Raw genomic sequence first — 45,586 nt, 5'->3', positions numbered from 1 at the left:
GCCGGCGCAAAACGCCTTCGTCGAGAGTTTTAATGGCAAGTTCCGGGACGAATGTCTCAACCTTCACTGGTTCCGATCACTGCGCCACGCCCGCGAGGAAATCGGCCGATGGCGAAATCACTACAACACCAAGCGCCCACATTCGGCGCTCGGATACCCATCTTGACCTGTGTGATTTCTTCTGGGACCAAGTCTTCTTCTTGCGTAAATAGTCCCTTCTCAACTGTCGCACGGTCTTGGACAAAGCTCGCGACAATATCATTTATGTCGTCTCGACAGGCTTGTTTGGCTTTGTCTGAAACCGGTTCAATTAGACCCTTAATCTCGATCTGGTAGGTTGGTTGAGGGCCATCCGCGAAGCCCACGTTAGTTCTATCTGCGCCGTATCCCTCGGGGCCGTAGTCAACACCGTCTTGCGGGCCGCTTTTCGGGTTCTTGGGCACGAAGTCAAACTTTGGAGCCAAGACCTGTTCCATTAGCAAGCTTGCGGCGATCGCCTTCAAGGTGTCGTTGACAGCTTCAGTCACGGCTTCGCTGGAAGCGTCAGGCTCTGCAATGAGATTAGTGAAACGTGCCCGTGTTTTCCCCTCAGCATCACGGGTTGCTCTTCCGATAATTTGCACGATCTCTGTGAGGCTGGCTCGGTATCCAACGGTCAATGCGTGTTCACACCAAATCCAGTCGAACCCTTCCTTGGCCATTCCAAGCGCGACTATGATATCGACGTTGTCGCGGTTGTTCTTCTGTTTGGGGTCTTTTAGAGAGTTGAGGACCTTGGCCCGCTGAGACAGGTCTGTATCATCGACCAAATCTGCTATTCGCAACACACGACCTTTCGAAGTTTTGACAAGCTGGAAACCTGTTTCTTCATCGCGCTTTTGCCATTCACCCAAAGCGTCGATGATGTGCTCGACTTCTTTGTGCTTGTCCTTGGTGCTCTCCTTCGCATTCACGCTAGGGATGTGGATGATGGTTTTCTCTGACGGGTCCAAGACCTGCAGGATGTCGTCGGCATATGCTCCCGTATAAAAGAAATAACCAATGTCCAATTGCTTGAGCCAACGATAACCATTCAACTGCTCATAGTAAGTGTAGGTGACTGTGTCGAAGTTCGCTTCGTCATCTGGGGTGAGCACAGCTTCTGCATCGCCCCGGAAGTAACTGCCGGTCATCGCGACAACATGAATTCTGTCGCGCGCGATCAGAGCGGTTAGATATGTGCCGAGTTTGTTCTCCGGGTTCGCCGAGACATGGTGGAATTCGTCCACCGCAATCAACCGATCATCGAAAGCTTCGATGCCGAACCGATCAACGGCGAACCGGAAGGTGGCGTGGGTGCAAACAAGCACGCGATCATCGCTTTGCAAGAAGCGCCCTAGAGCATCCACCTTCCCGCTGTCGCCTCCGGGGGCATTGCAAAGGTTCCACATTGGGTCCACAGCCCAATCCGCCCAAAAACCGAACTTCGATAGTGGTTCATCGTTGAAGCTTGCCCCAATCGACTTTTCTGGGACTGCTATGATTGCTTGCTTCAAACCTTGGTTTTCAAGCTTGTCGAGAGCTATGAACATCAAGGCCCTGCTTTTGCCAGATGCTGGTGGCGACTTGATTAGCAGGTATTGCTCTCCACGTTTTTCGTATGCGCGCTCCTGCATTGGGCGCATCCCAAGTTCATTCGACTTTTGGTCAGTGCCCGTCTGCGCGTAAGTGATTGAAACTGATGGGACTCGGCTCACTGTCATTGATCACCCACCTAATCTATATGGCCATAGCGTCGACCGCTACCCATGGTCATCACAACTGACAGACGATCTCCGAATGCCGCCTCAAAGTCGGTTGCTTCCAATGCACTCATTCGAAAACCTTGTTCGGTTCTCTGAAAGACAAGAACTTTCCCATCGTAGAGGTCAAACCCGTGGGTCTCAGGAATTGGGAGGGTGATTTTCTCCATTGAGTTGTTTCCCAATCTGATGTTTCGCGCGACTGGGTCACCTGCCGGTGTAAGAAAAGTGACCTCACCGATTGTTGAGTTCAGCGGTAAATCGTCTGGAGGGAGAAATCCAAAGTATCTCGCCATCCCTCGAGGAAGATCGATTTGATTGCCTGGTCTAAAGTCACCTCGGTTCTTAGTCACGTAGCCTGCTTCAATCCAGAAAACATCCCTTGCAGAAGGAACGCCCACGCCATTCTCAGCGTTTTCGATCACGCGTGAGAATGACCCTCTCCATGCCTCTTAACGCTCATCCTAGCCGTGGTGACACACAGCCGACCACTTGACCCTCACGCTAGACCCGGCAACAGCTTTCTCGCCGTCTGATCTCTGCGACCACATTTGTCTTCGATGGTGAGAGCGAGGGGGTGCGATCAATACTTGTGGCGATTGGCCTTACGTTGAAAGTAAGGTGAATATCTTATCCTTGGCGCAGCCATCGGAATAGGGTCTTCAAGCGAAAGTGTCTAGCGAAGTTGAACGACTGACGACCCTCTGAGGTGCAGCCAGAGTATCTGGGTCATTCAGTCCAATCCACTTCAAGGTTCACCTCAAATCGTTTGTCGGCTGATGCCGCCATGATGATATTCTCTCACCAATTGGACCCGTTTGGTTTCCTTCCTGACTAACCCTTTGGTTTCCCATGATGGTTGCCCTCTAAGGTGTCCCCTTCACAGATAACAGGTTTACGGCAGGTCACTGCCAGACGCCGTTTTCGTTATCCTTTTCATATACTTACGACCCCTCTCATTTTTGAGTGAGACAGATGTGCTGCGCGCATCTCTCTTTTGCATCCCGCAATCCCGGCCCTCATGGCCAATGACCCGCCTCATTCAGGGGCTCCCAGACAGAAAGCTACCACATGCTCTACCCAAATCGCTCGACGCACACCGTTATCATCGACCGCGCATGCGGCACTGGTAAAACTACTGAGATGCTTGCCTCTCTACGGCATGACAGAAAGTATCTACTGGTCACGCCATTGCTCAACGAGATCGACCGTTTTATTCGGGAAGCTCCAGATGGTGTAGAAATAGTTACGCCCGAAGAAGGGAAGGGTCCGAAACTCTCCCAACTTGAAAAGCTGTTGAAAGACGGCAAATCGGTAGCAATCACACACAAGCTGTTCTTCATGACGCTCCAACAGGCTGACTTGATGGCCGACTACGAGATCATTGTTGACGAGGCACCCAACCCAGTCACCAACATCAACACCATCGACGCTGATGCATTCAACGAGGCTGTTGTGGGGTGTGGGTATGCAACCGTCTGTCCCAAAGCTGGTCAAGTCCGACCCACCATGGCGTGGATCAAGTGGCAGCGTGAAAAGCTCGGCAGTGATGGTGAGCCCACATTCTCCAATGGTCTCCATCCGGAAATCTACAAACCGGCCATTCAGGGGCAGCTTCATGTTGATAACAACGGTATCTTCGCCGTCGCAACGCCAAACCAAGTGCTACTCGCGGGACGTTCTTTGACGGTCATGACATTCCTCAGTGAAGGCACATACATCCGTGCCTACCTAAACATGCTCGCTCAGTCGCATTCGAAAGCAGCCTTCACGGTGGTTGAAGAGACGCCTGCTGATTGGCTTAGACAGGCGAGGGAACTGGTCACCGTGGAAGAGTTGGCTTTGCCAAAGCACGTCAACCTGTCGTTCTCAAAGCAGACACGACGTTCGACTGACAAAACGTGCAGGTCTATTGGCGGTGCTCTGAAGAACCTCCTCTATCGGCGTTGGAAAGGTGTAGAGCGGACCAACATCATACTCACTTGTGCACGTGGCAAATGGTTTGATGATCGTAAAAGTCGGTATGCTGGAGAGTGGGCCAAGTATTCCCGCCTGTTCGGGAGGGACTATGGCAGAGGCGGTGTGCAATGGCTCGCAAACAAAACGCGCGGGACCAATGACCCCAAGCACGCTTCCCACGCGATCTACCTCTATTCGATGTCACCCAACCCTATGGTGCAGAATTTCCTTGGGGTGTCAGGTCAGCATTTCGCTGACAAGTATGCGTTGGCGGAGATGGTCCAATGGATATGGAGAACTCGTGTCCGTGACGGCTTGCCGATTTCGGTGGCCATCCCTGATGATCGTATGCGTGACATCTTTGTGGGTTGGTTGAACGGCGTGTCTGAAAGCTGCGATCTACTCGAAGCTGCCTAGCGAATTGATGGGGCTACGAACAAAGCTCGATCCCTTCGCAAAATTGAGAAGACCCTGTGGTCCCCGCTGGTGTTGTTGCTGGCGGGGCCGAACAGAGAGATGCTGCACATGCGCATTGTTGATCTGGGTCTGCCCAGAATACTCGCATGCTAGCTGGCATGTTCACGACACACAAAACGTGGCCCTCACGACACATTTTTGCGGTCCTCTGCGTGACAGTCTATAGGGTAACTGGTTGGTATCACTGATAGTTTTTCACAGTAAGGGCGCGTTCGGGGGCGTGTGGGGGCACCATCTGCATTGTAAAGCACTGTTTTTTGAACGGCAAAGTGGCACTCTTGGGCCGTGCAAATTATGTCGTGGTCCACGATCACCACTCGGCTCCCTGAATCACCGCTGTGACCTCAACCGACATCAGGCGCTGTTCTGAATCTTCCTGTGGATTGCAGATGTGACTGGTTAGGTCTGAGACGACACCGGCATGATCTGGCGCTTGTTGCATCCATCTCCAGCCAGAGCCCCGCGCATGCCACGAGATGACCCGCCTTTCGGTCCAGCATCATCACATCTTCCGCGAAAGCGGCTCGTCGAAGTGGATTTTGCGGCGTTTCACACGAGTCGCCAACTTTTGTTACTTTGGGGCTCGGGTCTTTTCTGAATCACGGCTTTTAGGCGAGCGGATCGGGTTTGAACCGGTCGGCAGCTGGGGTGGAGTGTGTAGGTTTCTCACTTCATTCGTCTTCGCGTTACCCTTCTTCAGTGATCATTCCAACCGCCTGCGCGAACGCGGGCTTTGTACAAATCGGACAGTCCATGTCCAAAGCCATGTACAAAACCGACACAGCTTTCCGGCCAACGCGTCTTTGCTGCGCTTGAACCTTTTGGCCGCAACGCATAGGTTCCCGCCAAATTTGTGGGTCAGGCCCGCTCTCATGAACAAAGGAATATACCATGGAAGGTGGCGCCATCGCCCAGTTTCTCCCGCTCATTCTGATCTTCGCGATCATGTATTTCCTGCTGATCCGTCCGCAGCAGAAGAAGATGAAAGAGCATCAGGCCATGGTCAATCAGCTGCGCCGGGGCGATCAGGTTGTCACGCAGGGCGGCCTGATCGGCAAGGTCGCCAAGGTCAAGGAAGATGGTGAACTCGAGGTCGAGATCGCCGAAGGTGTCAAGGTGCGCGTGGTCAAGGCGACCATTGCCCAGGTTCTGAACAAGACCGAGCCGGCGAAGTAACTTCGCGCCACAACATCTTGAAAAGGCAGGGTAATGCTGCAAATTGATACCTGGAAGCGGGTTCTGATCTGGCTGGTCTGTGCGGTCGGTCTGTTGATGGCTCTGCCAAACGCGTTTTATACCCGCGTCGAACAATCCAACGACGCACTGGCCGCGATTGAACTGGGTGCGACCGGCGCCGAGTTGCAGGCGCAGGCCGATCAGTGGCCCGGCTGGATGCCGTCTTCGCTGGTCAATCTCGGGCTCGATCTGCGCGGCGGCGCGCATCTGCTGGCCGAGGTCAAGGTCGAGGATGTCTACGAGTCCCGGATGGAGGCGATGTGGCCGGAAATCCGCGACACCCTGCGCGGCGAGCGCGCCACCATCGGCACCATCCGCAAACAGCCCTCTGCCCCGGATGAGATTCGCATCAAGATCAGCCAACCCGAAGGCATGTCCCGCGCGCTGGAAGTGGTGCGAGGTATGGCCCGTCCGATCCAGTCGCTGACCGATGCCGGCGCCATGGATATCGAGGTTCGGGCCGAGGGTGACGTCGTGGTGGTGACGCTGTCGGAGGCCGAGAAACTCGCCTCGGATGACCGCACCGTGCGGCAGGCGCTGGAAATCGTGCGCCGCCGGATCGACGAGGTCGGCACCCGCGAACCTACGATCCAGCGTCAGGGCGCCGACCGTATCCTGATTCAGGTGCCGGGCATTGGCAGCGCGTCGGAGTTGAAAGAGATCATTGGCACCACGGCGCAGCTGACCTTCAACCCAGTTGTCTCGCGTGGGACCGATCCGGACGCCACCGTCGGCGTGGGTGAAGAGTTCGTTCCCTCGATCGACGAGGAGGGAGTTTACTACATTATCGAGGCTGCCCCGGTTGTCACCGGTGAGGAACTGGTCGACGCGCAGCCATCGTTCGATCAGAACGGGCGGCCCGCCGTGAACTTCCGCTTCAACACCACGGGTGCGCGCAAGTTCGGTGACTATACCCGCGAAAATATCGGTGCCCCCTTCGCCATCGTGCTGGATGACGAGGTGATCTCGGCCCCGGTGATCCAGAGCCACATTCCCGGCGGTTCAGGCATCATCACCGGGCGCTTTACGGTCGAGGAAAGCACCAATCTGGCCGTGCTGCTGCGCGCGGGGGCGCTGCCCGCCGGGCTGGAATTCCTTGAAGAACGCACCATCGGGCCCGAGCTGGGTCAGGACAGTATCGATGCAGGTAAGGTGGCGACTATCGTGGCCTTTGTCGCGGTACTTGTGTTCATGGGGCTCAGCTATGGCCTGTTCGGCCTCTTTGCCAATGTCGCGTTGATCATCAACGTGGGACTGATCTTTGGCCTATTGTCGATCATCGGAGCCACTCTGACCTTGCCGGGCATCGCCGGGATCGTGCTGACCGTCGGCATGGCGGTGGACGCCAACGTGCTGATTTTCGAGCGTATCCGCGAGGAGATGAAGACCGCGCGCGGCCCATCGCGCGCTATCGAGTTGGGCTACGAAAAGGCGCTCTCGGCCATTCTAGACGCCAACATCACCACCTTCATCACGGCGGTGATCCTTTTTGCCATGGGCTCGGGGCCCGTCCGGGGTTTTGCCATCACGTTGGGGCTGGGCATCCTCACCTCGGTCTTCACCGCGATCTTCGTGACGCGGCTGATGATCGTGATGTGGTTCGAACGCCGCCGTCCCAAAACGATCGAGGTATGACATGCGACTGAGACTTGTTCCCAAGGAAACCTCGTTCGATTTCTTCAGCCGGTGGAAGCTATGGCTGGGTATTTCGGCGCTGCTGGTGGTGGTGGGCTTTGCCTCGTTCCTGATCCAGGGGCTGAATTTCGGCATCGACTTCCGGGGCGGCACAACCATCCGCACCGAAAGCGCGCAGCCCATTGATGTAGGCGCTTACCGGGATGCGATCTCGCCGCTTGATCTGGGCGATGTGACCATCACCGAGATTTTCGATCCGACCTTTGGCCCGGATGAAAACGTGGCGATGATCCGCATTCAGGCGCAGGAGGATGCCGAGTCGGTGACCGCCGAGCTGATCGGCAGTGTCGAAAACGCGCTGACCGAAGTCGTGCCGGACATCCAGTTTGTCTCGGTCGAATCCGTCGGCCCCAAAGTGTCCGGAGAGTTGATCCAGACCGCCGTGATCGCGGTGATGCTCGCCATCGGAGCGGTGCTGGTCTACATCTGGCTGCGTTTCGAATGGCAGTTCGCCCTGGGCGCCGTGGCAGCACTTGTGCATGACGTGATCCTGACCATCGGCATCTTCTCCGAACTGCAGATCCGCTTTGACCTCGCCATCATCGCGGCGCTTCTGACCATCGTCGGCTACTCGCTGAACGACACGGTTGTGGTGTTCGACCGGGTCCGCGAGAACCTGCGGAAATACAAGAAGAAGGACCTCAAGGAGGTGCTGAACCTCTCGATCAACGAAACCCTCAGCCGGACGGTGATGACCTCGGTTACCACGCTGCTGGCGCTGATCTCGCTCTATGTGCTGGGTGGTGACGTGATCCGGGGCTTTGTCTTTGCGATGATCTGGGGTGTGATCGTGGGCACCTATTCCTCGGTCTTCGTGGCCTCGACAATCCTGCTGTGGCTGGGGGTCAAGCGCGACTGGTCCAAACCGTCGAACACGTCGGGAAACCAGTTCGCTAATGTTGATGCCTGATGCGCTGCATGCAGCGCTGGCCACGCCGGGGCTGATCTGGCTGTGCCTTACCATCGGAGCCGCGGGTCTTGTCCGCGGCTTCACTGGTTTTGGCACGGCGATGATTTTCGTTCCGGTGGGCACCCAGTTCCTGCCAACGGCGGATGTGGTGTTTATGATGGCGGCCACCGGCATCTTCTCGACCATGGCTCTGGCACCATCGGCGTGGCGCGAATGCGACAAGGGCGAAGTCAGTACATTGGCGCTCGCCGCCGCCGTAACAGTGCCGATGGGTCTGTGGCTGATGACGCGGATCGACCCGGTAACGCTGCGCTGGATCGCCTCTGGCGTGATCGGTCTGACGCTTTTGGCGGTGATTACCGGCTGGCGCTGGCAGGGCAGGCTGGGCTGGCCGGGGCGTTTCGCCATTGGTGGCGGGGCAGGAACTGTGGGCGGCATGACCGGCCTGACCGGGCCGGTGGTGATCGTCTTCTACCTCGCCAACGCCCGCGACGTGCGCAGGGTGCGTGCCAACACCATCATCTTTCTGGCGATGCTCGACATCGTCATCGTGGCCAATATCCTGCTGGGCGGGCTGGCGGACACCGCAACGCTTTGGGTGGCGCTGATCCTCACGGTGCCCTATCTGATCACCACGCTGATCGGCAAACGGCTGTTCGATCCGTCGCTGGAGAAACTCTATCGCGTCGCCTCCTATGGCGTGATCGCGGCGGCGGTGATCTCGGGCCTGCCGGTTCTGGATTGAAGGAGGGGGACGATGCGCCTCAACGAAGTGACCTATACCGATGCCCAGCCCGTGGACGGGTACGGCCCCGGCTTCTTCCGCATCGGTGGTGAGGTTCACCACGGCAGCCTTCTGACAGGCCCGCGCGGCACCGCGCCCTGGGGCGGCTACACCGACGCCGCGCCGCTTCTCGACCTCGCAGAGGCCATCGACGTTTTGTTCATCGGCACCGGCAAAGAGCTGTCCCACATTCCCGCCGATCTGCGCCGCACGCTCGAGGACGCAGGCCTCGGCGTCGAAATCATGAATTCCTCCGCCGCCTGCCGCACCTACAACGTGCTCCTCTCCGAAGGCCGCCGCATCGCACTTGCCCTCATCCCTGTCTGACCCCACACCCTCTTCATCTTTTCCCAAATACTCCGGGGAGCGCGAGGGGCTGGCCCCTCGCTCCGGCATCCCGGTACACGTGCAACCCTGGCATGCTGCGGCAAATCCCACCTTTTGCCCCCGCCGCCAATGGGATAAGCGGAACCCATGACACTGACCGTGACCGACCTTGCCATCACCCGCGGCGGCGTACCCGTGCTCGAGGGGCTCAGCTTTGCGCTGGAACCCGGCCGGGCGCTGATCCTGCGCGGGCCGAACGGCATCGGCAAGACCACGCTCTTACGCACGCTTGCCGGGCTGCAGCCGCCGCTGGCAGGTAGGGTCGAGGGCGCCGAGGACACGATCGCCTATGCCAGCCACTCCGACGGGTTGAAACCGACACTGACCGTGGTCGAGAACTTGCAGTTCTGGGCCGCAGTTTTTGGCGCCAAGAGCATTCAGACCGCGCTCGACGCGTTTGCGTTGAACGATCTCGCCGACCGCCACGCTGGCAATCTCTCGGCCGGGCAGAAACGGAGGCTTGGCCTGTCGCGGCTGCTGGTCACGGGCCGCCCGATGTGGATGCTGGACGAGCCCACCGTCTCGCTCGACCGCAACGCGGTGACAATGTTTGCCGATGCCGTGCGCGGCCATCTGGGGCAGGGCGGCTCGGCCCTGATCGCCACCCATATCGACCTTGGCCTGGACGGAGAGGTGCTGGATGTGGGCCCCTACAAGGCCAAACCAAAACCCATCGATGATTTCGACGGAGGGTTCCTGTGATCGCCCTTCTGCTGCGTGACTTGAAACTGGCCTTCCGCGCCGGTGGCGGTTTTGGCCTGGGCCTGGCCTTTTTTCTGATCGTCACCGTGCTGGTCCCGTTTTCCGTCGGCCCACAATCCTCGCTGCTGGCCACCATCGCCCCGGGCGTGTTGTGGCTGGGGGCCTTGCTGGCCTGCCTGCTGTCGCTCGACCGCCTGTTGGCGCTGGATTGGGAGGACGGCTCGCTTGATCTGCTGGCCACCGCGCCGTTACCACTGGAATCGGTGGTCACCATCAAGGCGCTGGCGCACTGGATCACCACTGGCCTGCCGCTGGTGCTCGCCGCACCCGTACTGGGTGTGCTGCTGAACCTACCGGGGCCGGGCTATTTCTGGCTGGTGGTCTCGCTGGCGCTTGGCACCCCAGCGCTCAGCGTCATCGGCACCTTTGGTGCCGCGCTGACCGTGGGGCTAAAACGTGGCGGGCTCTTGCTGTCGCTGCTGGTGTTGCCGCTCTATGTGCCCACGCTGATCTTCGGCGCCGAAGTGGCCCGGCGCGGGGCAACCGGGATGGAGACCGCCACGCCGCTTTTGATGCTCGCTGGGATCACCGCCGCCGCCATCGCGCTCTTGCCGTTTGCCAGCGCCGCCGTACTGCGGGTCAATTTGCGGTGACCGCCCTGCCGCTGTTGATCAATGTCAATTGAGAAGCCCCCCGTTTCGGACTAGATAAGGCCCATGTCTATCGCAGCCAAAGCCAACGCCCTCTGGGAATACGCCAACCCCAAGAAGTTTCTGGCCACGACCGAGCGCATGCTGCCCTTTTTCTGGGTCGCCTCTGCCATCTGTCTGGTGGTGGGGCTCGTGTGGGGCTTTTTCTTCACGCCTGACGATTACAAGCAGGGCTCAACCGTCAAGATCATCTACCTGCATGTTCCCTCGGCGCTGATGGCGATCAATTGCTGGCTGATGATGCTGGCCACCTCGCTGGTCTGGCTGGTGCGCCGCCACCATGTCAGCGCGCTTGCCGCCCGCGCCGCCGCGCCCATCGGCATCGTGATGACGCTGATCGCACTGGTGACCGGCGCGATCTGGGGCCAGCCCATGTGGGGCACCTGGTGGGAATGGGACCCGCGCCTGACCTCGTTCCTGATCCTGTTCCTGTTCTATCTGGGCTACATGGCTCTGTGGGAAGCGATTGAGGACCCCGACACCGCCGCCGATCTGACCTCGGTCCTGTGTCTGGTGGGGTCGGTCTTTGCGCTGCTCAGCCGCTATGCGGTGAACTTCTGGAACCAGGGCCTGCATCAGGGCGCCTCGGTCATGCGGGCCGCCGCCGTGACTGGCACGGATACCGAGGAGAAGGTGAGCAACATCTTCTTCTACCCGCTGCTGATGTGCATCGTTGGCTTCGTCCTGCTCTTCATCGCATTGGTCTTTTATCGCACCGGAACCGAGATCCGGGCGCGTCGGATCAAGGCGCTTCTGGCTCGTGAAAGGGTGAACGCATGATGCCCGATCTGGGAAAATACGCCGACACGGTGCTGTCGGCTTATGCCGCTTCGCTGCTGCTGCTGGTGGCGCTGGTGGCGTTCAGCATCTGGCGCGGGCGCAAGGTGCGGGCCGACATGGAGAAGGTGGAACAGAGGGTGTCGCGCCATGGCTAGGGTCTCCCCCCTGATGATCGCGCCGCCGCTGATCTTTGGCGCCTTCGTGGCGTTGGCCGCGGTGGGCATGTTCCGCGACGACCCCGAGGCACTGCCCTCGGCGCGCGAGGGTCAGCCCGCGCCGCCGGTGGTGATGACCGAATTCCCCGGCAAGGCGGGGTTCGACGACGCCATCCTGCGCGATGGTGAGGTCAAGCTGGTCAACTACTGGGCCAGCTGGTGCGCCCCCTGCCGGGCCGAACACCCGAACCTCGAAGCGCTGTCGGAGGAGGGTATCCCGGTCTATGGGGTGAACTACAAGGATCAACTGGCCAACGCCGAATCCTTTCTCAACGAACTGGGCGATCCCTACCGCGCCATTGGCCGCGATGAGCAGGGGCGCATGGGGCTCGACTGGGGCGTCTACGGCGTGCCCGAAACTTACGTGATCGACGGCGAAGGCACCATCGTGCTGCGCTTTGCCGGCCCGATCACGCAACGGGTGATCGAAAAGACCATCCGCCCCGCGCTGGAAAAAGCCGCCCAATAAACCCGGCGCCGTTTCCGAACGGAGCGCGCCTACGGCGCGCGCTCGATCCCTGATTGGCGCCAGTGACGACGGCGTGCCTCAATCCAGCCGGATCGCCTCGTCAAACCAACCGCTTCGACCGAGGCGAACCCCACATCTTCTTCTGTTCAAAAATATCCCGGGGGAGTCGCGCCCTGCGCGACGGGGGCAGCGCCCCCAATTCCCAACGCCCATAAAGCGCGGAAACGAAAAAGCCCCGGCGCGATGGCCGGGGCTTTGAAGGCTTAGCTGGCCTTGGCCAGATTGCGCAGCACGTAATGCAGCACACCGCCGTTTTCGATATATTCGATCTCGGGCGCGGTATCGATCCGGCATTTGAGTTGGATCACCTTCTCGGACCCATCCGCGAAGGTGATGGTGCAGGGCACTTCCTGCAGCGGCTGGATGGTGTCCAGCCCGCTGATCGAGACGGTCTCATCCCCCGTCAGCCCCAGCGACTTGCGAGTGTCGCCGCCGGTGAACTCGAAGGGGATCACGCCCATGCCCACCAGGTTCGAGCGGTGGATACGCTCGAAGCTCTCAGCGATCACCGCCTTGACGCCCAGCAGCGCCGTGCCTTTGGCCGCCCAGTCGCGTGAGGACCCCGCACCATACTGTTCGCCACCGAACACCACCAGCGGCGTGCCCTGTTCCTGATAGGCCATCGAGGCGTCGTAGATCGAGGTCTGTTCGCCATCGGGGCCTTTGGTGTAGCCGCCCTCAACGCCGTCCAGCATCTCGTTCTTGATGCGGATATTGGCGAAGGTGCCGCGCATCATGATCTCGTGGTTGCCACGGCGCGAGCCGTACGAGTTGAACTCGCGCGGCTGCACCTGACGGTCCATCAGGTACTTGCCTGCGGGCGTGGTGGTTGCGAAGGAGCCCGCAGGCGAAATGTGGTCGGTGGTGACCATGTCGCCGAGGATCGCCAGAACCTTGGCGCCTTCGATGTTCGAGATCGTGCCCGGCTCATGCCCCATGCCCTGGAAATAGGGCGGGTTCTGGATATAGGTCGAGGTTGCGGGCCAGTCATAGGTCTCGGCATCGGTGGTCTCGACACCCTGCCATTTCTCATCGCCCTTGAAGACGTCGGCATATTTCGACTGGAACGCCTCGCGGGTCACGGTGCTTTCGACCAGATCGGCGATCTCCTTCTGGGTCGGCCAGATGTCTTTCATGTAGACATCGTTGCCGTCCTTGTCCTGACCGAGCGGTTCCGAGGTCAGGTCGATATCTAGCGTACCAGCCAGCGCATAGGCCACCACAAGCGGCGGCGAGGCCAGATAGTTGGCGCGCACGTCGGGGCTGATCCGGCCCTCGAAGTTGCGGTTGCCCGACAGAACGCTGGTGGCGACCAGATCGCCCTCGGCGATGGCTTCGCTGATCTCCTGCTGGATCGGGCCCGAGTTGCCGATACAGGTGGTGCAGCCATAGCCCACGAGGTTGAAGCCGATCTTGTCCAGATCCTCCTGCAGGCCGGCGGCCTCCAGATAGGCGCTGACAACCTGTGAGCCCGGCGCCAGCGAGGTCTTGACCCACGGCTTGCGGTTCAGACCCAGAGCAGCGGCCTTGCGCGCCACCAGACCAGCGCCGATCATCACGTAAGGGTTCGAGGTGTTGGTGCAGGACGTGATCGAGGCGATCACCACCTTGCCCGATTCCATGGTGTAATCCTCGCCCTTGACGGCAACCTCCTTGCCCATGGGGCGCTTGAAGGTCTGGTCCATTTCTTTCGAGAAGGCGGATTTGGCATCGGTCAGCGCCACGTAATCCTGCGGGCGCTTGGGGCCCGAGATTGCAGGCACGATGGTGCCCATGTCGAGGCTCAGCGTGTCGGTGTAGATCGGCGCATAGTCTGCGTCACGCCAGAAGCCGTTTTCCTTGGCGTAGGCCTCGACCAGCGCGATGCGGTCCTCGTCGCGACCGGTGTTGCGCAGGTAGCGGATGGTCTCGCCGTCGATCGGGAAGAAACCACAGGTGGCGCCGTATTCAGGGGCCATGTTGGCGATGGTGGCGCGGTCAGCCAGCGGAAGACGGTCCAGACCCTCGCCGTAGAACTCGACGAACTTGCCGACCACGCCCTTGGCGCGCAGCATCTCGACCACCTTCAGCACCAGGTCGGTGCCGGTGGTGCCTTCCATCATCTCGCCGGTCAGCTCAAAGCCGATCACTTCGGGGATCAGCATCGAGATCGGTTGGCCCAGCATCGCGGCCTCGGCCTCGATCCCGCCGACACCCCAGCCCAGAACGGCCGCGCCGTTGACCATGGTGGTGTGGCTGTCGGTGCCGACCAGCGTGTCGGGATAGGCGACCTCATCCCCGCTCTGGTCGGTGTCGGTCCAGACGGTCTGGGCCAGATATTCCAGGTTCACCTGATGGCAGATGCCGGTGCCGGGGGGCACCACGCGGAAATTGTTGAAGGCGCTCTGGCCCCATTTGAGGAACTGGTAGCGTTCCATGTTCCGCTCATATTCGCGATCCACATTCATCTGGAACGCGCGCGGGTTGCCGAACTCGTCGATCATGACCGAGTGGTCGATGACCAGATCGACCGGGTTCAGCGGGTTGATCTTTTGAGCGTCACCTCCCAGCCCCTTGATGCCGTCGCGCATCGCGGCCAGGTCCACAACAGCGGGAACGCCGGTAAAGTCCTGCATCAGCACGCGGGCCGGGCGGTAGGCGATCTCGCGCGGGTTCTTGCCGCCATTGGCGCCCCATTCGGCAAAGGCCTTGATGTCGTCGACTGAGACGGAAAAGCCGCCATCCTCGAACCGGAGCATGTTCTCCAGCACCACCTTGAGCGCGGCAGGCAGGTTCGAGAAATCACCTAGGCCCGCCTCTTGCGCAGCGGGGATCGAGTAATAAGAAATGGATTTGCCATTCACGCTCAGGCTGCGGCGTGTCTTGGCGGTATCCTGTCCGACTTTGATGGGCATCGGGTGGCCTCCCTCTCAAATGACGTGGATTACGGGATTCGCTGAGCGCTAGATGCATCACACGCGGCCCCGGTTCAAGGTCCAAGACGGGGGGTGCGGCAATTTTTGTATACCATTGCACACAAAAGTGTCGATTCCGGCGGTAAATCACCGAAGTCTCAAGAAACCTTGATTGGTCAAAGCGCCGGGGCAGGAGTAGACCGAAAGGAAAGCTCACATCCGAAAGCCGCCAATATGACTGCCCTGAAGACCCCGCTCACCCTGTTCTGGATGACCCTCGCCACTGCCGTTGCGGCCGGCGACAACCCTGTGGTGGTCGAGCTTTATACCTCGCAGGGCTGCTCGTCCTGCCCGCCTGCGGACGCGCTGATGCACAAGCTGGCCGAGCGCGAGGATGTGATCGGTCTGGCGCTGCATGTGGATTACTGGGACTATATCGGCTGGAAGGATGAATACGCGAAGCCGAGCCATACCAAAAGGCAGCAAGGCTATGCCCGGTCCGGCGGGCGGACGATGATCTATACCCCGCAGATGATTGTGAACGGGCAGGAGGACGTGGTCGGTGCGCGCGGCATGGAACTGATGGACCTGATCGCGCAGCACAAGGCCGAGGCGCCGGTGGCGCAGGTTTCGGCGGCGCGTGCTGGCGAGGCTGTCACCATTGCGATGCAACCGCTGTCGGGGCCGGTCGCGGGGGACTATGTGGTGGAACTGGTGCGCTACACGCCAATGCGCCATGCCTCGATCCGGCGCGGAGAACTTGCAGGGCATGAGCTGGACTATGCCAACGTGGTCGAAAGCCTGGATGTGGTCGGGCGCTGGGACGGGCAGGGGGCGGCAGAGCTGACCGTGCCGGTCTCGGACGATCTGCCTGCCGTCGTGCTGGTGCAGAGGGCGGGCCACGGCCCGATCATCGCTGCCGCGCGGGTCGAGTGATCAGGGCATGTCCTCGGGCTGTACGCCCAGGCCGTTCCACGCCTTCCAGCGGCGGTGAATCCAGAACCACTGACCCATGTGCTGGCGCACCATCGCTTCAAGATCATCGTTGATGAACTGGGTCATCGTCTTGGGATCGGAATGCGGCACCGGGTCGTGTAGCACGATCTGGAAATCCAGCCCGTTGGGTTTGCGCACCGCGTAGCAAGGGATCATCACTGCATCGTATTTCAACGCCAACTCGGCGTTCAGCACCGAGGTGACGGCGGGTTTGCCGAAGAATGTCAGCTCTTCACCGCCATGGGCGTGCAGATCCGAGACGATGGCGATAATGCCGCCTTTCTTCAGTGATCGCACCATCTCCATCATGCCGCGGCGGCCCTGTTCGAACATCGGCTCGCCCGTGCGGTGGAAGGCATCCACGTAGACATCGTTGAAATAGGGATTGGCCATGCGGCGATAGAGGCAGCCGATGGGTTTGCCGCTGCGGGTCTGCAGCGCCACCCGGGCGGCGAGGTAATGGCCGAAATGGGCGGTGATCATCATGATCGGGCGGCCTGCTGCGATGGCGTCATCAAAAGCGGCGATGCCAGGGCCGGTCACTTCGGCATTGCGTTGCCGGGCACTGAATTCCTCGGGCGAGAAATGTTCCATGATGGCGCGGCCCGCCGTGTCGGGCACGTCGCGGCAGATCTGCGCAACCTCCGCTTCGGGCAAGTCGGGGCAGGTGAGTTTGAGGTTCTTGCGGATCCGCCTGCGGAAGCCCACCAGCGGTGCGACTGCGCGCACGATCGTGCCCATTGCGCCAATGCGACGGTTATAAGGCAGCAGGTGCATCGCCTTGATCACGCCCTGCAGAAATAGGTTCGCGACATAATACTTCCCGCGTTCAATGCGGCTGAGTTCCGATTTTTCGACGGGCATGCGGCGATCTCACTGAATTTGCGTTTCGCGATGCCAGACATACAGACCCGCCCCAGCGATCACAAGCGCGCCGCTGATGGTCCAGATATCGGGATATTCGTTGAAGAACAGAGCGCTCCACAGCGCGGCGAAGGCGAGGCCGCAATAGGCATAGGGCGCGAGCATCGCCGCCTCGCCCAAGCTGAAGGCGCGGATCAGCAGCATCTGGGCCAGAGTGCCAAACCCGGCGACCAGCGCGATCAGACCCCATCCTGCCACATCTGGTGTCTGCCATTGGGCGGGCGCAATCAGGCTCAGCAGCAGGGTTCCGACCAGTCCGGTGTAAAAAAGCGAGGTCCACGGGTCCTCGTCCGGACCCACCCGACGGGTGAGCAGTGCATAGCCCGAATAGCAGATCGCGGCGCCGAGCGGGTAGAGGGCCGCCGGTTGGAACACGCCCGAACCGGGCCGGATGATCAGCAGGGCGCCGAGAACCGCGATGGCGATTCCGATCAGGCGGCGCGGGCCCAACGCCTCGCCCAGCAGCAAACCGGCGCCCAGTGTGATCAGGACCGGGTTCAGCGACATCAGCGCGGTGGCGTCGGTCAGCGGGATGCGGGTGAGGCCGGTGAAGAAGAACCCGGTGGCGCCCATCAGCAAGAGTGAGCGCAGCAGTTGCAGCACCGGATAGCGCGTGCGGATCACTTGGTGCAGCCGGGGCAGAACCAGCACCAGAACCAACGCCATCTGCCCCGCATAGCGGACCCAGAGTGCCGACATCACGCCAATCCTTGGCGCCAGCGCCTTGACTGAGGCATCCATCAGCGAAAACGACAGAATGGCCAGGATCATGAACAGGATCGGGCGGTTGGCGCCGCCGCTCATGACGTGCCCGTGAAACGCGGATGGTTCTCACACACAGCGGGTCCAGGGATTTGGTGGGCAGGGAAAAGCCGGGTCATGCGCCTTGATAGGCTGCACTATCCTGCCTGTCCATCAGGTGCAAGCAGTGCGCGTCCAGTCAGGCTTCCTCTTCCTCGGGTTCGACCAATGTGATGGCGCCTTCATCCAGTAGAGCGCGGATGGCGCCGACCACCTCGGTCATGGCCTGTTCGGCATCAGCCTGCTTGACCTTGCCGCGCTCACCCATTTCTTCGCGCAGGTTGTCGGCCATGCGGCTGGAGATGTTGGCCAGAACGAATTCCGCCGCCGCCTGATCGCCCTCGGTCTGTGCCCCGGCCAGCGCGTTGATCAGCACCGCCTGATCGACGCCACGGATCACCGCAGGCACGTCGCGCGGCGCGATGCGGGTGGGGATGTGGGCAAAGGTGAAGATCACCTTGCGCACGGTATCGGCAAACTCCGCATCCTCTTCGTCCAGCGCGTTCAGCAGCCCGTCGCGGGTGGCCGCCGCCGACTGGTTCAGAATCGCCCCCACCCGCTCTCCGGGGGCGTCCTTGAAGGCGGCGATGGGGCGTTGATCGAGCTGGGCGGCCAGTGACCAGCCGATGCGATCCACTGCCTCGGGCGTGACCTTGCCGGTCTGCGATACCGCATAGGTGATCCGCCGCGCCACCGGGCCGGGCAGCTGTCCCAGCAGTTCGGCAGCCTTGGCGGTGTCGAGCTTCGACAGCATCACGGCGGCGACCTCGGTGCTTTCGGCCTGCGCCATGGTGGCAAGTTCCTCGGCGTCGAGCGCGCGCAAACGCTGCCAGGGGTCGCCGATCTGGCGCACTCCGGCCTCTTTGCGCAGGCGCGCGGCGGTGGTGGGGGCGATCTTGCCGTTCATCGCATCGAGCGCTCCGGCCAGACCATGGGGGAAAGACAACCCGACCCCGGCCAATGCGTCGGAAAACTCGCGCGCGACCGAGGCAAGCGTCACCCGGTCCACCAGTCCCATGCGGCCCATCTGGTGGGTCAGTGTCTCTTGCAGGTCCTCGGGCAACTCCTCCAAAGGGATGTCCGCCCCTTCGGTCAGCAGCAGCCGCACCACGATGGCGGCCTTTTCCCGCCCGCTCAGTTCACGGGGAACGACTCGCTCTTCCTCGGCCCCCGCAACAGGTGCGGGCGTCCCGCCCGGAACGCCCGCATCAAGCTGTATCAGCGCATTGTTGTCCTGCATTCGCCTGCGTCACCCAGCACTTGTCAGTTCCGCAGTCACGTTACCGCAGGCCGGGTAAAGAAAGGCTGAACCTCAGTAGCTGTAGGTGATCCCGGTCCGGATCGCCTCGCGCAGCGAGGTTTCGGCCCACGTGCCTTCGCCACCGCGCGCCTTGATCTCGCGCCACTGGGCGATCGCCAGATCGGTCTTGCCCTCGGTCACGAAACCCTGCGCCATGTAGCTGCGGGCAAGGATGTTGTCGGGATTTTCCGAAATGGCCTTTTCGTAAAAGACATTTGCCAGTTCCAGCTCGCCCATCTTGCGATAAGTGAAACCCCAATAGGTCAGCACCCGGTCGTCGTTCTGGTCCGGCATGACACGCAGCACGTTCTGCGCGTTCTCGTATTGGCCGGCATAAGCCAGCTCGCGCGCGGCCTGATAAAGCTCTTCTTCGGTGAAATTGGTCTTGTTGGGCCGGACGCAGCGGCCACGGTCCTTATCCCAGACCCGCCCGAACAGGCATTTCTTGGTGGTCTTGGTCGGTTTCGGCGGGTTGGAATCTCCACCTGCGGCAAGCGCCAACGTCGGCGTAATTGCAATGGCTGCCACCGCGATCATGTGTCTAATCATTTTGCTCGTCTCCTATGTCCCATGAACTGAACCAGGTCATTGGTGGGACCGTTAACCTAATACCCCGCAGTTTCCACAGTTCCGGGCCGCTGTCACCTAAGAATAAAGTGAATGAATAATCTCGGCAGGTCGCGTGTTTTTAGAGTTGGTACCCGGTGCCGACTGCGTGGTTTGCGGTCGATCGCCGGGCTGTCTGAGTAACGAGTCTGACCCGGAAATTTCAGCCGGGTGGTGTGTGAAGCGAAAATGTCTAGTCCGGGTTGCAGCCCGACAAGTCATTGAACGGGGCCCGGTGAATGCCGGGCCCTTTTTTTACGGTCAGGCGCCGAACACGCGGGCAAAGATCGTGTCCACATGCTTGGTGTGATAGCCGAGGTCGAATTTCTCTTCGATCTCCTCGGCGCTCAGCGCGGCGGTCACTTCGGCATCGCCCAAAAGCTCGGTCTTGAAGTCCTTGCCTTCTTCCCAGACCTTCATCGCGTTGCGCTGGACAAGGCGATAGGCGTCCTCGCGGCTGACACCGGCCTGCGTCAGCGCCAGCAGCACCCGCTGGCTCATCACCAGACCGCGGAACTTGTTCATGTTGGCCAGCATGTTCTCAGGGTAGACCACCAGCTTGTCGATCACGCTGGTCAAGCGGGCCAGCGCGAAATCCAGTGTGACGGTGGCATCGGGACCGATGTTGCGCTCGACCGAGCTGTGCGAGATGTCGCGCTCGTGCCAGAGCGCCACGTTCTCCATTGCCGGCACCACCGCCATGCGTACCAGACGGGCCAGGCCGGTCAGGTTCTCGGTCAGCACCGGGTTGCGCTTGTGCGGCATCGCGCTGGAGCCTTTTTGCCCTTTCGAGAAGAACTCTTCGGCCTCCAGCACCTCGGTGCGCTGCATGTGGCGGATTTCGGTTGCGACGTTTTCGATGGACGAGGCCACGACACCCAGCGCGGCAAAGAAAGCCGCGTGACGGTCCCGCGGGATCACCTGCGTGCTGATCGGCTCGGGCTCCAGCCCCATCTGCTTGCAGACATGTTCTTCGACCGCCGGGTCGATATTGGCAAACGTGCCGACCGCGCCGCTGATCGCGCCGGTGGCGATCTCCATCCGTGCTTTTTTCAGACGGTTCAGGTTGCGGTCCATCTCGGCATAGAAGCGGGCAAAGGTCAGGCCCATGGTGGTGGGCTCGGCGTGAATGCCGTGGCTGCGGCCGATACGGATGGTGTCCTTATGCTCGTAGGCGCGGCGCTTGAGCGCGGCCAGCAGGCCCTGCAAATCCTCGATCAGGATATCGGCAGCGCGTACCAGCTGCACGTTGAAGGTGGTGTCCAGTACGTCCGAGCTGGTCATGCCCTGATGCACGAACCGGGCCTCGTCATTGCCGATGATCTCGGCCAGATGAGTGAGGAAGGCGATCACGTCATGCTTGGTCACCGCCTCGATCTCGTCGATGCGGGCCACGTCGAATTCCACGTCCTGGGCTTTCCACACGGCTTCGGCGTTTTCTTTCGGGATCACACCCAGCACGGCCTGTGCGTCGCAGGCATGGGCCTCGATCTCGTACCAGATGCGGAACTTGGTCTCGGGGCTCCAGATGGCAACCATGTCGGGGCGGGAATAGCGGGGGATCATTGGCAGCGGCACCTTTTTGTGATTGGCATGAGGCGTTGGCGCGGGGTTTAGACTCGCGCGGGTCGGTGGACAAGGCAGGAGAGCGCGGATGAGACGGTTTGCCCTGATTGTGGCCTTTTGGCCGGGGGTTCTGATGGCCGAGGGGTTCCAGCGGCTGACTGGCGACGAGATTCTCGAGGCGCTGTCGGGCCGTAAACTGAACTATGAGGGCGGCGCTTCGCAGACCTTTGAGCCGTCGATGCACACCCAGTATTTCTCGGGCGGTCCGAGCGCGGGGATCTGGGCGGTGCAGGAGGATCAGTATTGCTCGCTCTGGCCGCCCTCGGATCTGTGGGCTTGCTATGACATCGAGCGCAACGGCGATGTGATCCGCTTTATTGGCAAGGGTGGGGACACCACCGACGGGGTTTATGCCGAATGACGGGACCTGAGCGGATCGAGGATTTTGAAGGGGGCTGGACCCTTCGCCGCGTGATCGACGACCGGTTGTCGGGTCAGGTGCTGCGTGCGGAGGGAACAGCGACGCTGCGTCGCGGCGAGGGTGAATACGTCTATGATGAAGAGGTTGTCCTGCAGGTTCCCGGGCAACAACCCATGCGCGGAACCCGCCGGTATCTGTGGCGCGGGGCGGCGGATCATATTGCGATCCACTTTGAAGACGGCCGGTTTTTCCACAACTTAGCGCTGGGACAAGCCAATCCGGCCGATCACCATGATTGCCCACCCGACAGCTACGATGCGGCCTATGACTTTTCCACCTGGCCCCGCTGGAGCGTGCGCTGGAGCGTGTCGGGCCCGCGAAAATCCTATGAAATGCGGACCGAATTTACGCCGCGATAGCGTAATCATCTTGCAGGAAACGCCCTGAGAGGGCATTGCTGTAACCAAATATCCGTCTGAACTGGGAGACACGAGAGATGAACACAAGCGTTCTGGCTGACGCAATCGGCCCGCGCGAGGGGACGGCCCTGCGGGTCAAACAGGTGGTTCTGGTTGCCCTGGGCATTGTTGCCCTGGCGGTGGCTGCCAAGATCAAGGTGCCGATGTGGCCGGTTCCGATCACCATGGGCACATTCGCCGTGCTGACCATCGGCACCGCCTATGGCGCGCGCCTCGGACTGGCCACGATGGTGGGTTACTTGCTGATCGGCGCGCTGGGCTTTGACGTCTTTGCCGGTTCTTCGGCCGAGAAATTCGGCCTGACCTACATGATGGGCGGCACCGGCGGTTATCTGGTGGGCTACCTGCTGGCCACAATCCTGCTGGGCGCGCTTGCCGCTCGCGGCTGGGACCGCTCATTTGGCAAGATGGCGCTGGCGCTGGTGCTGGCCAATGTCTTGATCTACGTGCCGGGCCTGCTGTGGCTGGGTCAACTCTATGGCTGGGACAAGCCGATCCTAGAATGGGGCCTGACCCCGTTCCTGGTGGGTGACGCGATCAAGCTGGTGCTGGCCGCCGTGCTGATCCCGGGCTTGTGGAAGCTGGTGGGCGACGCCCGCGGCTAAAGCCCGACATATCCCATGACACAGGGCCCGGAGCGCGTCTCCGGGCCCTTTTTCGTTTACTTTGCATCTCCACCGCAGGATGCTCGATGCAATTAGAACGAAAGTGAGAGATATGCGACACGTCCCCAGATTTATCCGATCCTCTGTTGCCGCATTGGCGGTGATCCTCGTCCCGGCGCTGGCCTGCGCCGACATGCCGGTCGTCTACAAAAGCGATGGCCAGGCGCTGTTTCGGCTGAACGCGCCCGATTTCTGGCAGGTGCGCGCAGGCGGGCCGCGTGTGATCACCCCTCCGGATTCGGACGAAGCGCGGCTGATCAACCGGGTGATCGGGCTGGAGCCGGTCGCAGAGGGCGGCGTGTGGGTTGGGTTCATGTCGCCGCACGGCGTGGCCAATTTCGAGCAGGCGCGGGACTATCTGCGCAATATCGGCAGATCGGTTGTCGATGACCCGCAGGTACAAAGCGAAAGCCGCACCCGTGTCGGCGGTTTGCCTGCCGCGAGATACGCGGGCACCGGGCGGCGCGGCGGGCGGGCGGTGAATTTCACCGCCGTGCTGATCGATCTTCCGGGCAACCGCGTGGCAATCTCGATGGCTGTGATCGAGGGCGGGGCGAACCCGGATCTGGTCGAAGATATCAACACCATTTACAGCTCGTTCCGGGCAGTGCGCTGAGGGAGGATGACATGACACGCACCTTCAGAAAACTCGTTCTCGTTGCGGTTCTGGGACCCGCTGTTCTGGCCATGACGGCCTGCGATCCGACCTATTCCGGCGGCGGCTCGATCTATTACGACTCATTGCTGTGGAACGATTATTACTATGGGTATCCACGCCCGCCGCGCCCCGACCGGCCAAATCCGCCAGACCGCCCGCATCCGCCGGTCAGGCCCGAGCATCCGATTGCCAGACCGCCCGTCGCGCGCCCGCCTGTGGCCCGGCCTCCGATCCACAGGCCCCCGGTGGCGCGGCCGATGCCAGCGCGCCTGCGGTAGCCGTGACCGGGCCGGTGCCTGTTCAGGCGGGTACCGGCTCGTCCAGTTCGGTGGTCACATGCGAGGAGCCTTCGAGTGTCCGGTGAACCGGGCACTTGTTGGCAATCTCCAGCAGCTTGGCGCGCTGTTCACGGTCCAGCGGCCCTTCCAGACGCACCCGGCGGATGAAATGGTCGATCTTGCTGTCGGCGCGCATCCCGGCATCCTGCGCGTGCACCTTGTTGTGGCTGACATCGACGCTGACATTGGTCAACGGCCAACCCTTGCGGCGGGCATACATCCGGATGGTCATCGAGGTGCAGGCGCCAAGCCCCGCCGAGACAAAGCCGTAGGGCGACATGCCCCGGTCGGTGCCGCCGTATGAGACCGGCTCGTCCGCAAAGACATGGTGATCGGGGCCGGACTGCACGTCTTGCAGGAACCCGCCCGGATCGGCCTCGGTCACCCGCACGATGCCCTCTGGCGCGCCGGGTGGCGGGGCGGGCGGCGACAGGTCCACATAGCGCGACACCCAGGCCGAGATCACGTCGGCGGCGTATTCGGCATCCTCGGGGCGCGAGATCAGGTGGTCGGCATCGTCGAGCGTGACAAAGCTCTTGGGGTGCTTGGCGGCCAGAAAGATCTGCCCCGCATTGTCGATGCTGACCGTGGTGTCACGCGGGGCGTGCAGCACCAGCAGCGCCGCTTTCAGGTCGCCGATTGCGGCGTTGAGGGACGCCTCGGAGATATCCTCGACAAAGGCCTTGCCGATGCGGAAGGGGCGCCCGCCAAGCGTCACGTCCGCGGCGCCATCGGCCTGAATCTGGGGCAGGGCGTCTTCGAAATGATGCGAGACATGGCCCGGATCGGCGGGCGCGCCCAGCGTCACGACCGCCATGATCGACGGAATGCCGGCCCGCGCGCGCAGCACCGCTGCGCCCCCCAGAGAATGGCCGATCAGCAAGGCGGGCGGCATGTTGCGCCCGGCCAGAAACTGCGCCGCCGCGATCAGATCCTCGACATTCGAGGTGAAGGTGGTGTTGGCAAACTCCCCCTCGGAGTGGCCCAGCCCGGTGAAGTCGAACCGCAGCACCGCAAAGCCCATCGCCGCCAGCCGGGCCGAGATGCGGCGGGCGGCGGGTATGTCCTTGGAGCAGGTAAAGCAATGGGCAAACAGCGCGGTGGCCAGAACCGGCCCATCGGGCAAATCCAGACGCGCGGCGAGTTTGCTGCCATCGTGACCGGCAAAAGTGATGCGTTCCGTGGGCATGGTGGCTCCTTGAGTTGTGGGCGGTTCCAATACTGTGCACGGGGACTGTGGTCCTCAACCCTTATGTCAGAGGCGTCACGGGAAGGTGAGAATAGGGCAGACCGTGTTGAAGTCTGTATTTGTGTCGCGGCTGCAGATGCTTGTGCAACGAGGTGGCTCAGTTATCTTGTCTCGCGGTCGGTTAACGAGGCTCTCACGAGACCCTTCCTGCCGCCGACGGTTCGATCCGTGAGGTGATAGGCGGTGTCGATTTTTCTGGTGAGCAGAACTCATCAAGATCTGTGATTGATGATCTCTCAAACATTCAATTTCATTATCTCCATGACGTACCCACATTACCGATGCACTGAGACATCTGTAATGGAGGCCCAAAATGGCACATACGGCATCCGCGCCGCACGGCGCAGGAGTACGGCCCGGAATTCTTCTTGCGATTGTTCTGGCCGGAGCGATCGGCTTTGCCCTAGGTCAAAGCTGGCCTGTTGGCACCGGCACGACCACGCCCACGGCGCAGCCGGTACTTGAGGATTGGCACGGCAACGTCATGCGGTCGCACTGGCCGCAGTGAAGCCTCAGGCCAACCCCATAAGGCGTTCGTCAAAGGGGTAGGTGGTCAGGTTCTCGTACCCGTCCTCGGTGATCAAAACCTGATCTTCGAGCTTGATCGAGAAATCGCCGCCTACCTCACCTACACAGGCCTCGACACACAGCACCATGCCGGGTTCGAGCGGATAGTCATAGGCGCCCTCGACCGCGTGATCGGGATAGGCGACCAGGGGCCATTCATCGCACAGGCCCACGCCGTGCATCAGGCAGCCATACTTCTGCGCCTGGAACTTGTCATCGAGCCGGTGCGAATTGGCGGTCAGTTCCGGGATGGTCACACCGGGCTTCAGCATCTCCATGTTGGTCATGATGTGCTCATGCGCGTGCTGCATGGCATAGATCATGTCGGGGCGCGGCTTTTCGTCCCCGATCCACCAGCTGCGCGAGATGTCGATGCAGATGCCGTATGAACCGATGAGGTCGGTATCGAAGGAAATGATCTCGTTCTTCTGAGTGATGCGCGGCCCGCATTCCTGAAACCACGGGTTGCTGCGGGGGCCCGAGGCCAGTAGCCGGGTCTCGATCCACTCGCCGCCGCGCTTGATGTTCTCGGCGTGCAGCACGGCCCAGATATCGTCCTCGCATGTCTTGCCGTCGCCCACATTGGCGCGCGCGAATGCCTCCATCTCGGCCACCGCCGTCTCGCAGGCATGATTGGCGCAGCGCATGGCCAAGATCTCGTCTGGGCCCTTGATGGCGCGGGTCTTTTCGGTGACTTCCTCGCCTTCCATGATCTCGAAACCCTGCGCCTCCAAAGCGCGCAGGCCGTGCAGCATGATCTTGTCCACCGCAAGCCGCATGTTGCCACCGCCATGCTCGGCGATCAGGAGGCGGATTTCGTTCGACAGCTTGTCGGCGGCGACATCCACCTTGTCGCCCCGGTCGAAATAGAACAGGTCGGCGCCTGAGCGCTGTTCGCGGACCAGCGGGTTGAAGGTGGAAAGAAACGGTGACTGCTTGTAGTCCCAGATCACCATGTAGCCATCGGCGCACAGCAGCAGGGCGCGGAACGGATTGTGAGTGTTCCAGAGCTGCATGTTGGTGCTGTCGGTGGCGTAGCGGATGTTGAGCGGGTCGGACATCAGCAGCCCGCCATAGCCGCGATCGACGATGGCCTGTGTCAGCCGCTTCCAGCGATACTCGCGCATGCGTTCGAGGTTGGGCAGTTCCAGCCCCGCCGCCGCCCATTCGGTAAATGCAAGCTGGGTTGGGCCGATCTCGACCCGGTCATTGTCATTCGGGGTTCCATCACCCAGGGACGCGCCACGGCTGGGGTCGATCTTGCGGGTGTCTCGATAATGCGTGTTCACGGCGGGCCTCTCTGCTTGCCGGGCAAGTCTGCTGGGCATGATCGCCCGGGTCGCTCCGGATTGCGACCGGGGGGCGGTCGTTTTTTGACCGACAGGGCCAGTGTGCAATGCTAGATCAGGCGCATGAATGCGATTCTGCAGAAATCAATCCCTTACGACCCGTTGATCGCGCGCCCGCTGCCGGGCATTCAGCCGATTTCCATGGAGGATTGGCTGCATCGGGACGACGCATTTGCCGCGCAGATGGCACGGCGGGCTGAACTTCTGGCCGGGCAGCGGGGTGAGGTTCTTGCCATGGATGAGGGCGCCCGACCCGCGGCGCTGGAACTGCTGGAACTTGTGCTGGCGCAGGTCTACCCCGGCGCGCGTGAGCGGGTGCGGCGACCCGATGGGGTCGAGGTCGGGATCGACCGGGATCGGCCCCTCGACACGCTCTGCCTGCTGGTACAGGAGGATTTCTACATCCTGCAGAAACTGGGCGACGGGCATGTGCTGACCGGCGCGATCCTGTGCTTTCCGGCCAGTTGGACGCTGTCCGAGAAATTCATGCGCCCGCTGTTCGCCATCCATACGCCGGTGGCCAGCTACGACGTGGATGTCGCCCGCCGGGTCCAGCGCCTGTTCGACGGGGTGCAGCCCGGGCGTCCACTCTGGCGCTACAACGCGTTGTGGTATCCCGACCCCGAACTGCACCAGCCGCGCAGCTTGCTGGCGCCGCGCCCTGCCAGCGACCGGGTCGATGCCCGCTATCTGCGCAGCGAGCGACAAAGCCTGCTGCGGCTGCCGCAAAGCCGGGCGGTGGTGTTCTCGATCCACACCTATCTGCTGGACCGCAAGGACCTGCCCGGGGTTGCGGGTTAGGGGGGCTCAGCCCCCCAGATAACCCGCCGCTTCGGCAAAAGCGCCGCTTCGTTGCAGCGCGATAATGGCCGCCGTGTAGGAGAGCACCTGCGTGTTCAGGCGAAAATCCTCGCCTCGGATCAGATTGACTGCGGCCAGTGAAAGGGCCACGGGGGCCGACAGCGACATCACAAGGCCGGTCATGCACCAACTGGTCAGGCGCTGAATGTCATTGCGTTCTTCGCTTTTGACCTCGTTCGTGGTGTCGGGGAACTCGACCGGTTCCGGCTCCGGCTGGGCGCGAAAGGAGAGGGCGAGGATCTCTTCTTCCCCAAGTTTGATGACCTCCGGCTTGCCTTCGGGTTCAGGAAGGTCCGTATCTTCGCCGATATCAACTTCGGTAAACGGGCCGCAAACGGACCGAAAGGCCTGCCGTCTGCTGCGTATCCGGCGTGGTGAGAGGTTGGCGAACGTGCCCATGAACTGATCGATGGACAGAGCCGAGTCAGGGGCAAGCCACTCAACCTGTTCCACCGCACAAAGATCGATCATCCGATACAACATGACGACCAGCATCAATTCGGAAATCTCGCGGTCATCCAGAAGTTCTGAAACAGGCGTCAGGGAAATGACCAGCCGATTTCTGAGGCGGGAAGGGCGTTTGATCCTCACCCCGTTCAGACCGGCTGCACGGTCCAGCCGCCGATGCCGGTCTTCGGCCGTTGGCAGATCGGTTTCCAGGTTTAGACGGACAAGATATTGGCTGGAAACGATGCGCGCCTCATGCGCGCTCAGGAGAGTCTGTCTTTCGATCAGGTGACCATAGTCTTCCAATGTCGCCGCTGCGATACGACCGAAGCGGTCCAACGCTTCGTTACTTTCACCCAAAAACACTAAACCACCGTGATACCTGCATGTCTGCGTCACAGTGAGAATCCTCCTTGACGTGTACTCAAGGTTATACTTCTACCGGAAGATGTAGAAAAAAGTTTGACTGAACCGAAGATGGCTGGGTGAAATTCGGCATTTTTTGAGCGATTGGTCACGAATTGGAAACCAATAAAATATGACTTAACGGTTTGGCTCGTGTCGAAACCATGTCCTAATTGCGGCAAAAAATTGGGCGCGATGCCCTATCTAGCCGTCGATGCGACTCGCCATGATGGCAATGGCCTTTTGATAGACCGAGGCGGCATTCCATTGCTGGATCACGGCGAAATTCGGCTGCCCGGTCTGATAGCCACGACCGGGTTTCCAGCCCTTCTGGCGCAGGAAATTCGCGGTTGAGGCCAGCGCGTCGGTGAGGTTGTAGAAATCGACCCGGCCATCGCCATTTGCGTCGACGCCGTAGGTCATCGCGTTGCCGGGCAGGAACTGAGTATGCCCAAGCTCGCCATGTTTTGCCCCCTTTGTCGCCATGGTGATCGCCCCCTGATCCACCAACTTGAGCGCGCCAATGGCGTGCGGAATGAAGAAGTCTGAGCGGCGGCAATCATAGGCCAGTGTCGTGATTGCGGAAACGACCTGACTGTCGCCCATGAAACGGCCGAACCCAGTTTCCATGCCGTGAATGGCGATCAGGATACCGGCGGGAACGCCATATTGCCTCTCAAGCGCGGCATAGAATTGCGGATTGGCCGCCTTGCGCTTGCGGCCCTGCGACACGATCGCATTGGCTCCGCGCACCTGCATGAACTTCTCCAGCGAATACTTGAAGCTCTTCTGGTTGCGGTCGGCGGAAATCGTGCGGGTTGCGTATTGTGTCTGAGCCAGCGCTTTCAGCCCCGTCTTGCGCACACCCGAGCGCCGGGCCTGTTTGGCGAAATCCTTTTTCCACGCTTCAAATCCCGCGCTCGTATTACCGCAATTGGCGGCAGAGAGCGGAGCAGGGGCGATGAACAATGCAATGAGCAGGGACAGGGTGATCGGGCGCATGAACAGGTCTCCGGGTCAGGCAGGTCAGGGCAGGGTCGGGGCGAGCACGAAGAGCGCCTTGAGCGCATCGCCCGGCTCGACCCCCGGCAGCGCGGCGCGGAAGATCTCTTCCATCGTTCCGTCGGCATACATCTGCGACAGCACCCCGTCGACCAGCAGTTGGAACTCATCGTCGCCCTTGGCCAGCGCCAGCCCGTGTTTCTCGATGGTCAGGATTTCCTGAGACATCTTGAATCCGTCGGTCAGCCCGGCAGCGATGTAATTGGCCAGCAAGATCGACTGATCGGCGAAATAGGCATCGATCTCACCCGCCGCCAGAGCCTTGATCCCGGCGGGATGCGAGGCAAAGCGCACCATTTCGGCCTCGATCCCCGCAGCGGCGAACGAGTTCGTGACCGCCTCTTCGGTGGTGGTGGCGCTGCGCATACCAACCTTCTTGCCCGCAAGCGAGGCCAGCCCGGTATCCGCCGCGCGGGGCAGCAGGACCGCGGTACCATCCACATAGGTCGGGATAGAGAAATCCACCTTTTCGCGCCGCGACAGCGTGATGGTGGCCGCCCCGCATAGCAGATCGATCTCGCCCGAGGCTACCTTGTCGAACCGGTTGTTGGGCTCGACGGGCAGGAATTGCACGTTGAGCTCCGACAGCTTCAGCCGGTTGGCGATGGCCTGGGCAATCCGGTCGCAGACCCGTGGCGAGTATCCGTCGGGCCGGTTCTGATCGTTGACATAAGACAGCGGTGCGGCATCGGTACGAAACCCGAAACGGATTTCGTTGTTGGCCTTGATGCGGTCGAGGGTCTGGGCAGAGACGCCGGTTGCCAGCACGGCGGCAGTCAGGGCCAGGGAAAGAATGCGCATGAAATCTTCCTTGATAGGTGAATTCGGCGACCACCCTAGCGGCACATCCACGCGTCTCAAAGTGCAAATAAATTGATAGAGCGCGCAACGAAAAAGGGCGCCCGGTCGGGGCGCCCCTTGCATCGATCCGGAACCGGATCAGCAGCTGTAATACATGCCGTACTCGACCGGGTGCGGCGTGTGTTCGTAGGTTTCGACCTCTTCCATCTTCAGCGCGATATAGCCGTCGATCTGGTCCTTGGTGAACACGTCGCCCTGCAGCAGGAAGTCGTGATCGGCTGCCAGTGCCTCGAGCGCCTCACGCAGCGAACCGCAGACGGTCTCGATACCGGCCAGTTCCTCGGCGGGCAGATCATAGAGGTTCTTGTCCATCGCCTCGCCCGGGTCGATCTTGTTCTTGATGCCGTCCAGGCCGGCCATCAGCAGGGCGGCGAAGGCCAGATAGGGGTTGGCCGCCGGATCGGGGAAACGGGCCTCGACGCGCTTGGCTTTCGGGCTTTCGGTCCACGGAATACGCACGCAACCCGAACGGTTGCGGGCCGAATAGGCGCGCAGAACCGGGGCCTCAAAACCCGGGATCAGACGCTTGTAGCTGTTGGTCGACGGGTTGGTGAAGGCGTTCAGGGTCTTGGCGTGCTTCAGAACACCACCGATGAACCACAGGGCCTCGTCCGACAGATCGGCGTATTTGTCGCCCGCGAACAGTGGCTTGCCGTCTTTCCAGATCGACATGTTGACGTGCATGCCGGTGCCGTTGTCGCCCGCGATGGGTTTCGGCATGAAGGTGGCCGATTTGCCGTAGGCGTGGGCCACGTTGTGGATCACGTATTTGTACTTCTGCAGCTCGTCGGCCTGTTTGGTGAGGCTATCGAAGATCAGGCCCAGTTCGTGCTGGCACGACGCCACCTCGTGGTGGTGCTTGTCGACCTTCATGCCCAGACGCTTCATGGTGCTGAGCATCTCGGACCGCAGGTCCTGGCTCTCGTCGACCGGGTTCACGGGGAAGTAACCGCCCTTGACGCCGGGACGGTGGCCCATATTGCCCATCTCGTATTCGGTATCGGTGTTCCAGGATGCGTCAGTTGCATCAACTTCGTATGATACCTTATTGATACTGTTCGAGAAACGGACGTCGTCGAACAGGAAGAACTCCGCTTCGGGGCCGAAGAAGGCAGCGTCACCGATGCCCGAGGATTTCAGGTAGGCTTCTGCCTTCTGCGCGGTGCCGCGCGGGTCACGTTCATAAGGTTCGCCGGTGTCGGGTTCGACCACCGAGCAATGCAGGCAGATGGTCTTCTCGGCATAGAAGGGATCGACATAGGCGCTGTCGGTGTCGGGCATCAGTTTCATGTCTGAGGCTTCGATCGATTTCCAGCCGGCGATGGACGAGCCATCAAACATGAAGCCTTCCTCAAGGAAGTCCTCATCGACCTGATCGGCCATGATGGTCACGTGCTGCAGCTTGCCGCGCGGGTCGGTGAAGCGGATGTCGACATATTCCGCATCTTCGTCCCGGATCAGTTGAAGAACTGCGTCCTTGCTCATTCTCTTGGTCCTCTTTTGAGAATTCAAATGGGGTTACAACGCGTCCGAGCCGGTTTCGCCGGTACGGATGCGGATGGCTTGTTCGACGGGCGAGACAAAGATCTTGCCGTCACCGATCTTGTCGGTCTTGGCGGCATCCACGATGGCCTCGATGGCGGCATCGACCTGATCGTCGTCGAGCACCACTTCGATCTTCACCTTGGGCAGGAAATCGACCACGTATTCGGCACCGCGATAGAGTTCGGTGTGGCCTTTCTGGCGGCCAAAGCCCTTGACCTCGATCACGCTCAGGCCCTGGACGCCCACGTCCTGAAGCGCCTCTTTCACTTCGTCCAGTTTGAACGGCTTGATGATCGCTTCGATCTTCTTCATCGGGGATTACCTCGCAAGCTTGTCACGCAGGCTCAGATCACGTCTAAGATCGGGCGGCAACGGGATTGCGGATCTGGCCGGGTCGCGGTGCGGCGAAAACAGGCGGCCGGTGAAGTTTTGGGCGTTTTGCACAAAAAATGCGCAGAATTGAATCGCGGGAGGTTTGGAGATGACGGAATTGCTGACCGCGGCACAGATGCGGGCGATCGAGAAGGCGGCAATCGACAGCGGTATAGTGACCGGCCTGGAGCTGATGGAGCGGGCAGGCCGGGGTGTTGTCGAGGCGATTTTCGAGGAGTGGCCGGAGTTAGGCAAGCGAGGGGCCAGCCCCTCGCGCTCCCCGGAGTATTTGGAAAAAGATGAAGAGGGTTTTCGGGCTGTCGTTCTGTGCGGGCCAGGGAACAATGGCGGCGACGGGTTTGTGGTGGCGCGGTTGTTACGTGAGCGCGGGTGGGCGGTGGAAGTATTTCTATACGGCGATCCCGAAAAACTGCCGCCGGATGCGCGGGTGAATTATGAGCGGTGGGACAGCGCGGTGAGACAACTAGGTCACGATTTACCGACGGATTGGAAGGCGCTACTTTCTGATTCTAAGTTGGTCGTCGACGCAATTTTTGGAACTGGATTGAAGCGCCCTTTTCCCAGGCTGGAAGGCTTTTGGGCGTCCTTAAACAACTGCTTTAAACCTGAAGTGCTCACCAAAGTTGTCGCAATAGACAATCCTAGTCGGTTGTGTTCCGACAGCGGGAGAATTCTGGACGCAAACCAACTCTCTACATTTGCGCCCACCGCGCATCTAACAGTGGCTTTCCACCGTTTCAAAAACGGTCTGTTTCTGTCTAATGGACCAGCTGCTTCTTTTAAAGCAACGGTTTGCGATATCGGCCTTGAGAACTGCGGCAGCTTGCTAAAGGATGCAAAATGCGCCGACGAGGAGGCGTTTAGTCGAGGCTCCCAAGTGCTGCCAGGCAAGACTGCTCGACTAGTGGCCGAGGGCAGTCTGGCTCATCTTCGGAAGACCGCACTTATGCACAAATACGCCAACGGCCATGCCCTGATCCTCTCGGGCGGTTCCGGCAAAACCGGCGCGTCGCGGTTGGCCGCTCGGGGGGCGCTCAGGATCGGGGCGGGGCTGGTGACGCTGGGGGTGCCGCCTTCGGCACAGATGGAGGTCGCCGGGCAGATCACCGCTTTGATGCTGCGGCGGGTCGAGAATGGCGATGGGCTGGCCGAAGTGCTGAAGGATGAACGGCTCAACGCGCTGTGTCTCGGGCCGGGACTGGGGCAAGAACGGGCGCGGGAGCTGGTGCCGGTGGTGCTGCGCGCTGGACGGGCGGCGGTTTTGGATGCGGATGCCCTCTCGGCTTTTGCTGATACGCCAGAGCGACTGTTCGGGATGCTGCATGAGGCCTGCGTGCTGACCCCGCATGGCGGTGAGTTTGCACGTCTTTTTCCGGATATCGCCGATAAGCTGAATGAGATGCCCACCAAGGGGCCCGCCTATTCCAAGGTTGACGCCACCCGCGAGGCGGCGCAGAAGGCGGGATGTGTGGTGCTGTTCAAGGGACCCGACACAGTGATCGCCGCGCCGGATGGAAGGTGCTCGATCAATTCGGCGCAGTACGAGCGCGCGGCCCCCTGGCTGGCCACGGCGGGATCGGGGGATGTGTTGGCAGGGTTCATCACCGGGCTGCTGGCGCGTGGGATTGCTCCGATGCAGGCGGCCGAGACCGCAGCCTGGCTGCATGTGGAATGCGCGCGGGAGTTCGGGCCGGGGCTGATTGCAGAGGATTTGCCGGAACAGCTGCCCGCCGTGTTCCGCAAGCTGAGCCTTTAGGCGGCGGGCCGCAGTTCTGCCGGCGCGCCGTGGCCGGCAAGCTCAAAACCGCCCGCATAGAGGATGTGGCTGGCGTCGAAATAGAGCTGGAACAGAGACAGATCGCGGGTGCCGAGATCACGGACGAACATCCCGTCGACCAGCGCGTCGGCGCGGACCAGCGCCTGTTTGCGCCCGAACATTGCCTGCGCCCGCCAGTCTCGCACCAGAACCTGCTGGCCTGCGGGCAGCGTCAGATCGCTCTCGGGACGCGTATCGCCCGAAGACCCGGCGGCAAAACGGATCGCACGCACGCGCTGCTTCCCGTGACCGATACCGGCGATCCGGACCAGGCCCGCATTCCGGGTGATGATCCTGTCTCCCTTGGACAGATACTCGACCGGCAATTCGCCATCCTGGGTCAGCAGAAGGGTGCCGGGCAGAAACCCGGCTTCGGACAGCGCACTGTCCTTGGCGGCAGGCTGCTGGATGGTATTTACGGTATTCCATGTCACGTCGGGTATCATGGCGGTCTCGATCAGTTGCACGTTGATATGATGCTGCAATGATGGCGAAAGCATGAGCACCCCGGGGCCACATTCAGGCGATATGTGGCAGGATTGGGCGCGCATTTTTTGACGTCGCTGGCGACGATTTTCCCTCGCACTCGGCAGGAACCTTTGTTATTGAGCGCGACACCACAGGGTCTGGCCCTGGTGTGCGGGTGTGGCGGAATTGGTAGACGCACCAGATTTAGGTTCTGGCGCCGCAAGGCGTGGGGGTTCAAGTCCCTTCACCCGCACCATTCGATCCTTGATGCTCAGAGTGCCGTTTGTCTCGCGCAGTTTGCGGTCGCAGACTTGTGTGACGGGCCGGTCGTCCGGGGTGCAGTTTCCCCGGTCAAGCGGCATTCAATTCGACGCGCAGCCTCACAACTTCACCGGGATTCTCGCTATACCGGTTTTCGCCTAAGCGGAGAGTCGCTGGTGTTCGCACGTATTGGCGAAACATTGCCGATAGCGCGCGCGAAATTGCATATCGAGTATTTGCTCTGCGCACAGTTCGGCAGGCAGAATTCGTTTGGGCCTTGCAGATGGCTTCTGCGAAAGCAATCCAAATGCCTAATAAAAAAAGCATATTCGACATTAAGACTCAGAAATCCCTGTGGCTGAATTGCAATGATTGCCCAACACGGCGGGGTGGCCTCTGGAACCGCGCCGGCTCACGCACAAGTGAGCATTACCGGAAACCTGAACTGTTCATGGTGAAGCAAATGACTTCCAATCTGAAAATTACCACTGCTGTTGCACTTCTCGCCGCCAGCACCGCAATCCCGGCGGCGGCTGAATTGAAGTATGAGAATAACTCGGGGGGCTATGTCCTGATTTACGGGCAGCTCAACCCGGCCATCATCTCGGTCGATGACGGTGAACAGACCGAGACCAACCTGCTGGACAACGACCTGTCCCGCAGCCGCGTCGGCCTGCGCCTTATGCAGCCTTTCGGCGCCAATGAATTTGGCTTCCGTTTCGAGACGGGGCTAGGGTTGCCGAACTCGACCGAAGTTGACCAGAACGGATCCTTCTACAGCGGCTGGAGCAGGGAAGATCTGCGCCATGTCGATTTCTGGCTGGAAGGCGACTGGGGCCGGTTTTCGGCGGGTCAGGGCAGCATGGCGTCCGATGGCGCAGCCGAGGCCGACCTGTCCTATGTCGGAACGGCGCTCTATTCCTTCCTGGCAGACTCGAACAACAGCTTCATCTTCCGCGATCCGGCTGGTGTGCTGAGCGGTCCGACCGTGGGGGGGATCACCGACAGCTTCGACGGCTCGCGCCGCGCGCGCGTCCGCTACGACACGCCGGAATTCAGCGGGTTCACCGCCAGCGTCGCCTGGGGGCAGAACGTGCTGACTTCGGGCGATGACCGCGACTATTACGACGCCGCGCTGCGTTACGCCAATGAGTTCGGCGGCGCCGACTTCTCGGCGGCTGTCGGCTATCAGGTGCGCGACGATGACGGCACCAAGCGCTCGGATGTTGTGGGTTCGGCCTCGGTCCTGCTGCAGAGCGGGCTCAGCTTCACCGTTGCGAGTGGCTCACGCGACGATGATGCGGCAGGTGCCAGCGACCCCAGCTACTACTATGCAAAGGTGGGGTATGAGGGCGATTGGTTCTCGTTCGGCAAGACCGGCGTGGGCGTGCACTACTATGACGGTTCGGACTTCAACCTGGATGGTTCGTCCACCACAGGCTGGGGCGTCGGCGCGGTGCAGAAGGTCGAGAGCATCAACACCGATGTCTACCTGACCTACCAGGAATACGAGTACGAGGATTCCGTTGCCAACTATCAGGATCTGAGCACCTGGGTGCTGGGCGCCAAGTGGCAGTTCTGATCGGCTGCCGCGCCTGAATATCGCGATCTTTAGCGCGCTCCGGCCGATGCCGGGGCGCGTTTTTCTTTGCCCGGAGCTCAAATGCTGTTGCAGGCCGCGCAATGCCCCTTGCACCGGCGGGTCAGGGCAAATAGAAGGCGTCAAATTTGCTTTGGCGCGCCGCCCGGCGCGCCCCGAATCCTATGGGGAACACGAGATGCAGGTCACCGAGACGCTGAACGAAGGTCTGAAACGCGGCTACAACATCGTCGTCACTGCTGCCGAGCTGGACGATAAGGTCAACGAAAAGCTGACCGAGGCGCAGCCGGACATCGAAATGAAGGGGTTCCGCAAAGGCAAAGTACCGATGGCCTTGCTGAAAAAGCAGTTCGGCCAGCGCCTGCTGGGCGAAGCGATGCAAGAGAGCATCGACGGTGCCATGAACAAGCATTTCGAGGACAGCGGTGAGCGTCCGGCGCTGCAGCCCGAGGTCAAGATGACCAATGAGGACTGGAAGGAAGGCGACGACGTGCATGTCGAGATGGCCTATGAGGCGTTGCCCGAAATCCCCGAGGTCGACCTGAAGTCGATCGAGCTGGAAAAGCTGGTGGTCAAGGCCGACGACGCGGCTGTGGACGAGGCGCTGGGCAATCTGGCCGAAACCGCGCAGGACTTCAAAGCGCGCCGCAAGGGCTCGAAGGCGAAAGATGGCGATCAGGTGGTGATGGATTTCGTCGGCAAGGTTGACGGCGAGGCCTTCGACGGCGGCTCGGCCGAGGACTACCCGCTGGTTCTGGGCTCGAACAGCTTCATCCCCGGCTTCGAAGAGCAGCTGGTCGGCGTGAAGGCCGAGGAAGAGAAAGAAGTCACAGTGACCTTCCCCGAGGAGTATCAGGCCGAGAATCTGGCTGGCAAAGAGGCCGTGTTCACCTGCACCATCAAAGAGGTGAAGGAACCGGTGGCCGCCGAAATCAATGACGAGCTGGCTCAGAAATTCGGGGCCGAGGATCTGGCCGCCCTCAAGACCCAGATTTCGGAGCGTCTGGAAGCCGAATATGCCGGTGCTGCCCGTGCTGTGATGAAGCGCGGCCTGCTGGACGTGCTGGACGAGAAGGTCTCGTTCGACCTGCCGCCGTCGCTGGTGGACGCCGAGGCCAAGCAGATCGCGCATCAGCTGTGGCACGAGGAAAACCCGGATGTCGAAGGCCACGACCACGATCCGATCGAGCCGACCGACGAGCACACCAAGCTGGCCGAGCGCCGCGTGCGTCTGGGTCTTCTTCTGGCCGAGCTGGGTCAGAAGGCCGAGGTTGAGGTCACCGATGCCGAGATGACCCAGTCGATCATGCAACAGGCCCGCCAGTATCCGGGCCAGGAGCGTCAGTTCTTCGAATTCATCCAGAAGAACGCGCAGATGCAACAGCAGCTGCGCGCGCCGCTCTTCGAAGACAAGGTCGTGGACTACGTGTTCGAACTGGCTCAGGTCAGCGACAAGGAAGTCGGCAAGGAAGACCTGCAAAAGGCCGTTGACGCGCTGGAAGAGGAATAATCCTCTTCCTTTTCTCGACCTTAGAAACGGGCCATAAAAAAGCGGAGCCGTCTGTAATGCGACGGCTCCGCTATTTTGCTTTTGTCCTCACGAGGTGAGGGGGTCAGGCCTCATGAGCAAAAGCACGGGGGGTCTGGAGTAGTGTTTGTCTCTGTTCGGGCGTGAACGTGTCGGACAGGGCCTCGATCAGGTCCAGGACTGCCTGAACCTCATTCTCGGTCTGTGCCGCGCGCATCTGCTCGACAAAGTACGTTTCAAGTGTGCTGAGGGGTTTGTGGTCCCGGTTTGCCGGGCTCATTTGGGTTACGTCCACCTGTGCGGGGGCGTTTCTGCTCTCAAATAATTCCAATGCTTCGTTCTCGTCCAAGAATACGTCGTGGGTGATGCCTGCAAATTCACGGACCCGGTTGATGCGTTCCTCGCTGCAGTCCAGCAGCGCGGCCAAGGCGTTCACCTTGCCCATGGGCACCTCGTTGCCCACGTAATCGTAGGGCGCGTTGTTCGAGCGCTTGAGCACCCGATTCATCACTGGGTCGATGACCGTAATGATGTCTTTGATACCGGCGCTGCGTGCGAATTCGAGCGAGCCGATCATGAGTTCGCAAGTGGCGTAGGATACCGAGTTGCGGTCCTTGCCGCGGTTCAGCCGTTGAGTGTCGACACAGAACCGGGTGGATTCCCAGACGCTGACGCTGCGGATCGGTGGTTCGCCACACAGAATATCCGAGAAGACGTCTGACAACATGTGAGGGCCGGTGGTCTGCAAGGCGCGAACCGCTGCGACGACATTCCCCCCATCGTCCAGGCTCACGACATATACAGGATCCAGGTGGTCGAACGCGTCGATTTCCTTGCCATCTTCGATCTGAACTTCCCAGCCGAGGCGATCCCCAAACACCCTGGCACGAAGCTCAAACATCTCATCTAAGACACCGCGGAACACATGCTTGTTTAAAGCATCGATAACGATGATCATCTATATTTCCCCCTTCGAGTGGTTTGTAGTGAGCCAATCGTTACCCAACTCGACGGTCGAGACTATTGGGGATTTCCCGTAATTCTGTGACTTTCTGGAGGGAACGTAGGGTCAGCCCGGAAAAATAAGGCCGATTCCGATGGCTCTGCCGACCGCCTGGGGCGTTGTCAGAGCGTTTAGCTTCTCACGGCTGGAACGCAAGTGCACTTCGACCGTGCGGTGCGAAATCGACAGAATATCGCCGATATCCTGCTGCGACTTACCTGCTGCGACCCATTGCAATATCTCAACCTCGCGGCTGGACAGGGTCGGGTGGTACAGGATCTGGTTGAGCGAGTCCGAGGTTATGACCGAGTCGTGGATGTGAACGGCCATGGACTGAAGATCGCCGATCACGTGGCTGACGAGCTTCTTCCACTCTTCTCTCGAGCAATCGCGGGTGGCGCTGAGCAGGCCGACGTCCCCGTAAGGTCCGCGGACCGGAATGGTGATGCCCTGATCGCCAATGCCAAAGTCGTTGGCGTCGCGGAACACTTTTTGAAAATCGGGACTGCGCTCAAGCCGGCTCCAATCGACCGGAGCGATCGAACGCTGACTCATGTGAAGGGTCGGGTCGATCATCTGGAAACCTTGTTCCTGATAATGGTTCTTCCACCCATCATCATAGGTCACATGTCCATGAATGGACCCGGCCGCCGGGTTCAGCCCGGCATAAGCCGCATGGTCCATTTCGAACTTGTCGCACACCTGCTTGAGAAACTCAGTATACTGAGTTTCTGGCTGGGGAAGGGTGCTGAGATCAATGATTTCCATTTTGACTTTTTACCGACAACTTTGGCCACCAGCATGACATAATTGCGGCAACATGTTGCCAAAGCCACGTCGCGCGTGACATTTCCCTCACGTCAGGAACAACAGCACACTTTTTCACCTGAGGCAAGTTAATGCGATGTCAGGTAAAAATGGCGACCGTTGGGGTTTCGTTTGCGTCACCGATTGCTTCATTGCCGAAGTGGCAGGCGCAAAAAAGCCCCGAGAATAGTATAAAGCCGCGCGCAAAAGCCCGGCTAGAAGGCTGTCCGAAGGTGCATTTTGAGCCTTGTGCCAGAGAATTGTGGCGACCGACCGCTCAGGAAAACCGCATGATCAGCTGCGATTGTATCCGATTCCATTGGCCCGATTGAGGCCTCTTTTGTGGTGAGATTTCTATCATTTCAGAGGGGTGAAAATCCGGATGGCACGCCTTACGGTTTGACCAGCCCGGTCTCTACAAGCATCCCGCGCGCCTTGGCTTCGGGGTAGTAGCCTTTGGCATACAGAAAGATCGCCCGGCTTTGGTCGCCGTCAGCCAGCAGCCAGGCGCCCCGCAGGTATTTGCCCGCAAACTCAAGATTGGTGTCGGCATCCAGCAGGCCCTCGGCATTGCCCTTGTAGCCCATCGAGCGGGCAGTGGCGGGCAATATCTGCAACAGGCCATAGTAAGGGCGGTTGACCGCCCAGGGCCGGTGCGTGCTTTCGCGGATGGCCAGCTTGTGGACCAGTTCGCGGGGCAGCTCGTAATGGTCCGCCCATTTGTTGATGGATGCCCGAAGCTCCGGTGTTTCATTGGGATAAAGAGGCGGGTCGAACGGTTCGCCTCGGCTGCTCAGGCGCTCGCTTTTGGCGCTGCAGGCAGACAGCATTGCGGCGCAGAACAGGCCGATTGCGGTTCGACGGGTCACGTGAGTCATGGGGCACCTCCAACTGAACGGGCATCCTAACCGCAGGTTGCCGGAGTGAAAACCGGGCATGCGGTGCAATTTGCCGGAATTTGCCGACAACGCGATGGAGCGGCCGTGCCTTGGCATATGCAAACAAAAAAAGCCGCGCAGATTATCTGCGCGGCTTCTTGATCTTTGCGGGGCGAGAAATCACGCCTTGGTTTCGTCGTCCTCTGCGGGCGCCTCTTCGGCGGGTGCCTCTTCAGCGCCCGCGGCCAGCTCTTCATCTTCCGCGGCAGCGGTGCCGATGTCGTCGAACAGTTCGGCGATCTCGAACTCGGCGGCGGCCTCTTCCTCGGCGGCCAGTTCCTGGATCGACTTGCCCGACGCCTGCAACTCGGCTTCTTCTTCCGAGCGGGCGACGTTCAGTTTGATTTCAACCTCGACCTCGGGGTGCAGCTTGACGGCAACCGAGTGCAGACCCAGCTCCTTGATCGGTGCGATCAGGGCGATCTGTTTCTTGTCGACGGTGAACCCAGCCTCGGTTGCGGCAGCGGCGGCGTCACGCGGGGTGACCGAGCCGTAGAGCGAACCGGCATCCGATGCCGAGCGAATCACGATGAATTGTTCGCCATCGAGTTTCCCGGCCAGCGCTTCGGCTTCTGTCTTGGTTTCCAGGTTGCGCGCCTCAAGCTGCGCTTTCTGGGCCTCGAAGGATGCCACATTTGCATCCGACGCGGTAAGCGCCTTGCCCTGAGGCAGCAGGAAGTTGCGGGCGTAGCCGGGCTTGACGTCGACGACGTCGCCCATCTGACCCAGTTTCGCAACGCGTTCCAGAAGGATAACTTGCATGATCAGCTTCTCCTTACTTCACGGCGTAGGGCAGCAGGGCGAGGAAGCGGGCGCGTTTGATGGCGCGGGCCAGTTCACGCTGCTTCTTCGCCGACACTGCGGTGATGCGCGACGGGACGATCTTGCCGCGCTCAGAGATGTAGCGTTGCAGCAGACGGGTGTCCTTGTAATCGATCTTGGGCGCGTTCTCGCCCGAGAACGGGCAGACCTTCCGGCGGCGGAAAAACGGTTTTGCAGCCATGGTTTAATGTCCTTTCGTCAGGCGTTGATCAACGGCGGTCGCGGCGCGAGTCACGCTCGTCACGCTTCTGCATCTGGATCGAGGGTCCCTCGGCGTGGCCGTCGACCTTGATGGTCAGAACGCGCATGACGTCGTCATGCAGGCGCATCAGGCGTTCCATTTCCTGCACCGCGCCGGCGGGGGCGTCAGTCTTGAGGAAGGCATAGTGGCCCTTGCGGTTCTTGTTGATCTTGTAGGCCATCGTCTTGACGCCCCAGTACTCGCTGTCGACGACTTGGCCGCCGTTGTCCGCGAGGACGGTGCCGAAATGTTCGACGAGGCTTTCCGCCTGCGCGTTGGACAGATCCTGACGCGCGATCATGACATGCTCATAGAACGGCATGTGTTCTCCTGTTTATGTCGAGGCGCATTTCAAAGGCGGGGCCATTTTCCTTTCGCGACCCTGCCACGAGAGACTGCGCGGTTCATGTAACTTTGCGAAAGGATGGCCCCATATACACGTCTGGTCGCCATGGGCAAGCCCTGATCGCCTGCCATCAAGGTGCCGCCCAATTTCCCCGACCCCGCCCAATTGCTGACGCTTTTCGGCTCAAGGTTGTGCATATCCCGGCAGAAGCCCGGACCAAAGAAAAACCTCGCATCAAGGGCGTAGAACGATGACCGCGATTGATACCAACCTCACACAGCAGCCGGAGCAGGCACCGGCGTATGATGACTCCGTACCTGTGATGATCACTTTCGCCACGAACTGGCGGGCGCGGGTTTTCATGTTCAGGGTCCTTGGTGCCGTATTGGTGCTGAGCGGCTTTGCCATGTGGCTGCTGCCCAGCGCGCTGGACGCCGCCGAAGTCGGTGTCTTCAAACTGGGTGCGTCGGCCCTGTTTGTCTTCGTCGGCATGGTGCTGTTGACCATGAAGCGGGTCACAAATCGCCCCGATGCCTATTTCGATCCGGTCCGCCGCGAGTTGCGGGTTCTGCAAAAGAACGAAAACGGCCGTCCCGAGACGGTCATGCGCCGCAGCTACGACACGCTGGGCAGCGCGCGGTTCTCGGACCGGCAGGTCGAGCTGTTCAACATCGATGGCAGCCTGCTGATGCGGTTGCCGGTTGAATCGAAAGAAGTTCTCCACGCGCTGAAAACCCAGCTAACCGGGGCAGTTGCCATTTCGGCCTGAACATCGGCGGTGTTCATCCAAGAACAGACCCTGTGAAGGAATGAGGGTTGCCTGCCGCCCCAAGGCGACACATCTTCAGACACTACGCGGCCGATAATCGGCCGCGTTATCTGTAGATTCTTAGTGGAGCCCCTCTGATGAAGACCACCCTGCTTGCTGCTGCCCTGGCCACCGCCGCATCCGCCGCACTGGCCGCCCCCGAAAAATATATCCTGGACTCAAGCCACAGTCAGGTTGTGTTCACCTACAACCATCTGGGATTTTCCACCACGACCGGTATGTTCTCGGGCTTCGCGGGCGAGATCATGTTCGATCAGGAAGACCCCGCTGCATCCAGCGTCAGCGTCTCGATGCCCGTCACCTCCATGCTGACCGGCTGGGAAAAGCGCGAAGAGCATTTCATGTCCGAGGACTTCTTTGGCGCCAGCGACGGCGATCTGGTGACCTTTACCTCGACTGGCATCGAAGTGACCGGCGAGAACACCGCCAAGATCACCGGCGATCTGTCGATGAACGGCGTGACCAAGGCGGTGGTGCTGGATGCCAAACTCAATCAGGCCGGTGAGCACCCGATGGCGGGCAAGCCCTGGGCCGGGTTCGATGCAACCACCACGCTGCTGCGGTCGGATTTCAACGTGGGCAAGTTCGCGCCTTTCGTTGGTGACGAGGTCGAGCTGAAGATCTCGGTCGAGGCGATGAAGGCCGAAGAATAAGCCGGAGCTTTCAGACAGTTTGGACCGCCGGTTCCGTTCGGGACCGGCGGTTTTGTTTGTGCCCTTGGGAAAGAAGCGCGCCGGAGGCGCGCTGCCTCCGGCGGGGATATTTTTGAACAGGAGAAGGGGCGGGGCGCCGCGACCAGTTACTGGCTGCGGGTGGCGGTCAGGTTCATTGCGACCTTCACGGCGAAGGCGAGCGAGCCTTCATCGGGCATCTTTGAGCCTATGTCGAAGTCGAGCCGTTGGAGTTCAAGTTCGCCTGTCACGTTTGCGGTGTCGCCATCCATGTCGAGGGTGAAGGGCAGTGCGATATCCAGCGTCTTGTCGCGGATGGTGAGCGGGCCGCGGGCCTCGTACCCGGTGTCGGTCTTAACCAGTTCCGCATTGAAACTGGCGGTCGGGAAGGTCTCGGCATTGAAGAAATCGGCACCCATGGCCTGCGCGGTAACCGATCCCAGCGAGAGCGAGCCGACCGAGATGGTGACCTCGGCGGTGCCCGCGGGACCGGGTTCGGCAGGGTCATCGAACGTGATCGCGGCGGTCCAGTCGGCGAATTCACCGGTGACCGGGCTGCCCAGTTGCGTGACCGTGATGGCGAGCGATCCCTCTTGCACCTGCCAGTCCGACTGCACCTCTGCCAGCTCGGCGCCAGCGGGCGCCGAGGCGCCATGGCTGTCGAACGCACCCACCCAAGCGCCCGCGGTCAGGGCCGCACTCCACAGCACCAAGGCGGCAACAATGGGCAGCCGGGCATGATCCTGCGCTGGCGGTTCGGGAGCCTCAGTGCCGCCGGGCAGCATCCGGCGCAGGGTGAAATCCCGGTCGATCACGTGGTGCTTAACCGCGCCGACGATATGCAGCCCTACCGCGATCACCAGCACCCACTGCAATACCCAGTGCAACCCGGCGGTCACAGCAGCGATGGCGGGGCCTTTTGGCACGAACGGCAGGTCCTGGCCCAATGGCCACCAGATCGGCGCGAAACCTTCGGTCGCGGCATGGTGTATCCAGCCGGTCAGGGGCACCAGCACCAGCGAGCCATACAGCAGCCAGTGCACGGTTTCCGCGGCGAACGCCTCGGGCTTGTTCTCGGCGTTCAAAAGGCCCGGCTTGGTCTGGGTCAGGGTCCACAGGATTCGGGCGAGGGCCACGAAGAAGATGGTCACGCCAATGGTCTTGTGCAGCGAAAACAGAAAGGCGGCGCGGGCGACCTCGGCCTCAGTCGGAGTATGGGAGGGATCGTTGACCGTGTGGGCCAGATCGCTGGCGATCCAACCCAGCGGAATCACCGTAAGGATGAGCAGGGCGGTGAGCCAGTGAAAGGTCTTGGTCACGCCACCATAGCTGCGGGCGGTGTTCGAAAGGGCCATCGGGGCAAGCTCCTGTAATTCGGTTGCCCCAAACCTATCCGGCTTGTGGCGCGGAACAAGGGCGTCTGACGCACAGAATACGTGTCGGGATGCAGAGCTTGTGCCGCAGGCGCTGGCAGTTTACACCCCGCGTCAACTTTTGGATCACGCGAAGAGGCCGACATGACAACCGCATTCGTTTTTCCCGGGCAGGGCGCCCAGACCATCGGCATGGGCAAGGCACTGGCCGAGGCCTATCCGGCAGCGCAGGCCGTATTCGACGAGGTGGATGAGGCGCTGGGGGAAAAGCTGAGTGCGTTGATCTGGGATGGCGAGATCGAGGAACTGACACTGACCCAAAACGCGCAGC

The 45,586-nt window shown here is 60.7% G+C and carries 48 protein-coding genes, 1 tRNA gene and 1 pseudogene (1 of these 50 running past the window's edge); 27 read left to right on the top strand and 23 right to left on the bottom strand.

Going from position 1 to position 45,586, the window contains the following annotated elements; all coding sequences use genetic code 11:
- On the top strand, nt 1-166 hold a 166-nt coding region (locus tag AB3N21_RS10985; RefSeq protein ID WP_367935277.1), incomplete at its 5' end, for a transposase.
- On the opposite strand, the pseudogene AB3N21_RS10980 reads toward AB3N21_RS10985, so the two are convergent.
- Together AB3N21_RS10980 and AB3N21_RS10975 are read right to left on the bottom strand one after the other, a co-directional pair.
- Nucleotides 156-1,742: pseudogene (locus tag AB3N21_RS10980) on the bottom strand (DEAD/DEAH box helicase); the annotation flags it as partial. The gene AB3N21_RS10985 and the pseudogene AB3N21_RS10980 overlap by 11 nt on opposite strands.
- Nucleotides 1,743-1,753: 11 nt before the next feature.
- Complete coding sequence (locus AB3N21_RS10975) at nt 1,754-2,206, bottom strand: hypothetical protein (protein WP_367935274.1); 453 nt, start codon at nt 2,204-2,206, stop codon at nt 1,754-1,756.
- A gap of 646 nt (nt 2,207-2,852) precedes the next feature.
- On the opposite strand from AB3N21_RS10975, the gene AB3N21_RS10970 reads away from it, so the two are divergent.
- The 11 genes from AB3N21_RS10970 to AB3N21_RS10920 all read left to right on the top strand — a co-directional run bounded on the left by AB3N21_RS10970 (nt 2,853) and on the right by AB3N21_RS10920 (nt 12,105).
- The gene (locus AB3N21_RS10970) at nt 2,853-4,157 is read left to right on the top strand and encodes a DEAD/DEAH box helicase family protein (protein ID WP_367935273.1); all 1,305 of its coding nucleotides are present in this window, start codon (nt 2,853-2,855) and stop codon (nt 4,155-4,157) included.
- 951 nt (nt 4,158-5,108) lie between these two features.
- Complete coding sequence (gene yajC / locus AB3N21_RS10965) at nt 5,109-5,393, top strand: preprotein translocase subunit YajC (RefSeq protein WP_171178562.1); 285 nt, start codon at nt 5,109-5,111, stop codon at nt 5,391-5,393.
- Nucleotides 5,394-5,426: 33 nt separating this feature from the next.
- A complete protein-coding gene (gene secD / locus AB3N21_RS10960) occupies nt 5,427-7,088 on the top strand; it encodes a protein translocase subunit SecD (RefSeq protein ID WP_367935272.1) in 1,662 nt (553 codons plus the stop codon).
- A gap of 1 nt (nt 7,089) precedes the next feature.
- The gene (gene secF, locus AB3N21_RS10955; RefSeq protein ID WP_367935271.1) at nt 7,090-8,058 is read left to right on the top strand and encodes a protein translocase subunit SecF; all 969 of its coding nucleotides are present in this window, start codon (nt 7,090-7,092) and stop codon (nt 8,056-8,058) included.
- Nucleotides 8,051-8,803 carry a TSUP family transporter gene (locus AB3N21_RS10950; protein WP_367935270.1) on the top strand — a complete coding sequence of 251 codons (753 nt, stop codon included), beginning with the start codon at nt 8,051-8,053 and terminating at the stop codon, nt 8,801-8,803. The genes secF and AB3N21_RS10950 overlap by 8 nt, the downstream gene beginning before the upstream one ends.
- A gap of 12 nt (nt 8,804-8,815) precedes the next feature.
- Nucleotides 8,816-9,169 carry an Mth938-like domain-containing protein gene (locus tag AB3N21_RS10945; RefSeq protein WP_367935269.1) on the top strand — a complete coding sequence of 118 codons (354 nt, stop codon included), beginning with the start codon at nt 8,816-8,818 and terminating at the stop codon, nt 9,167-9,169.
- 147 nt (nt 9,170-9,316) lie between these two features.
- Nucleotides 9,317-9,931 (top strand): heme ABC exporter ATP-binding protein CcmA, encoded by a 615-nt coding sequence (ccmA, locus tag AB3N21_RS10940; protein WP_367935268.1) that lies wholly within the window; start codon nt 9,317-9,319, stop codon nt 9,929-9,931.
- A complete protein-coding gene (ccmB, locus tag AB3N21_RS10935; protein WP_367935267.1) occupies nt 9,928-10,584 on the top strand; it encodes a heme exporter protein CcmB in 657 nt (218 codons plus the stop codon). Before ccmA ends, ccmB begins: the two co-directional genes overlap by 4 nt.
- 63 nt (nt 10,585-10,647) lie before the next feature.
- On the top strand, nt 10,648-11,421 hold the full coding sequence (locus AB3N21_RS10930; RefSeq protein WP_367935266.1) for a heme ABC transporter permease: 774 nt from the start codon (nt 10,648-10,650) through the stop codon (nt 11,419-11,421).
- Nucleotides 11,418-11,576 carry a heme exporter protein CcmD gene (gene ccmD, locus AB3N21_RS10925; protein ID WP_367935265.1) on the top strand — a complete coding sequence of 53 codons (159 nt, stop codon included), beginning with the start codon at nt 11,418-11,420 and terminating at the stop codon, nt 11,574-11,576. Before AB3N21_RS10930 ends, ccmD begins: the two co-directional genes overlap by 4 nt.
- A complete protein-coding gene (locus AB3N21_RS10920; protein ID WP_367935264.1) occupies nt 11,569-12,105 on the top strand; it encodes a DsbE family thiol:disulfide interchange protein in 537 nt (178 codons plus the stop codon). The genes ccmD and AB3N21_RS10920 overlap by 8 nt, the downstream gene beginning before the upstream one ends.
- 263 nt (nt 12,106-12,368) lie before the next feature.
- On the opposite strand, the gene acnA is transcribed toward AB3N21_RS10920, so the two are convergent.
- Nucleotides 12,369-15,059, bottom strand: coding sequence for an aconitate hydratase AcnA (gene acnA / locus AB3N21_RS10915; RefSeq protein WP_367935263.1), 2,691 nt, complete (start codon nt 15,057-15,059; stop codon nt 12,369-12,371).
- A 234-nt stretch (nt 15,060-15,293) separates the two neighbouring features.
- Between acnA and AB3N21_RS10910 the strand changes: the two genes are divergently transcribed.
- Nucleotides 15,294-15,995 carry a DUF1223 domain-containing protein gene (locus tag AB3N21_RS10910; protein WP_367935262.1) on the top strand — a complete coding sequence of 234 codons (702 nt, stop codon included), beginning with the start codon at nt 15,294-15,296 and terminating at the stop codon, nt 15,993-15,995.
- Here AB3N21_RS10910 and AB3N21_RS10905 read toward each other — a convergent pair whose 3' ends face one another.
- The 5 genes from AB3N21_RS10905 to purB form a co-directional block, all read right to left on the bottom strand.
- Nucleotides 15,996-16,919, bottom strand: coding sequence for a lysophospholipid acyltransferase family protein (locus AB3N21_RS10905; protein WP_367935261.1), 924 nt, complete (start codon nt 16,917-16,919; stop codon nt 15,996-15,998).
- Nucleotides 16,920-16,928: 9 nt separating this feature from the next.
- Nucleotides 16,929-17,783, bottom strand: coding sequence for a DMT family transporter (locus AB3N21_RS10900; RefSeq protein ID WP_367935260.1), 855 nt, complete (start codon nt 17,781-17,783; stop codon nt 16,929-16,931).
- Between the two features lie 136 nt (nt 17,784-17,919).
- Nucleotides 17,920-19,020: a flagellar motor switch protein FliG gene (locus AB3N21_RS10895; RefSeq protein ID WP_367935259.1), complete on the bottom strand. Its 1,101-nt coding sequence runs from the start codon at nt 19,018-19,020 to the stop codon at nt 17,920-17,922.
- A gap of 72 nt (nt 19,021-19,092) precedes the next feature.
- The gene (locus AB3N21_RS10890) at nt 19,093-19,629 is read right to left on the bottom strand and encodes a tetratricopeptide repeat protein (RefSeq protein WP_367935258.1); all 537 of its coding nucleotides are present in this window, start codon (nt 19,627-19,629) and stop codon (nt 19,093-19,095) included.
- 318 nt (nt 19,630-19,947) lie between these two features.
- Nucleotides 19,948-21,252 (bottom strand): adenylosuccinate lyase, encoded by a 1,305-nt coding sequence (purB, locus tag AB3N21_RS10885; protein WP_367935257.1) that lies wholly within the window; start codon nt 21,250-21,252, stop codon nt 19,948-19,950.
- An 88-nt stretch (nt 21,253-21,340) separates the two neighbouring features.
- Between purB and AB3N21_RS10880 the strand changes: the two genes are divergently transcribed.
- The 5 genes from AB3N21_RS10880 to AB3N21_RS10860 all read left to right on the top strand — a co-directional run bounded on the left by AB3N21_RS10880 (nt 21,341) and on the right by AB3N21_RS10860 (nt 23,753).
- Nucleotides 21,341-21,673 (top strand): hypothetical protein, encoded by a 333-nt coding sequence (locus AB3N21_RS10880; RefSeq protein WP_367935256.1) that lies wholly within the window; start codon nt 21,341-21,343, stop codon nt 21,671-21,673.
- Entirely contained in the window at nt 21,670-22,092 is a 423-nt protein-coding gene (locus AB3N21_RS10875) for a DUF6314 family protein (protein ID WP_367935255.1), read from the top strand. The genes AB3N21_RS10880 and AB3N21_RS10875 overlap by 4 nt, the downstream gene beginning before the upstream one ends.
- A gap of 77 nt (nt 22,093-22,169) precedes the next feature.
- Complete coding sequence (locus AB3N21_RS10870) at nt 22,170-22,757, top strand: biotin transporter BioY (protein WP_367935254.1); 588 nt, start codon at nt 22,170-22,172, stop codon at nt 22,755-22,757.
- A gap of 112 nt (nt 22,758-22,869) precedes the next feature.
- Nucleotides 22,870-23,433, top strand: a complete 564-nt coding sequence (locus tag AB3N21_RS10865) for a hypothetical protein (protein WP_367935253.1) — start codon at nt 22,870-22,872, stop codon at nt 23,431-23,433.
- A gap of 11 nt (nt 23,434-23,444) precedes the next feature.
- Nucleotides 23,445-23,753, top strand: a complete 309-nt coding sequence (locus AB3N21_RS10860; RefSeq protein ID WP_367935252.1) for a hypothetical protein — start codon at nt 23,445-23,447, stop codon at nt 23,751-23,753.
- A gap of 22 nt (nt 23,754-23,775) precedes the next feature.
- Here AB3N21_RS10860 and AB3N21_RS10855 read toward each other — a convergent pair whose 3' ends face one another.
- On the bottom strand, nt 23,776-25,002 hold the full coding sequence (locus tag AB3N21_RS10855) for an alpha/beta fold hydrolase (protein ID WP_367935251.1): 1,227 nt from the start codon (nt 25,000-25,002) through the stop codon (nt 23,776-23,778).
- Nucleotides 25,003-25,375: 373 nt separating this feature from the next.
- Here AB3N21_RS10855 and AB3N21_RS10850 point away from each other — a divergent pair, with 373 nt between their 5' ends.
- Nucleotides 25,376-25,570 (top strand): hypothetical protein, encoded by a 195-nt coding sequence (locus AB3N21_RS10850; protein WP_367935250.1) that lies wholly within the window; start codon nt 25,376-25,378, stop codon nt 25,568-25,570.
- 4 nt (nt 25,571-25,574) lie between these two features.
- Here AB3N21_RS10850 and dddP read toward each other — a convergent pair whose 3' ends face one another.
- Nucleotides 25,575-26,918 (bottom strand): dimethylsulfonioproprionate lyase DddP, encoded by a 1,344-nt coding sequence (gene dddP / locus AB3N21_RS10845; RefSeq protein WP_367935249.1) that lies wholly within the window; start codon nt 26,916-26,918, stop codon nt 25,575-25,577.
- Nucleotides 26,919-27,041: 123 nt separating this feature from the next.
- Between dddP and AB3N21_RS10840 the strand changes: the two genes are divergently transcribed.
- Nucleotides 27,042-27,779, top strand: coding sequence for a DUF3445 domain-containing protein (locus AB3N21_RS10840; protein WP_367935248.1), 738 nt, complete (start codon nt 27,042-27,044; stop codon nt 27,777-27,779).
- Between the two features lie 6 nt (nt 27,780-27,785).
- Here the strand turns inward: AB3N21_RS10840 and AB3N21_RS10835 are convergent, their stop codons facing one another.
- The 5 genes from AB3N21_RS10835 to AB3N21_RS10815 all read right to left on the bottom strand — a co-directional run bounded on the left by AB3N21_RS10835 (nt 27,786) and on the right by AB3N21_RS10815 (nt 32,471).
- The gene (locus tag AB3N21_RS10835; RefSeq protein ID WP_367935247.1) at nt 27,786-28,685 is read right to left on the bottom strand and encodes a hypothetical protein; all 900 of its coding nucleotides are present in this window, start codon (nt 28,683-28,685) and stop codon (nt 27,786-27,788) included.
- 210 nt (nt 28,686-28,895) lie between these two features.
- Complete coding sequence (locus tag AB3N21_RS10830; RefSeq protein ID WP_367935246.1) at nt 28,896-29,693, bottom strand: lytic transglycosylase domain-containing protein; 798 nt, start codon at nt 29,691-29,693, stop codon at nt 28,896-28,898.
- Nucleotides 29,694-29,717: 24 nt separating this feature from the next.
- Entirely contained in the window at nt 29,718-30,554 is an 837-nt protein-coding gene (locus AB3N21_RS10825) for an amino acid ABC transporter substrate-binding protein (protein ID WP_367935245.1), read from the bottom strand.
- Nucleotides 30,555-30,692: 138 nt separating this feature from the next.
- Nucleotides 30,693-32,099: a type I glutamate--ammonia ligase gene (glnA, locus tag AB3N21_RS10820; RefSeq protein WP_171178614.1), complete on the bottom strand. Its 1,407-nt coding sequence runs from the start codon at nt 32,097-32,099 to the stop codon at nt 30,693-30,695.
- 33 nt (nt 32,100-32,132) lie between these two features.
- Nucleotides 32,133-32,471, bottom strand: coding sequence for a P-II family nitrogen regulator (locus tag AB3N21_RS10815; RefSeq protein ID WP_037309951.1), 339 nt, complete (start codon nt 32,469-32,471; stop codon nt 32,133-32,135).
- 169 nt (nt 32,472-32,640) lie between these two features.
- Here AB3N21_RS10815 and AB3N21_RS10810 point away from each other — a divergent pair, with 169 nt between their 5' ends.
- Nucleotides 32,641-34,308, top strand: a complete 1,668-nt coding sequence (locus AB3N21_RS10810; RefSeq protein ID WP_367935244.1) for an NAD(P)H-hydrate dehydratase — start codon at nt 32,641-32,643, stop codon at nt 34,306-34,308.
- Here the strand turns inward: AB3N21_RS10810 and AB3N21_RS10805 are convergent.
- Nucleotides 34,305-34,868: a Hint domain-containing protein gene (locus tag AB3N21_RS10805; protein WP_367935243.1), complete on the bottom strand. Its 564-nt coding sequence runs from the start codon at nt 34,866-34,868 to the stop codon at nt 34,305-34,307. The genes AB3N21_RS10810 and AB3N21_RS10805 overlap by 4 nt on opposite strands.
- A gap of 139 nt (nt 34,869-35,007) precedes the next feature.
- Here AB3N21_RS10805 and AB3N21_RS10800 point away from each other — a divergent pair.
- The 3 genes from AB3N21_RS10800 to tig all read left to right on the top strand — a co-directional run bounded on the left by AB3N21_RS10800 (nt 35,008) and on the right by tig (nt 38,207).
- Nucleotides 35,008-35,092 (top strand) — tRNA-Leu (locus AB3N21_RS10800).
- A gap of 468 nt (nt 35,093-35,560) precedes the next feature.
- Nucleotides 35,561-36,679 (top strand): porin, encoded by a 1,119-nt coding sequence (locus tag AB3N21_RS10795; protein ID WP_367935242.1) that lies wholly within the window; start codon nt 35,561-35,563, stop codon nt 36,677-36,679.
- A 196-nt stretch (nt 36,680-36,875) separates the two neighbouring features.
- Nucleotides 36,876-38,207 carry a trigger factor gene (gene tig, locus AB3N21_RS10790; protein WP_367935241.1) on the top strand — a complete coding sequence of 444 codons (1,332 nt, stop codon included), beginning with the start codon at nt 36,876-36,878 and terminating at the stop codon, nt 38,205-38,207.
- A 103-nt stretch (nt 38,208-38,310) separates the two neighbouring features.
- Here tig and AB3N21_RS10785 read toward each other — a convergent pair whose 3' ends face one another.
- The 6 genes from AB3N21_RS10785 to rpsF all read right to left on the bottom strand — a co-directional run bounded on the left by AB3N21_RS10785 (nt 38,311) and on the right by rpsF (nt 42,358).
- Entirely contained in the window at nt 38,311-39,183 is an 873-nt protein-coding gene (locus AB3N21_RS10785; protein ID WP_171178693.1) for an acyl-homoserine-lactone synthase, read from the bottom strand.
- Between the two features lie 111 nt (nt 39,184-39,294).
- Nucleotides 39,295-39,996 carry a LuxR family transcriptional regulator gene (locus tag AB3N21_RS10780; protein WP_171178695.1) on the bottom strand — a complete coding sequence of 234 codons (702 nt, stop codon included), beginning with the start codon at nt 39,994-39,996 and terminating at the stop codon, nt 39,295-39,297.
- A 431-nt stretch (nt 39,997-40,427) separates the two neighbouring features.
- Complete coding sequence (locus tag AB3N21_RS10775) at nt 40,428-40,913, bottom strand: transglycosylase SLT domain-containing protein (protein ID WP_367935240.1); 486 nt, start codon at nt 40,911-40,913, stop codon at nt 40,428-40,430.
- A 180-nt stretch (nt 40,914-41,093) separates the two neighbouring features.
- Nucleotides 41,094-41,735 carry a 50S ribosomal protein L9 gene (gene rplI, locus AB3N21_RS10770; protein ID WP_171178699.1) on the bottom strand — a complete coding sequence of 214 codons (642 nt, stop codon included), beginning with the start codon at nt 41,733-41,735 and terminating at the stop codon, nt 41,094-41,096.
- 13 nt (nt 41,736-41,748) lie between these two features.
- A complete protein-coding gene (gene rpsR, locus AB3N21_RS10765; RefSeq protein WP_005608650.1) occupies nt 41,749-41,976 on the bottom strand; it encodes a 30S ribosomal protein S18 in 228 nt (75 codons plus the stop codon).
- A 28-nt stretch (nt 41,977-42,004) separates the two neighbouring features.
- Nucleotides 42,005-42,358 (bottom strand): 30S ribosomal protein S6, encoded by a 354-nt coding sequence (gene rpsF, locus AB3N21_RS10760; RefSeq protein ID WP_171178701.1) that lies wholly within the window; start codon nt 42,356-42,358, stop codon nt 42,005-42,007.
- Nucleotides 42,359-42,632: 274 nt separating this feature from the next.
- Between rpsF and AB3N21_RS10755 the strand changes: the two genes are divergently transcribed.
- Nucleotides 42,633-43,151, top strand: coding sequence for a hypothetical protein (locus AB3N21_RS10755; RefSeq protein WP_171178703.1), 519 nt, complete (start codon nt 42,633-42,635; stop codon nt 43,149-43,151).
- 137 nt (nt 43,152-43,288) lie between these two features.
- Complete coding sequence (locus tag AB3N21_RS10750; protein ID WP_367935239.1) at nt 43,289-43,864, top strand: YceI family protein; 576 nt, start codon at nt 43,289-43,291, stop codon at nt 43,862-43,864.
- A gap of 146 nt (nt 43,865-44,010) precedes the next feature.
- Here the strand turns inward: AB3N21_RS10750 and AB3N21_RS10745 are convergent, their stop codons facing one another.
- Nucleotides 44,011-45,237, bottom strand: a complete 1,227-nt coding sequence (locus tag AB3N21_RS10745; protein WP_367935238.1) for a cytochrome b/b6 domain-containing protein — start codon at nt 45,235-45,237, stop codon at nt 44,011-44,013.
- Between the two features lie 162 nt (nt 45,238-45,399).
- Between AB3N21_RS10745 and fabD the strand changes: the two genes are divergently transcribed.
- A protein-coding gene (gene fabD, locus AB3N21_RS10740) for an ACP S-malonyltransferase (protein WP_367935237.1) crosses the window boundary here: on the top strand, nt 45,400-45,586 show its beginning. The gene runs 752 nt beyond the window's last position; 187 of the gene's 939 nt are visible here — the first part of the coding sequence; the start codon lies at nt 45,400-45,402; its stop codon lies beyond the right edge, outside the window.

It is taken from the genome of Ruegeria sp. (assembly GCF_040830605.1).
Lineage (GTDB): Bacteria > Pseudomonadota > Alphaproteobacteria > Rhodobacterales > Rhodobacteraceae > Ruegeria.
Note: the sequence above shows the minus strand (reverse complement) of the source record. Positions and strands in the feature narration are given on the sequence as shown.

Excerpts from the sequence above, each read along its gene's own strand:
- AB3N21_RS10810 (WP_367935244.1), top strand. The coding sequence starts at position 32,641 with ATGACGGAATTGCTGACCGCGGCACAGATGCGGGCGATCGAGAAGGCG.
- AB3N21_RS10930 (WP_367935266.1), top strand. The coding sequence starts at position 10,648 with ATGTCTATCGCAGCCAAAGCCAACGCCCTCTGGGAATACGCCAACCCC.
- AB3N21_RS10805 (WP_367935243.1), bottom strand. The coding sequence starts at position 34,868 with ATGCTTTCGCCATCATTGCAGCATCATATCAACGTGCAACTGATCGAG.
- AB3N21_RS10945 (WP_367935269.1), top strand. The coding sequence starts at position 8,816 with ATGCGCCTCAACGAAGTGACCTATACCGATGCCCAGCCCGTGGACGGG.
- ccmD (WP_367935265.1), top strand. The coding sequence starts at position 11,418 with ATGATGCCCGATCTGGGAAAATACGCCGACACGGTGCTGTCGGCTTAT.
- AB3N21_RS10755 (WP_171178703.1), top strand. The coding sequence starts at position 42,633 with ATGACCGCGATTGATACCAACCTCACACAGCAGCCGGAGCAGGCACCG.
- rpsR (WP_005608650.1), bottom strand. The coding sequence starts at position 41,976 with ATGGCTGCAAAACCGTTTTTCCGCCGCCGGAAGGTCTGCCCGTTCTCG.
- AB3N21_RS10905 (WP_367935261.1), bottom strand. The coding sequence starts at position 16,919 with ATGCCCGTCGAAAAATCGGAACTCAGCCGCATTGAACGCGGGAAGTAT.
- purB (WP_367935257.1), bottom strand. The coding sequence starts at position 21,252 with ATGATCCCCCGCTATTCCCGCCCCGACATGGTTGCCATCTGGAGCCCC.
- AB3N21_RS10895 (WP_367935259.1), bottom strand. The coding sequence starts at position 19,020 with ATGCAGGACAACAATGCGCTGATACAGCTTGATGCGGGCGTTCCGGGC.
- AB3N21_RS10890 (WP_367935258.1), bottom strand. The coding sequence starts at position 19,629 with ATGATTAGACACATGATCGCGGTGGCAGCCATTGCAATTACGCCGACG.
- AB3N21_RS10870 (WP_367935254.1), top strand. The coding sequence starts at position 22,170 with ATGAACACAAGCGTTCTGGCTGACGCAATCGGCCCGCGCGAGGGGACG.
- AB3N21_RS10910 (WP_367935262.1), top strand. The coding sequence starts at position 15,294 with ATGACTGCCCTGAAGACCCCGCTCACCCTGTTCTGGATGACCCTCGCC.
- AB3N21_RS10825 (WP_367935245.1), bottom strand. The coding sequence starts at position 30,554 with ATGCGCATTCTTTCCCTGGCCCTGACTGCCGCCGTGCTGGCAACCGGC.
- AB3N21_RS10920 (WP_367935264.1), top strand. The coding sequence starts at position 11,569 with ATGGCTAGGGTCTCCCCCCTGATGATCGCGCCGCCGCTGATCTTTGGC.
- AB3N21_RS10745 (WP_367935238.1), bottom strand. The coding sequence starts at position 45,237 with ATGGCCCTTTCGAACACCGCCCGCAGCTATGGTGGCGTGACCAAGACC.
- AB3N21_RS10840 (WP_367935248.1), top strand. The coding sequence starts at position 27,042 with ATGAATGCGATTCTGCAGAAATCAATCCCTTACGACCCGTTGATCGCG.
- secD (WP_367935272.1), top strand. The coding sequence starts at position 5,427 with ATGCTGCAAATTGATACCTGGAAGCGGGTTCTGATCTGGCTGGTCTGT.
- AB3N21_RS10830 (WP_367935246.1), bottom strand. The coding sequence starts at position 29,693 with ATGCGCCCGATCACCCTGTCCCTGCTCATTGCATTGTTCATCGCCCCT.
- rpsF (WP_171178701.1), bottom strand. The coding sequence starts at position 42,358 with ATGCCGTTCTATGAGCATGTCATGATCGCGCGTCAGGATCTGTCCAAC.
- AB3N21_RS10780 (WP_171178695.1), bottom strand. The coding sequence starts at position 39,996 with ATGGAAATCATTGATCTCAGCACCCTTCCCCAGCCAGAAACTCAGTAT.
- AB3N21_RS10785 (WP_171178693.1), bottom strand. The coding sequence starts at position 39,183 with ATGATCATCGTTATCGATGCTTTAAACAAGCATGTGTTCCGCGGTGTC.
- AB3N21_RS10880 (WP_367935256.1), top strand. The coding sequence starts at position 21,341 with ATGAGACGGTTTGCCCTGATTGTGGCCTTTTGGCCGGGGGTTCTGATG.
- rplI (WP_171178699.1), bottom strand. The coding sequence starts at position 41,735 with ATGCAAGTTATCCTTCTGGAACGCGTTGCGAAACTGGGTCAGATGGGC.
- tig (WP_367935241.1), top strand. The coding sequence starts at position 36,876 with ATGCAGGTCACCGAGACGCTGAACGAAGGTCTGAAACGCGGCTACAAC.
- glnA (WP_171178614.1), bottom strand. The coding sequence starts at position 32,099 with ATGAGCAAGGACGCAGTTCTTCAACTGATCCGGGACGAAGATGCGGAA.
- AB3N21_RS10795 (WP_367935242.1), top strand. The coding sequence starts at position 35,561 with ATGACTTCCAATCTGAAAATTACCACTGCTGTTGCACTTCTCGCCGCC.
- AB3N21_RS10865 (WP_367935253.1), top strand. The coding sequence starts at position 22,870 with ATGCGACACGTCCCCAGATTTATCCGATCCTCTGTTGCCGCATTGGCG.
- yajC (WP_171178562.1), top strand. The coding sequence starts at position 5,109 with ATGGAAGGTGGCGCCATCGCCCAGTTTCTCCCGCTCATTCTGATCTTC.
- ccmA (WP_367935268.1), top strand. The coding sequence starts at position 9,317 with ATGACACTGACCGTGACCGACCTTGCCATCACCCGCGGCGGCGTACCC.
- secF (WP_367935271.1), top strand. The coding sequence starts at position 7,090 with ATGCGACTGAGACTTGTTCCCAAGGAAACCTCGTTCGATTTCTTCAGC.
- acnA (WP_367935263.1), bottom strand. The coding sequence starts at position 15,059 with ATGCCCATCAAAGTCGGACAGGATACCGCCAAGACACGCCGCAGCCTG.
- AB3N21_RS10855 (WP_367935251.1), bottom strand. The coding sequence starts at position 25,002 with ATGCCCACGGAACGCATCACTTTTGCCGGTCACGATGGCAGCAAACTC.
- AB3N21_RS10750 (WP_367935239.1), top strand. The coding sequence starts at position 43,289 with ATGAAGACCACCCTGCTTGCTGCTGCCCTGGCCACCGCCGCATCCGCC.
- AB3N21_RS10775 (WP_367935240.1), bottom strand. The coding sequence starts at position 40,913 with ATGACTCACGTGACCCGTCGAACCGCAATCGGCCTGTTCTGCGCCGCA.
- AB3N21_RS10970 (WP_367935273.1), top strand. The coding sequence starts at position 2,853 with ATGCTCTACCCAAATCGCTCGACGCACACCGTTATCATCGACCGCGCA.
- AB3N21_RS10875 (WP_367935255.1), top strand. The coding sequence starts at position 21,670 with ATGACGGGACCTGAGCGGATCGAGGATTTTGAAGGGGGCTGGACCCTT.
- AB3N21_RS10850 (WP_367935250.1), top strand. The coding sequence starts at position 25,376 with ATGGCACATACGGCATCCGCGCCGCACGGCGCAGGAGTACGGCCCGGA.
- AB3N21_RS10900 (WP_367935260.1), bottom strand. The coding sequence starts at position 17,783 with ATGAGCGGCGGCGCCAACCGCCCGATCCTGTTCATGATCCTGGCCATT.
- AB3N21_RS10815 (WP_037309951.1), bottom strand. The coding sequence starts at position 32,471 with ATGAAGAAGATCGAAGCGATCATCAAGCCGTTCAAACTGGACGAAGTG.
- AB3N21_RS10860 (WP_367935252.1), top strand. The coding sequence starts at position 23,445 with ATGACACGCACCTTCAGAAAACTCGTTCTCGTTGCGGTTCTGGGACCC.
- AB3N21_RS10950 (WP_367935270.1), top strand. The coding sequence starts at position 8,051 with ATGCCTGATGCGCTGCATGCAGCGCTGGCCACGCCGGGGCTGATCTGG.